This is a genomic window from Pseudooceanicola pacificus, assembly GCF_009789075.1.
Taxonomy (GTDB): domain Bacteria; phylum Pseudomonadota; class Alphaproteobacteria; order Rhodobacterales; family Rhodobacteraceae; genus Pseudooceanicola; species Pseudooceanicola pacificus.
In genome coordinates, this window is record NZ_WNXQ01000006.1 from 1 (window position 1) to 55,829 (window position 55,829).

Below are 55,829 nucleotides of genomic sequence, written 5' to 3' on the forward strand. Positions count from 1 at the left end.
GCGTTGCCAGCCGCAGCCCGCTGGCGGCCTCGCCCAGCACCACACGGTCGCGCAGGGTGTCGCGGCAGGCGCCGCGAAAGCTGCCGAGCACCGCGCGCCGCCCAGCCAGTGCCTGCCGCGCGTCCGGCGGCAGGTCGTCAGGCAGGGGTGTCAGCGGAATACCCAGCCGGTCAAAGGCCGCCATCAGCGCCGGATCGTCGCCAACCGCCCCGATGGCCTGCACCATGCGCACCCCGCGCGGGTGCTGTGCCAGGGCCAGCCCCGCCAGTTCGAACGTGGCCCGCCGCCGGGCCGGATCACGATCCGCCACCAGCCAGCCATGCGTCATCGCCACGGCCCGGGTCACCACCCGCCAGGGATCGCCCTGCCCGCGCGCGGTGACGGCGCGTGCCATCCGCCCCGCCTCGCCCCGGCGGGCACCGCGCAGCGCGGCCAGCGCCACCGCCCGGTGCCGCATCAGCGCGACGGGGCGCATCAGCGGCCAGAGCATCACCCAGAGCCGGAACGCCGCCCGGTCGACCGGCCCGCCCTCCTGCCTGCCGCGCCGCGCCATCGCTCAGAGCCCGAACCGGTCGAGGAAGACCTGCCGCACCGACCGCCACCCCTGCCGCGCCAGCGAGGCAGAGCCGTGGTCGAAGCGGACATAGACCCTCTCGTTGAAGAACGGCGCCGCATCGGGCCCGTCGACGGCGATGTCCACGACGAACACGCTTTCCAGCGCCAGCACCCCGCCATGCGCCGGGTCCGACAGGATCCGCCCGCCGCCCTGCGTGCCAAGCGCGGGGCTGGGCAGCTGAAAGGTCGCGCGCGGGGTCTGGGCCACCATCCGGGCGGGATAGACCCGATCCAGCGCCGAGGAGAGCCGCACCGCAATGCCCCGCGTCCGCCCGTTCACCAGGTCGATCTGGGTCTGCGGGATCACCGCCCGCACGAACCAGCCATCGGTCCGCAGGACATAGCCAAGCAGCGCCCCCTTGCGGAAATACCCGCCCTCGGTGCCATCGAGCAGCGGCTCGAACCGGCCCGGCTGCGGCGCCAGTATCTCCAGCCCCTCGCGGCGGGCGGAAATGCGCTCCAGCTCTCCGGCCGCCAGTTCCATCCGCGCCGCCTCGATCCCCTGCTGCACCGGGCGCCCGACGTCGCTGGAGGCAAGGCGGATCCGCGCTTCCTCCATCCGGGCGATGACCACCCGTTCGCGGGCGTCGATCAGCGGGTTCACCAGCCGCCCGAGGGGCGCCCCGGCGGCGGCGACCTCGTGCGGCGCGCGGTCCAGCGCCTGCAGCCAGCCGTCGGTGCGGGCGATCACCCGCGTCTCTCCCGGCACCCAGACGACGCCCTGCGCCACGGTCGCATCGGGCAGCGGCACCACCACCAGCGGCCCGGCGATCAGCCCGGCCAGGATCAGGGTCGCCACCAGCGCCCGGCCCCGTCTCTGATCCAGCTCCGAGGCCGTCATCAGGTAGCGCAGCAGCTTGAGGATCGGCGCGCCGATGAACATGAAGACCGCCCAGATCGCCAGCCCGATCCCGACGAAGAAGAACTTGCCCGCCACGAAGAGCGTGATCCCGGTCATGATCACGATGCGGTAGAGGAAGGCCGCGATGGCATAGGTCGCCAGCCAGGGCCGCTCTCCGCGCGCCGTGACGGGCGAGGCGGCATGCGGCAGGCCGAACAGGTAGCGCCGCACCAGGTAGGTCAGGTAGTTGCGCGACCGGGGGGCGAGGTTGGGCACCTCGATCAGGTCGGAGAACACGTAATAGCCGTCGAACCGCAGCAGCGGGTTGCCGTTGAACAGCAGGGTCGAGACCCCGCCGATCAGCATCACGTTGAAGGCCAGCGCCCTGAGCGGCCCGGGCTGCATCTCGGGCCACACCAGCGCGGCGGTGGCGGCCAGCGCCAGTTCCACCATCACCCCGGCGGCCCCCACCACGATCCGCTGCCGTTTCGAGCTGAAGCCGATGGCGGCCGAGGCATCGACATAGGGCACCGGCATGAAGACCAGCAGCATCACCCCCACCTCGCGCACCTGCCCGCCCCAGTGCTTGACCGCAAAGCCGTGGCCCAGCTCGTGCAGCGCCTTGACCAGCGGATAGGCGATCAGAAGCAGCGCGATGCCCTGCGTCGACAGCACCCGGTCGGTCACGTCGGTGGTCAGCGCCTCCCAGTGGATACCGGCCGAGGTGACACCGGCCACCACGAGGCAGAGCCACAGCAGGAAGCCGACCCAGGTAAACAGCGGCCGGACCAGCGGCATCAGGGTCGAGACGAAGCCGTCGATGGGAAACAGCGGGATCCGGATCCCCAGCGGGTTGCGGATCGACTGCATCAGCTTGCGCCGTGCCGTGGTGCGGGCGCGCTCGCCGATCTCGTCGAGGTCGGGTTCGGTATCCGTGGTCAGCAGCCCGGCGAGGTAGAGCTGCGAAAGCAGCTGGATGATCTCGTCCTGCGAGGGCAGGTCGCTGCCAAGCCGGCGTTCGGCGATGCGGTAGATCTCGGCCAGGCTGCGCCGTCCGTCCATCAGCCCGATGATCGCATAGGCCTCGGGCGAGAAGCGGAAGAACCGTCCGCTGGCCCGGTCCTCGGCGATATACCACAGCCCGCCGCGAAAGAACTGGCGGTAGAGCTCGGCATGCGGGCGCAGCGAGGGCGTCAGCAGCGCGATCCGTGCCCAGACGGCGGAAAAGGGGTTGGGCGCCTGCGCCATGATCAGGGCTTCCACCGCCACAGGAACAGGCGCAGCCATTCCACCGCGTCACGGGTCCAGACATCGACCAGCAGGCGGCGGTCGACGGCGACCCGGGCGATGCCCTCCATCCCCGGCAGCAGGGTCGCGCCGCCCTCGGTGCTGGCGCGCTCCATCAGCGCCTCGACGGCAAAGCGGTTGGCCCCGCCTTCGGCCTGCGCCACCGGCAGGATGCGGTTCACGGCAAAGGGAAAGACCTCGTCGGGCTGGGCCGAAAAGCGCACCTGCCCGGTCTGGCCCGGCTGCATCTCGGCGATGTCGCGTTCGGCCACCATCAGGCGCAGGCGGTAATCGCCAAGCGGGGCGACGATGAAGAGCTCCTCCCCCCGCTCGACGGCGGATCCCAGTTCCTGGCTGCGGTCACCCGAGACGACAACCCCGTCGAAGGGCGCGCGCAGCACGCTGCGGTCCAGCTGGGCCAGCAGCAGATCGCGCTGCGCCGACACCTGGTCGATCTGCGCCTGCAGCAGCGCCTGGTCGGTGCGCCGGGCCGCGGCGACGGCGGCGTTCAACTCGATCCGGTGCTCCTGCAGCTCGGATTCCGCGGCCAGCAGTTGCAGCCGGATATCCTGATCGTCGAGCTGCGCCAGCACGTCGCCGGCCACCACCCGGTCGCCGGGCCGCACCGCCTGTTCCACCAGATATCCGTCGAAGGGGGCCGAGATCACCCGCTGCACCTGCCCCTCCAGACGGGCCTCCGCCGTCACCTCGAACACCGTCGTCGCGGTCGAGAAGAAGAGCACGGCAAACCCGGCCAGCAGCACGAACATCTTCAGCCCCATGCGGGACGGGCCCAGCAGGCCGCCAAGCACCCCGCCCGCCGCATGCAGCAGGCGCAGCCACCAGGGCCGGTCGTTCAGCCGCTTCTGATGCAGGATCGGCCCCACCAGCGCGGCGATGCCCCGGGCCAGGTCCCGCGTCTCTGCCGGGATGCCGTCGGGGTGGCGCGATTCCAGCGTCATCGCACCCACGGCCTGATCGCCGGCATCGTAGAGCGGCAGGGTGAAGGCGCTCATCGCGCCAAAGCCGCGGATCAGAGCCTCATGCGCGCGGGAAACCTGGGGGTCCTCGCCCGCTTCGGCCAGCATGTCGGTGCTGCGCAGGATCGGCGCGCCCTGGTCGAGCGATTCCAGCATCGCCTCGCGCAGGGCCTTGGACAGCATCAGCTGGGTGCCCAGCTCGGCCGAATGCGACAGGGCGGTCAGTTTCAGCCCCCGGCGGCGGACCATGCCGATGCCCACCCGTTCCAGGCCAAGCGCGGCCGCCGTTGCGGTGGCCACGGCCATGGCGGCGGATTTGTGATCCCGCCGTTCCAGCATCGAGACCAGCACCTCCAGCGCCGCCCGGCCCCGGTCCCTCTCGCGTTCGGTCTCGGCCAGCGCCTGCCTGCGGTCCAGCAGCTCGATCCACCCGGCAGCCCATTGCAGCTGGCGCATCACCCGCCGGGTCCCGGCCTCGTCGGCGCGGGTCATGCGCAGGGCGACCACGGCGGTCAGCCTCTCGTCGCGCATATAGGGATAGGCCAGGCACATTTCGCCGCTGTCGGGGGCCATCTCGCGCAGCACGCCCTGGCGCTCGGCCATCGCGCGTTCGGTGGCGGCGGTCAGGTCGCGGCCCAGCTCGGCCTTTTCGGGCCAGATGGAGAAGGGGACAAAACGGCCGGCGCTGTCGTCGGGCATCACCAGCGCGGCGGCCTGCACCCCGCCGATGAACTGGCAGACCAGGGCCAGCCAGGCCTGGGCGAATTCATGCGGAGAGGCCGACTGGCGCAGATAGCTCCACACCGCCTGGTCCAGCACGGTGGGCGCGCGCGGGCCCGTCGCCTGGGTTGCCTGTCCCCCGGATGGATTTCCGTCCAAGGCCCGTCTCCCTCGTCATGGCCGCCCCCGCTGGCCAGAGGAAGGTCGCGCATATGGGGCAGGTTGGAAAGTCTTATCTTGTATACACTTGCCGGATGCGGCCTGCATACATCATCTGAGGGTGTGATGGGCGAAGGTGTCCGGGGCGCGGCGATCAAGGCCGCCGGGGCGATCCCCAACGCCGTCGCTGGAAAGGGCAATATCCCGGACGGGCCGGCCCGGGTCATCGCGTCGGCCTGCCATGCAGGGCGCGCCGCGGGGTCCGGGTCGCGCCCCGCCAGCCAGCAGCGCCCCGGCCCACGGCGGGCCGGGGCCGCGGGATCAGGGCAGATCGACGGCCTCGGGGGCTGCCTTGGCGAGCGGCCCGGGGGCGAAATGCGTCAGCATCGCCTCGATGCTCACCGGCTCGCCGCGCACCACGCCCTTGGACAGGACCCAGTCCGCCTCGGCGACCAGCAGTTCGGCCAGGCCGGTGTCGAGCTTGAGGCCGACATCGACATCCTGCCACATGGCGGCCAGTGCCTCGGGCGACAGCGCGCCCATCATCGAGGCGCTGACCGCCTCCATCGCGGCCTGCGGATCGGCCTTCACATCGGCATCGGCCCTGGCCAGCGCGGCCATGAAGGCGTCGAGCACGGCGGCACGCTCTCCGGTCATCTCGGGCGAGGCGGCGAGGATGTAATGCACCTCGTAGCCCGGCACGCGCAGTTCGCCGTAGGAGTCGCCCAGCATGCCGGCCGCCGCGCCGTAGAAGGTCGGGAAGGGCACGATCGCGTCCAGGTCCCCACGGGCCAGGGCGGGCACCAGATCCGGCGGGGCCGCGCCGACGACCTCGGCCTGCACGCCGGCCTGCTTCAGCACCTCGTCGAGGTAGAAGTTCACATTGGTGCCGATGGTCGTGCCGACCCGCTTGCCGGCCAGGTCGGCGGGGCTGTCGATGGCGCCCGATGCGGTGTTCACGATGACCCGCGACCCGGTATAGCGCGCCAGATCGCCAATGACCGAGAATTCGGCCCCGGTCAGCGCGCCGACGGCGGCGGGGAACTCGGCCATGAAGGTCACGTCGACCTGACCGCCGACCATCGCCTCGAACCCCTCGCGCCCGGTGTTGAAGGCGACGAAGTTGATGTCGAGCCCGGCGTCGTCGAAATAGCCCTTCTGGATCGCGATATCGACCTGCGGGGTCTGCGGGTTGGGTGTCCAGGCAAAGGTCAGCTCTTCGGCGCTGGCGGCAAGGGGTGCCAGCATGGCGGCGGCGGCAAGGGCAAGGGGGGAAAGGTGTTTCATCTCGGTCTCCTTCAGAGGGTGTCTGCAAGCATGGTCTTGGGGTGAAGCAGGCCCAGGATCTCGTCCCGGATCTCCAGCAGCTCGTTGCCCGACCGGCTGAGGGCGCGCGGCCTCTCCTGCGTCAGGTGGTAATGGCGGATGAGGCGGCCGGGCGCCTGGCTCATCACCTGGACGTGGTCCGACAGCAGCAGCGCCTCGTCTACGTCATGGGTGACGAACAGGACGGTGGCCTTGTGCTTGCGCCAGATGCCGAGCAGCAGATCGTGCATCACCAGCCGGGTCTGGGCATCCAGCGCACCAAAGGGTTCGTCCATCAGCAGCACCTTGGGTTCCACCGCAAAGGTGCGCGCGATGGCGACCCGCTGCTTCATCCCGCCCGAGAGCTGTTGCGGATACTTGTCCGCATGGGCCGCCAGCCCGACCTCGTCCAGCGCGGCGCGGGCGCGGTCGATTTCCTCGCGCTTGGACAGGCCGAACTGCTTGAGCCCGAAGCGGACGTTGTTCAGCGCCGTGAACCAGGGGAAAAGGGCATATTGCTGAAAGATCACGCCGACCTCGGGCGAAGGCCCGGTGATCGGCTTGCCATCCAGCCGCAACGCGCCCTCGGCCGGGGTGACAAAGCCCGCGATGGCGTTCATCAGCGTGGACTTGCCGCAGCCCGACGGGCCGATCAGCGAGGTGAAGGTGCCGGGTTCAAGCACATGCGAGGTGCGTTCCAGCGCCGTCACCGTGCCCTGCTTGCCCTTGAAGCGGATCACGACATCGTCGATCTCCACGCGGCCTCTGGATTGGGTGGTATCGGTCATCATCCCTGCTCCCAGTGAACGAGTTTCTTGCCGATCCAGTGCACCACGAGGTCGGCGAGCGCGCCGAGGATGCCGAGGATGATCAGCAGCGAGAACATGCGATCCGTGCGGACGTATTGCCGCGCTTCCTGCAGGCGGAAGCCGATGCCGGACGAGGCGCCCGACAGTTCGGCGGCCACCAGGCTGAGGAAGGCCAGCGCCACGCCCAGACGGATGCCTGCGAAGATATGCGGGGCGGCGGCCGGCAGCACGACGGTCGCGAATTCGCGCAGTTTCGACGCCCCCAGGGTGCGGGCCGCGCGCAGGTAGGTTTCCGGCACGTATTGCATGCCGTGGTGGGTGTTGAACCAGACCGTCAGAAAGACGGTGTAGGAGACGACGAAGTATTTCGACCCCTCGCCGATGCCGAACCAGACGATGGCCACGGGGACCAGCGCGATGGCCGGGATCGGGCGCAGCAGGTTCAGGAACGGGTTCAGCAGGGTCCGCACCACCGCCACGCGGCCGGTCAGAAGGCCCATCATGACGCCCAGCGTCGCGCCGATGCCAAAGCCGACCGCCGCCCGGCCCAGCGATTTCGCCAGGTCGGTCTGCAGCGTCCCGTTCCGCCACATCTCGACCGTGGCGGACCAGACTGACCAGGGCGCGGGAAAGATCGCCTCTTTCACCACCCCCGAGAGGCCGACCAGCGACCAGAGCCCCAGGACGAAGGCGAAAGAGATCAGCGGCAGCCCGAGGGTCGCGCCGGTGCGCGCGCCCTGAGACAGCACCCGGGCGACCCGGGGCAGCGTGGCGTTCGGGGGGCGGGGGAGGTCCGTCACAGCCATGCCACCTGCTCCGCGCTGTAGCGATGCGCCCGGAAACAGCCGTTGTGCCCGCCCTTGATGAACTGGTTCAGCGGCGCGGGATATTCGGCGAAGTCGGGGATCACGAATTCCCAGGCCATTTCGCCCGCCGGTGTCACCTCGAACAGCCGCCCGAACGCGCTTTCGCAGATGAACGTGTTGCCGTTCGCCAGCCGCTGCGCGCTGCCCATGAAGGGCGAGAAGAAGCTGGGCGCGTTCGGGTCGGCATAGGCCCAGACCGTTTCCATCGTTGCGGGATCGAACTGCAGCGCGCGGGAATAGGGGTTCGACGAGCCAACCCGCAGGTTGCCGTTGTCGAACACCAGCACGGTGCCGTCATCCATCATGATCGGCGTGTGTTGCTGGGCAACCACGTCGGTGCCGGCATGCCAGACGATGCGGCCGCTGGCCTTTTCCACCGCGATGACGCCCGAGGTGGTGCGCAGGCTCATCAGGATCAGCCCGTCCTTCGTTTCGGACACGCCGTTGATCATCGGCCAGTGGCGCCGGTCAAAGATCGGGTGCACCGGCAGGTCGGCGGGGTCGATGTGATCCCAGATGCACCATTCCCAGACGGTTTCGCCCTTGCGGTTCACCTGCCGGACGATATCGGACTGAAAGATGCCGTCGGCCCCGTCCTTGCGCGGATCGCCACCGCAGATGCGTTTGGCCAGATGCGCGGGCAGTTCGGCGGCCACGGTGTAGAGCAGATCGCCGTTCGGCAGCCATTGCGCATCGTGGTGGTGATAGATGTCCTCGTACCGCCAGACGATCTCGACATCCGGGGTGGCCTCGTAGAAATCCCCGCCGTGCCAGAGATCCCAGGCGGGATAGAGCGCGGCGGATGTCGCGTGGCTGCCGTTATAGCCCAGGTTGCCGTTCGGCAGGATCACCGCGTCGCGGCCGGGGCGCACGGGCATCTGCCACTGATGGGCGGTGTTGCCGTCGATATCGACCAGGTCGACAACGCCGCCGCCGGTCTGGCGGGCATAGAGCGTATAGCCGCCCGCGGTCCTGGAGCGATCCAGCGCGGTCAGGCCAAGCCTGCGCCGCTGCAGCGTCACGTCGCTGGCGTGTTCGGGGTCGAAAGTGCCTTGCAGTCTGTCCAACATTCTGTCCTCCGGCTCACAGTAAAACGTTTTAATGACTTTATGCCTTGCGTCCGGTCGTCTTAAAACGTTTTAATCTCACCAAGAGGCCGAAATTCTTACAATGGCGCGCGGACGGGCGGAAACCTGGCCCGATTGCGCGGAAAAAGGGCAGAAATTGCATGGCAAGGGCACCTGACACCCTGAACAAGCGGGCCACGGTCAAGGATGTCGCCCGGGTCGCGGGCGTGTCCGCAGGCACCGTATCCAATGCGCTGAGCGGCAAACGCCGGGTCGATTCGCAGACCCAGGCCCGGATCACCGCGGCGATCGAGCAGTTGGGCTATGTCCCGAACCTCGCCGCCCGTGGCATGCGCACCGGGCGCGCGGGAACCATCGCGATCTTTTCGTCAATGCCGATTGCCGTTGCGGGCGGGCAGTCGCGCCTTGGCTTCCTGATGGAAATCGCGGCCTCGGCCGCCGAGTCGGCGATGCAGAACAACCTCGCGCTCCTGTTGATCCCGCCGATCGCGGATCCGGCCACGGCGCTTGGCACCATCGGGTTCGACGGTGCGATCCTGGTCGAACCCTCGGCTGACGATCCCTATCGCGCGCTGCTGGCCGCGCGGGGTGTGCCCACGGTGCTGATCGGCCCGGCGGCGGGCATGTCCGACCCCTCGGTGACCCTGGACTATCGCCAGATGGCCACCCTGCTCTTCGATCATCTGGTCGAGCTCGGCGCCCGGCGCATTCCTCTGGTCATCGGACAAAGCGCCCGCGCCTCGAACCTGGCGTTCCGCGAGGTCTATCGGGAACGCTGCGCCACGCTGGGCCTGACGCCAGAGATCATCGCCCTGCCCGAAGCCGATGGAGAGATCGGCGCCGAGCGGGCCATTGACGCGCATATCGCCAATGGCGGCGCGCCGGACGGTATTCTGGTGCCCATCGACGCAATGGCAACGGGGGTGATGTCGGCCCTGCGCACGCGCGGGTTGTCGGTGCCGGGCGCGGTGAAGGTCGCGACCCGGTACGATGGCCTGCGCGCCCGCAGCGAAACGCCGCCCCTGACCGCGCTCAACCTGCATCTGGACGAGGTCGCCGACCTGGCCACCCGCCTGCTGGTCGAAAGGATCGAGGCCGGGTCGGACACATCCGACGTCAAGGCCCCCGATCCCGAGCTGCTCGCCCGGGGGTCCACCCTGGCTGGCTGAGAGCGGCAGCCCTTGGTTACGCGGCCCGCTGCCCCGGCGCGCCCGGGACAGCCCGTCCCGTCACGCCTTGAACATGGCCCCGTACCTGTCGCGCAGCAGGTTCTTTTGCACCTTGCCCATGGTGTTGCGCGGCAGATCGGGCAGGATCTCGATGGCCTTGGGCTGCTTGAACTTCGCCAGCCGGGGCGCAATCCCGGCGCGGACGGCATCCGGGTCGATCCGCGCGCCGGGACGCGGGACAAGCACCGCGACCACGCCTTCGCCGAAATCCGGATGCGGCACGCCGATCACCGCGCTTTCCAGCACATCCGCCTGTTCGTCGAGGATCAGCTCGATCTCCTTGGGATAGATGTTGTACCCGCCCGAGATGATCAGATCCTTGGCCCGCCCGACGATATGGACATAGCCGTCCTCGTCTATCAGGCCGATGTCGCCGGTGATGAAGAAACCGTCCTCGCGCAGTTCGGCGGCCGTCTTCTCGGGCATCCGCCAATAGCCCTGGAACACGTTCGGCCCGCGCACCTCGATGATCCCGGCCGCGCCGTCGGCAAGGGTCGCGCCGGTGTCGGGATCGGTGATCTTGAGCTCCACCCCCGGCAGGGGGAAGCCGACAGTGCCGGCCCGCCGCTCCCCGTCATAGGGGTTCGAGGTGTTCATGTTCGTCTCGGTCATGCCATAGCGTTCGAGGATGCGATGCCCGGTGCGGGACTCGAACTCGCGGTGCGTCTCGGCCAGAAGCGGGGCGGAGCCGGAGGTGAAGAGCCGCATGCCCTTGGTCAGTTCCGAGGTGAAGCGCTCGTCGGACAGCAGCCGGGTGTAGAAGGTCGGCACCCCCATCATCGAGGTCGCCTCGGGCAGCCAGCGGATGACGTTGTCGGCGTCGAACCTGGGCAGGAAGATCATCGACCCGCCCGAGGCCAGCACAACGTTGGTCGCCACGAACAGGCCATGCGTGTGAAAGATCGGCAGGGCGTGCAGCAGGACATCATCGGCCCCGAAGCGCCAGAGCTCGGCCAGGGTGAGGGCATTGGACAGCAGATTGGCCTGGCTGAGCATCGCCCCCTTCGACCGGCCGGTGGTGCCCGAGGTATAAAGCAGCGCCGCCAGATCGTCGGGCCCCCGCTCTGCCGGCACAAAGGGATGATCCCCGGCGGCGCGGTCGCTCAGGCTGCCCTGCCCCTCCGCATCCAGCGTCAGGACCGGCACGCCGCCCGCGATCCGCGCGACCGTCCCGGCGGCGGCGGGTCCGCAGATCACGGCCCCGGCCTCGCTGTCGCCGATGAAATATTCCAGCTCATCGGCGGTATAGGCGGTGTTGAGCGGCAGGAAGACGATCCCGGCCATCACGCAGGCGGCGTAGAGGGCCAGCGCCTGGGGGGATTTTTCGACCTGCACCGCCAGCCGGTCGCCGGGCACAAGGCCCAGCGAGGCAAGCGCCCCGGCCTGCCGTTCGGCCATTCGAAAAAACGCCGCCCCGGACAGGGTTGTGCCATCCGGCAGGGTCAGAAAGGTGTCGTAGCGCTCCGCAAGCGGCGCGATCAGGCTGTCGTGCAGCGGGTTGGCCATGTCTTGTTCCCTCAGGCGGCAGCCTTGGCGCGCAACAGGGCGCGCACCTCTTTCGAGGCGACGACTTCCTTGTCGCCGGCAAAGCGTTCGTGGTTTTCGGCAAAGGTTTCGGGATCGTATCGGTAATTCACCATCGCACCCGCGCTTTCGGCCATGCCCTTGTCCGAGGTATCGGCGCCGACATGCACCGCATGCACATGGGCGCCGTTGCCCAGATGGAAGCGGGACACAGGGTCAAAGGGCATCCCGTCGCCCCGCTTGGCAGTCAGCAGGAAGCGCGCGGTTGTTGCCCTGAGGGCCTCGTCGTCCAGGCTGGCGGGGTCGATGCCCTCTTCCTTCATCCATTTCGTCAGGGTCGGGATGGGCGAAAGGGTCACGAAGGTGGTGATGTCGGGCAGTTCCGATTTCAGATCCTCGGACACCTGCTTGATCAGCGAATTGCCGAAGGAAATGCCCGCCAGCCCCGCCTGGCAGTTCGAGATCGAATAGAAGACGGCGGTGTCGGCTTCCTCGGCGGACAGGGGCGCGCGGTCCTCGGCCAGCAGCTTCTGGACCGATCCGGGAATGCCCCGGGTCAGCGCCACCTCGACAAAGATCAGCGGCTCGTCCGGCATGGCGGGGTGGAAGAAGGCAAAGCAGCGGCGGTCCTCCGGTTCGACCCGGCGGCGCAGGTCGTCCCAGCTGTCGATGGCATGCACCGCCTCGTAGGCGATGATCTTTTCCAGGATCGCCGCGGGGCTTTCCCAGGAAATCGGGCGCAGGACAAGGAAGCCGCGGTTGAACCACGAGGTGAAGAGATGCTGGAAATCCAGGTCGATCCGGGCGCGCGCATCCTTGCGCGGGATCAGGCGCAGCAGATCGGCGCGCATCGCCACCAGCTGCGGCGTCGCCCCGGGCACCCGGTTCAGGCGGCGGGCCAGTTCTTGCCGGGCCGGTTCGGCGGCGGCAAGGAAGCGTGCGTAATTCGCCGGGTTCGGGTCGGCCTCGAAGGCGTCGATCGCCGCGCGCACCTGATCCGGAGAGATGCCCAGATCGCCCGCAAGATGGTCGAAGAAGGCGATCTTGCCCGCGTCATCCAGCTTGCCGAAGCGGTCGAGGATATGCGCCGCCGCGGTCATCCCCGAGATCTCGCCGCTGGTCGACAGCAGGTCCTGGATCAGCCCCTCGGTCGACCGGGCCGACGGCGGCGGCGGCAGGGCCTTGCGGGTCTGGCGGGCAAAGATGGTGGCGAGAACGTCGGACAGGATACTCACAGGGCGACTCCCATGACAGCGGTTGGCAACCAGGTGGCGATGCCGGGAAAGGCGCACAGGATCACGATGGCCAGGATCATGCAGCCCACGAAAGGCAGCGAACCGACCAGGATCTGGCGCAGCGTGATGTCGGGCGCGATGCCGTTGATCACATAGAGGTTCAGACCCACCGGCGGCGTGATCAGCCCGATCTCCATGTTGATCGTCAGGATGACGGCAAACCAGTAGGGATCGAACCCCGCCGAGGTGATGATCGGCAGCAGGATCGGCGCCGACATCAGGATCACCGCCACCGGCGGCAGGAAGAAGCCGGCGACCAGCAGGAAGAGGTTGATGATCGCCATCAGCACCCACCGGTTCACGTCAAGCGCGGCGATCCACTGCGCCACCGACTGGGTGACGAGGAGCGAGGACAGCATGAAGCTGAACACCCCCGCCGCGCCGATGATGAACAGGATCATCACCGACTCGCGGGTGGAATCCTTGAGCACCAGCCAGAGCTCGCGGTGCGAGACCATGCGGTAGATCACCATCGCCGCGACGATGCACAGCAGCGCGCCCACGGCGGCGGTTTCCGACGGCGTCGCGATGCCGCCGTAAAGCGCCACCAGCACGCCGACGATGATCAGCAGGAAGGGCACGACACGGGGCAGGATCTCGATCTTCTGGCGCCAGGTGTAGCGCACCCCGGACAGCGCCGTGGCCGCCGCCCCCCGCCGCCAGGTGTCAAAGATCGCCCAGGCGATGAACAGCACCACGAGCAGAACGCCCGGCATGACGCCCGCAAGGAACAGCCGCCCGATCGAGGTTTCGGTTGCAATCCCGTAGACGATCATCGTGACCGAGGGCGGGATCAGGATGCCCAGCGTGCCGCCCGCCGCGATGGACCCGGCGGCGACCTCGGCCGGATAGCCGCGGCGGCGCATCTCGGGGATGCCCATCTTGCCGATGGCCGCGCAGGTCGCCGGAGAGGATCCCGACATGGCCGCGAACAGGCCGCAGGCCCCCAGGTTCGACACGACCAGCCCGCCCGGCACCCGGGTCAGCCAGCGCTCCAGCGCCTCGTAGAGGTCCGGCCCGGCCCGGGTCGAGGCGATGGCAGAGCCCATGATGATGAACATCGGGATCGACAGCAGCGCGAAAGAGTTGAGCTCGGCATAGAACAGCTCGGGCAGTGCCTCCAGCGAGCGCGGGCCGTCAAAGATCAGCAGGAAGAGCGTGGCCACCAGCAAAAGACCGATGGCGACGGAGACGCCGGAAAAGAGCACCAGCACAGTGGCCACGGCAATGGCCAGTCCGATCAGAAGAGGATCCATCAGTCTAGGCTTTCTTCGGGATGCGGGATCGGCAGCGCCTGCGGCGGGGCAAAGGCCGCCAGCCAGAGGTCTGCCAGCAGTTGCAGCAGATAGAGGCCAAACCCCAGGGGAATGCAGAGGTAGGTGATCCAGAGCGGGAATTTCCACACGGATTCGGATTTCCAGTTCCTCGACCAGGCCAGTTCGAACATGTGCCAGCCGTACCAGAGCATGGCGGCGGCCATTGCGATGGTCAGCGCCATCACGATCACGGCCAGAACCCGCCGCGCCCCGACCGGCAGCAAGCCCGGCAGCAGGTCGACACCGACATGTCCGCGCAGTTTCTGCACATAGGACAGGCCCAGCAGGGTGGCGCCGATGACAAGGTAGATCACGGCCTCTGTCTGCCAGATGGTCGACTGGCCCAGGACCGAACGGACAAAGATCATGTGGCAGGTGACCAGCACCGCCGCGAGGATCATGAAGGCCGCCATGACGCCGAAGGCCGTCGAGACCGCCGCCAGCACGCGAAGCACCAGCGGCGGCCGATAGCCGGCGCCCGCCGGCGATATGTCGGCGGGCATATGGGTCATTGCACGCTCAGCGCCATGTCGAGCAGTTCCTGCCCGTTCGGCGTGTCCTTGACGAAGGTCGGGTAGGACGTCGTCTTGGCCAGGTCACGCCATGCGTCGAAATCGGCCTGGGTCATCTCGGCGATTTCCACACCCGCATCGGCAAAGGCCTTGGTGGTGATCGCGTCGCCTTCCTTGGCCTTTTCCAGATACCAGGCTTCGGCCTTGGCCGAGGCATCCATCAGCGCCTTCTGCTGCGCCTCGCTCAGACCGTCAAAGGTGGTCTTGTTGATCAGCAGCGGCTGATACATGAACCACAGCGCGGTTTCGCCCGCCGGGGTGTAGCATTTCAGCTGTTCATAGAGACGATAGCTGAGGAAGCTTTCGGACGAGGTGTTGGTCGCGTCCAGAACGCCGGTCTGCAGCGCCGGGTAGATCTCGGAAGACGCCATCGAACTGATCGAGGCCCCTGCCCCGGCCAGCATCTCCTCGAAGGCCGATCCGGCGGCACGGATGGTCACGCCCTTCACGTCCTCGGGCTTGGTGATGCAGCCCTTGTTCGACCCGAATCCGCCGGCAAGATAGCCGTGCACCAGGGTCTTCACATCGTCGCCGTTCATGATCTCCTCGATCTTCGCCATGAAGGGCGAGGCCGAGAGACGCGCGGCATGGTCGTGGTTCTTCACCAGCCCCGGCATCAGGGTCAGGTTATAGGCCGGCTGCTGGCCACCCGCGTAAGACAGCGGCAGGACCGTCATGTCGAGCTGCCCGCGCGACAGCGGCGTATACTGCTCGCGTGCCTTGAACAGCGTCTGGTTCGGGTAGATCTGGATCTCGAGATCGACATTGGCCGCCTTGACCTCGTCGGCCACCATCTGCGCGACCTGGTGGCGGACATCGCTGTCGGACCACTGGTGAGACAGCTTCAGGGTCTCGGCACCTGCCGCACCCGCGAAAACTGCGGCGAGAGCGCTCGCCGCGAGTAGATGTTTCATTGATTTTCCTCCCATGGCCGTCCCTTTCCGGAACAACTATGGGGCCAGAAAACAAGTTGTTGCGTACTCTGTCAACCATCTTGTATACGAAAAACATGAGATCGCATTCCAGAATCCAGGAGTCCGCCGAGGGCCGCAGCCGTTCCGACAGGATCGCGGCCCTGTTGGAAGAGCAGATCCTGACCGGCCGATTCGCGCCCGGCACCCGGCTGGACGAGGCCTCTCTCGCCGAAGAGCACGCGGTGTCGCGCACGCCGATCCGCGAAGCCTTCCAGCGGCTGGCCCAGGCCGGGCTGGTCGAACATGCGCCCCGCCGCGGTGTCTTTGTCCGGCAGGCCACGCCTGTCGAGATCATGGAGATGTTCGAGGTCATGGCCGAGATCGAGGCGGTCTGCGGCCGCCTGGCCGCCCTGCGCAGCACCGAGGCCGAGCTTGATGCCCTGCGTCGCGCCAATGCCGCCTGCCGCCTTGCGCTCGAAGACGGGGATGCCGATCGCTATTACGATCAGAACGGAACCTTTCATCACCTGATCTATGCCCAGTCCGGCAACCGGTTCCTGGAACAGGAAGCCATGCGCCTGCACCGCCGCCTGAAACCCTACCGCCGGATGCAGCTGCATCTGCGCGGTCGGCTGGCGCAGTCGATGGCCGAACACGAAGCGATCGTGGACGCGATCGCCGCGGGCGACGGCACCCGGGCGTCGGGCCTGTTGCGCGACCACGTCGCGGTGCAGGGCGAGAAGTTCCACCACCTGCTGTCCCAACTGCGTCTGGTGCCCCAGAGCTGAGGCGCGCGGATCCGGGGACCCGGATGCCGACGCGCGCCCGCGCTGGCCCGGGCCTCATCCCCGGCGCGGCAGCCGATCACGCCGCGATCTGCCGGGAGGGGGCACGCCACTGCGGCCCCGGCGCGCACACCGGTTGCAACGGGATATCGCGCGCCCCTCTCACCGGGGCGGCGATATTTCTGACATGCCGGCGCTCAAGGCACCGGTCCGGCTGGGCTCACACCGTCACGACCAGGGCGTGACGAGGTATTTCTCTCCCGTCTTCATCGCGCGGTAGTCGGTGACGGCCTCCTTGGTCAGCATCTCTTCGAGGTTGACGCGGGTCTTGTAATGGCTGGCGAAGGTCGTCGTCAGGTTGTCCAGCACGCGCTTGCGCATCCGGGCCACGGTCTCGGCGCCGGCGGACTGGAGGAACGGGAACAGCAGCCAGCCCGACAGGGTCCAGCCAAAGCCGTAGCTGGGCGACAGCATCGTGATGCCGGTGTCCAGACGCCCGTAGATGAACATCCGTTTCCGCTGGGTCGAACCATAGCGCGAATATTCGGTCATCCGGGTCACCGCGACCTGCTCCATCGCCTTGAAGGCCGTGTCGACCGATTTGCCGCCGCCAATCGGATCGAAGCCGTAGAAGGCGCCGGTATCCTCGATGGCCGAGCGCAGGCGGCTCATGAAGTCGTCGGTCGAGGAATTGACCACATGGGTGGAGCCAAGCGCCGTGAGCAGGTCCGCCTGACTGTCCTTGCGCACGATGTTGACCAGCCCGATGCCGTCCTCCTTGCAGATGCGCGTCAGCATCTGCCCCAGGTTCGAGGCGCCCACCGTGTGCAGGATCGCGTCCTGCCCGTCCATCCGGGCGTTTTCGACAAAGCCCAGGGCGGTCATCGGATTGACAAAGGCGCTGGCCCCGTCCTCGGCCGAATGATCGCCCAGAGGCAGGCAGGACGACGCATCGGCAAAGCAGTACTGGCTGTAGGCATTGCCCGGAACGCAGGCGACCCGCTGCCCCACCAGCGCCTTGGCCGCGTCGCTGTCACCGGCGGCGACCACCGTGCCCGCGCCCTCGTTCCCGGCGGGCAGCTTCATGCCGTGGCGCGCCTTGGAGCCGGTGTTGAAGGGCTCGGGCACCGTCGCGACGAACTTCCCGGCGGAGTAGCTGGCATTTTCCAGGTCGGCCGCGCCGGCCAGGATGGCCAGGTCCGACGGGTTGATCGGCGCCGCCTCCATCTTCACCAGCACCTGGTTGCCGGTCGGATCGGGAAAGGTGACATCCTCGATCGCGACGGTCAGTGTTCCGTTGGCGTCCAGTGTCGTGAACAGTTGCTTGCCGGTGGTGGCCATCGCGGGATCTCCAGTTGTTGGTGTCTAGATGTCAGGACCCATGTGCCGGACCCGGGGCCCAGAGCAGGCTCGCGGCACAGGTCGCGCCAACATTGCATCAGACGAACCGATAGCGCCAAGGGCGCGGCCTGAAAAGATCACGCACGTGCTGCCCTTACGTCCGGGCGGGCAGACCGCGATATGCATGGGGCCCTTGCCCCTGCGGCCATGTCCCGGCCGCAGGTACGGATGGTCAGGCGCGGTTTTCGACGAACATGCGGATCCCGACAAGGCGGTTGATCACATAGACCATCGCCAGGGTAAGGCACATCAGCATGGTCGACACGGCCGCAATCGCCGGGCTTGCGCTGTTCTGGATGTCCGACAGAATCTTCACCGGCAGCGTGGTCAGATCCACCCCGATCAGGAAAACCGACACCGTCACCTCGTCAAAGGACACGATGAAGCTGAAGAGGAAGGCGCTGATCAGCGCCGGGCGGATCATCGGCAGGGTAATCTTGCGGAAGGTCGTCGCCGGATCGGCGCCCAGCGTCATGGCCGCCTCCTCGACGCTGATGTCATGCTGGCGCAGGCCGTTGACGATGGGCCGGTAGACGAAGGGCAGCACGATGATCAGATGCGCCACCACTAGCCCGGGGAAGGTCCCCCGCAGGCCGATCAGCAGCACAAGCGAGAACATCGCCATCGCCAGGGCGGCATGGGGCAGCAGCAGCGGCATCTGCACCAGCAGTTCGAACAGCGACTGGCCCGGCACCTTGCGGCGCGTCGTCACCAGCGCGGCGAGAAAGCAGACAAAGGTCGTCACCGTCGCCGAGATGAAGGCCAGCGCGACGCTGGTGCCAAAGGCGCGCAGCCAGATCGGAGAGGCCAGAACCTCGGCGTACCAGCGCAGCGACACGCCCTGCGGCGGGAACTCCAGATAGCCCCGCGGGGTGAAGGAGGCGAGGACCACGATCATGATCGGCGCCATGATGAAGATGAAGATCGCCATTGCCAGGCCGGTGAGCAGTGCGGTTCCGAGTTTCATCGCGGGTCAGCTCCTGTGTCCGGGCATCTTGCGGGTCGCCCAGCGGTCCACCAGCTGGAAGGGAATGACGGCGATGGCCGCGCTGATGGTCAGCACCAGCGCCGAGGCGGCCGCGGCCGGGTAGTTGAAGAAGACGAGCATCTGATTGTAGATCATCGTTCCCAGCATGGTCTGGCGCTGCCCGCCAAGCAGCAGCGGCGTGACGATGGCCCCGAGGGACAGCAGATAGACGATGGTCGCCGCGGTCATCACCCCCGGGATCGACAGCGGCAGGACGACCCGCGTGAAGACCTGCCCGGGACGGGCGCCAAGCGCGGCGGCGGCCTCTGACAGGCTGGTCTCGATCTTCACATAGACGGCGAGGATCGACAGCACGGCGAAGGGGATGAAGACATGCACAAGCCCCAGGACCACGCCGCCGGTGTTGAACATCAGCCGCAGCGGGCGTTCGATCAGCCCGATATCCATGAGGGCGGTGTTGATCAGCCCGCGCGGGCCCAGGATCACGATCCAGCCATAGGTGCGCACCACGATGCTGACCATCAGCGGCATGAGGATCAGGATCAGATAGATCAGCCGCGGCCGCCGCGCCATGAAGGCCGCCAGAGGATAGGCGATGGCCACGCAGATCACCGTGGTGATGGCCGCGATCTGGTGGGTGTAGAAGAAGATGCGGATCAGCTCGGGCCGCTCCACGAATTCCCGCAGATAGGTGAGTGAGGACCCTTCCTCGCCGGTCATCGCCTGGCCCACCAGCGACGAGATGCCGGTGACCAGCCCGATCAGAAGCCCGATACAGGGGAGCATTAAGAGCAGCGATGCGCGGCCGAAGGTCATGCCGAAGGGTCCTCAGTTAGGTCGGGTCAGCCGAGCGCGGATTCGATGCGCTTGATCAGGTCCTCGCGGGTCTCTTCGATATAGGCCCAGTCGGGATTGAAGGTCTTGGCGATGATTTCATCCTTGGTGTAACCGAAGCGGTCCATCAGGATGTCGTCGTCGACCTTGGCCGTGGTGTTCATCGGCAGCGTGCCCGAACGCAACAGCCCCGCTTCCTGCGGCGCCGCGGTGCCGGCGAATTTCAGGAACTCCTTCGCCGCCTCCATGTAGGGCCCGTCCTTCGGCAGCACGAAGACATAGGGGATCATCAGCGCGCCTTCCTCGGGGATCACGACGTCGAGCCAGTCGGCGCCCGATGCCTTGGTGTCCCAGATGCGGCTGGAATAATAGGCGCAGGCCACGGCGTCGCCACGTTGCAGCAGCTGCTGGTTCTGCGCCATTGAGGTATAGGCGGTCAGCGCGTTCTGGCTGACCTTCGTGTAATGTTCGATCCCCGCGTCCAGGTTCTTCTGATCGCCGGTGAGCATCTTGGAGTACCACGGCACGTCATAGAGCGAGGCATAGACCGGCCGCGTCACCGTCACCTGCCCGGCCCATTTCGGATCGGCCAGCGCCTGCCACGAGGCGAAATCCTCTTTCGAGCCGAACTGACTGTTGTAGGCCAGGCCGTAAAAGATGAACTGGATCGGCATCCCGGCGACATGGTCGTCGTCGATCTTGGGCAGCAGGTGATCCGGCACGTTCTGCAACACCGGGTAATCGGCGATGGCGAGCGGCTCTGTCACACCCATCTTGGCCAGCTTCATGCCGCCCGAATAGCTGTGGTAGGACGAGTTGTAGATCGGGGCGTCCCGGTTCGAGATCAACGCCGTCTCGGTCGAGGGCACCTCGACGATCCGGAAGGGGATCCCGGTCGCTTCGGTGAACAGGTCGCCATAGGCCGCCTGGAAGGACTCGGCGACACCGCCGCCAAAGTTGCACTGGATCACCTCGCCGGCGGCCTGCGCGCGGACGGGGCGGACGATATAGGGGGAGGCGAGCAGGGCAGCCGTGCTGCCGATCATGCCGCGCCGGGTCATGGTGAAACGGTTGGTCATCTTGTTCTCCCTGGTTCAGGTCTGTTGTGCCGGCAGGGCGACACAATCGTTGCCCTGCCATGTGACGCGGACGTCCTGCCCCGGCACCAGGCCGGCGTCCTCGGGGTGGTGCGCTGCCCGCACCTTGATCTCTTGGGTTTCGGTCGAGACGAGGTAGCGGTTCCCGGTCCCGGTAAAGGTCCGCTCGGCCACGGTGCCTTTCAGCCCGGCTCCGCCATCGCCGGGGACGAGTTTCACGTAATCCGGCCGGACCATCACATCGACCTTCTCGCCGATGGACAGCCCCTGTCCCTTGGCGTCCAGCACCTGGCCGTCGATGTCCAGACGGACCTTGAACAGCGCGCCTTCGGTGCCGACCACCGAGGCGGGAAAGACATTGGTGTCGCCCACGAAATTCGCCACGAACAGGCTGGTCGGGTTGTCATAGATGTCCTGCGGCCGCCCCAGCTGTTCGATCCGCCCGTTGCTGACGACGGCGATCCGGTCCGACATCGTCATCGCCTCTTCCTGGTCGTGGGTGACAAAGACGAAGGTGGTGCCGACCCGGCGCTGGATGCGTTTCAGTTCGTCCTGAAGCTGCTGGCGCAGTTTGAGGTCAAGCGCCCCGAGCGGTTCGTCCAGCAGCAGCACCGAGGGTTCGGTGACCAGCGAGCGGGCCAGTGCGACGCGCTGCCTCTGGCCGCCCGAAAGCTGGTGCACCGGACGGTCCTCGTACCCGGCGAGGCCAACCATATCGAGCACGGCGCTCGCCTTGCGCTTGGCCTGGTCCAGCGGCTCCTTGCGGATCGTCAGGCCAAAGGTCACGTTTTCCTGCACGTTCATATGCGGGAAAAGCGCGAGGTTCTGCAGCACCATGCCGATGGGGCGGCGGTAGGTCGGGATCCTCGTCACATCCTTGCCGTCGATCAGGATCCGGCCGCTGGTCGGCGCCTCGAACCCGGCGATCATGCGCAGCAGGGTCGTCTTTCCGCAGCCGCTCGGCCCCAGCAGCGTCAGGAATTCCGAACCACGGATTTCCAGATCGACACCGCGGACAGCCTCGACCTTGCCGTATTTTTTGACAACCGAATCCACCTGCACTTCGCCTGAAGACATCTGCCGATCTCGCCCTTTCATGTCGGAGCCGCTATTCCAGCGACCCTATTTGCCCATAGTTTTTAGTCAAGTAAAATAATTGTCTGCAATAAGGAACTACATATTCGCCTGCAAAAGCGCGCTTTCCTGCGGCACACAGCGAGGTGTGTGGCACATATTTTTATTGCGTTGAACTTTTTTGTGTATACTAAATCGGATCGACAGGCGGCAAGGCGACACGGAGGCCGACGATGGGTCAGCGACAGACGGGATACCTCTGGCACGACAGTTTTGGCGCCTATGACGCCGGCACGACGAACTTGCCCAACGTGGAACCCTACGGGGCGCCCGACAGCCCCGAGACGCGGATCCGCATCGACAATCTGGTGCGCAAGAGCGGCATGATCGGCCACCTGGTCGAGATCGGCGTCGAAGAGGCACCGCTCGATGCCGTGCTGGCCGCCCATGACAGTGGCTATATCGACCGGCTTCTGGCGCTCAGCGACGGGGCGGGGGGCGAGGCGGGGCCCTATCTGCACATGCCGCAGGGCGGGATGCGGATCGCCCTGCGCGCGGCGGGGGCGGCGATCGGCGCGGTGGATGCCGTGATCTCGGGCGCTCTCGACAATGCCTATGCGCTGGTCCGCCCCGCAGGTCACCACGCCACGCGCCAGATCGGCCAGGGCTTCTGCGTGCTCAACAACGTCGCCATCGCGGCACTGCACGCGCGGCGCGCCCACGGGCTGGACCGGGTCGCGATTGTCGACTGGGACGTGCATCACGGCAACGGCACGCAGGAAATCCTCTGGGACGACCCGAGCATCCTCAACATCTCGATCCACCAGTCCCGCCTTTTCACCATCAGCGACGGCGGCCCGCATGAAATCGGCGGCGCGGGGGCCGAGGGCTGCTCGCTCAACATTCCGCTGCCCGCCGGCAGCGGGCATGGCGCCTACCTCGCAGCCATCGACCGGGTTGTCGCTCCGGCGGTGGAGCGTTTCGCGCCGCAGCTGATCCTCGTCGCCTCCGGCCTCGACGCCATGTACCGCGACCCGCTGGGCCGGATGATGCTGCATTCCGACAGCTACCGCGAGATGAGCGCCCGGATGCGCGCCCTCGCCGAACGCACCGGCGCGCGCCTCGCCTACGTGCACGAGGGTGGATATGCGCCGGTGCTCGTGCCCTTCGGCACCCTCGCCATCCTCGAAGACCTCAGCGGCCGCAAATCCGGCACCGAGGATCCCTTTCTGCCCCGCGCCCGCCTCATCGACGGGCAAGAGCTGAGCCACGATCAGAATGTCTTTGTCCAGGCGGCCGAGGCGAACCTTCCCCACGTGCCGGATCACCGGACCTGACCCAAGGAGACTGCCATGAAAGGTGTGGCCAGCGCCCCCGAACCCGAAGCGGTGGATGCCGCTGTCGAAGTGCTTGCCGCGGGCGGCAATGCGGTGGATGCCGCCGTCGCCTGCGCCCTGGTACAGGGGGTGGTCGATCCGCCGATGTGCGGCATCGGGGGCTGGGGCACGCTCCAGGTCTTTGCACCCGGGCATGACGCGCATACCTGCCTCGATTTCTACGCCACCGCGCCCGCGGCCTCGCGCCCCGACCAATGGGCCGACAAGCTGCAGGGCGAGACGCGGGACGGCTGGGGCTTCATCGTCGAGAACAACGAGAACGAGATCGGCTGGAACGCCGTCGCCACACCCGGCACCATGGCCGGTCTGGGCGAGGCCCATGCCCGGTATGGCCGCATGCCCTGGGGCGAGCTGCTGCAACCCGCCATCGGCTATGCGCGCCGCGGCTTTCCGGTGCGGCCGCATCTGTTCGACTTCCTGCTCGACGAAGGGGCGCAGGGCCGCGCCGCGCCGCGCGACAAGATGCGCTTCTCTGACACCGGGCGCAGTCTCTATTACCGCCCGGATGGCTCTGCCCTGCCGGTTGGCAGCATCGTGCGCAACCCCGATATGGCCGACACGCTGGACCGGCTGGCGCGCCACGGGGTCGAGACCTTCTATCGCGGCGATCTCGCCCGCGACATGGCTGCCGAATTCGAACGCCAGGGCGCGCGGATGGCCTTTGAGGATTTCGCGAATTACCGGGTTGTCGAGCGCGATCCCGTGCGCACCAGCTATCGCGGTCTTGACCTGGCGACCAACTTTCCGCCCGGCGGCGGCTTTGTCCTGGCCCTGATGCTGGGCATCCTGGAACGCTTCGACCTTGCCGGGCTCGGGCATAACAGTGCCGATTATATCGACCTGATCAGCGCCGCGATCCGCTATGCCACGGCACAAAAGGACGGCCGGCTGGGCGATCCCGATTTCTTCGCCATCGACCCGGCCCTGTTCCTGTCGCCCGAGGTTCACGACGACATCGCCACCCGTCTGCGCGGCGGAGAGGACTTCTCGGTCGAGCGGCTGGAGAAGGAGACGCCAAACACCACCCATCTGTCGATCATGGACGAAAGCGGCATGGCGATCTCGATGACCCATTCCCTGGGCATGGTCTCGGGCGCCACGGTGCCGGGCATGGGCTTCATGTTCAACGGCGCAATGGGCGTTTTCGATCCGCGGCCCGGGCGCGCGGGCTCCATCGCGCCGGGCAAGCGGCGCTATACCTCGGCCTGCCCGACAATGGTGTTCCGGGACGGCCGGCCCTCGATCGTGATCGGCGCGCCGGGCGGGGCCCATATCGCGGGATCGGTGATGCAGGCGCTGGTGAACATGATCGATTTCGGCATGACCGCGCAGGAGGCCGTCTCGGCCCCGCGCATCTCGGCCACCTCGAATGCCATCGACATCGTCAACCGCATCCCGCGCTCCGTCCAGCACGCGCTGGAAGGGCGCGGACGCACGATTGTCCGCAACGCCAAGAGCTATGCCTTCGCCCAGGTTCACGCCGTGGTGCAGCATGCGGATGGCCACTGGTCCGGCGGGGCCGACCCGGCCTCTGACGGTATGGTGCTGACCGCGTGAGGCGCGATTTCCCCCACTGCCACCCGCTTCGTTCGGGCTACAGCGACTTGACACGATGACCACCGGACGCAAGAGACTGAAGCCAAACCGAAACGGGGATGGCATGGAACAGCTCGGACTCAGGGACCGGCAGCGCTTGCGCCGGCACAGGACAATCCTGTTCTCTGCGGCCGAACTGTTCGGGCAGCGCGGCTTTGCCGAAACGACGATGGAGGACATCGCCGCCAAGGCCGAGGTGACGCCGCCCACGATCTACAACTACTTCCGCTCCAAGAGCGACATCCTGCTTGGCCTGCTGGAGGTCGACAAGGAGCTCATGGACGAGGCGCTGGACGCGGTGATCGCTGCGCCGCAGGGCGACGCGGTGGAGGTCATCTGCGAATTCATCCGCATCGACCTGGAAGGCGGGTACGACATCCGGGAAAAGGCCGTCTGGCGCCTGATCTCGGCCGCGGCGCTCGAAGCGTCGGATGACCGGCGCGGCGATTACCTCAGGGCGCAGTCGGTCTTCAGCCGCAAGCTGGAACGGCTTGTCACGCGGCTGCAGAAAGACGGCAAGCTTGTCCGCGGCGGGGATCCGACGGTGATCGCCCGCATCATCAACTCGATCACGCGGGACAGCTTTCGGATCTACATCAATTCCGAATTGATGAGCGTGGCCGGGCTGAACAACCTTGTCCGCGAGCAGATCGAGATGCTCTGGCGCGGCCTGCGGGTCGGATAGCCGAACCGCGACGCCCCCTTTTCCGGTCATCCCGGCGCGATCGAACACCCCGCATTCCATTCCCGGCTCTCCTTCGCGAGGCCGGTGCATCCCCGGGCCTCACGAAGGAGAGTGCCGCAAGGACGTGAAACTTTCAATGTTTAATTTCACAGTTTCACGTCCTGTCCTGTAACAGGCTGACCTTTGTCAGGCCATGTGCCCGGCCAGGAAATCGCAGATCATCTGGTATTCCGCCGCCGCCTGCGCCCCGGTGAACCGCGCCCGCATGAAGCCGTGGATCATGCCCCTCGCCTCGCGGTAGGTCACGTCGTTTCCGGCAAGGATCAGCTTGGCCGCATAGGCGCGCCCGGCGTCGCGGATCGGGTCCAGCTCGGCCGTATGGACCAGCGTGGGCGGCAGGTTGCTGAGGTCCTCGGCATGGATCGGAAAACAGTAGGGATCGGACAGGTCGGGGCCGTCGGTGAACAGGTGTTCCGCGAATTTCTTTACCCCGGCAGCGGTCAGGCCGTACCCTTCGGCGAACAGTTCCATCGACTTCGCACCGTCGATCCCGCCGCCATTGCCGTACATCATCGCCACCGCGCGCAGACGGGGGCCGCCCCTGTCCCGCGCCATCAGGCTGACGCAGGCCGAAAAACGCGCGCCCGCGCTGTCGCCGCCCATGGTGATGCGCTCCGGGTCGATGCCGATCCCGGCCCCCTGGGCCGCCGCCCATTCCAGCACGGCATAACAATCGTCGAACCCCGCGGGCCAGGGATGTTCCGGGGCCAGCCGGTAATCGACGCTGATCACGGTGGCGCCCGTCTTTTCGGCAAAGCCCCAGGCGATCGAGTCCGAGGAATCGAGATCGCCGAGGATGAAACCCCCGCCATGAACGTAGATCATGCAGCCGGTCAGTCCCTGCGCCGCACGCGGACGGTAGATCCGCACCGGAACGTCATGGCCCTTGCCGGGGACAGTGCGGTCGGTGATCTCAAGCGTGTCCGGCGCGGGCCGGTTCAGCCGCCCGGAATAGGCATTCCAGTTCTCGCGCTGCTGCGCGACGGTCTGGTTTGGCGGCGCGGGCCGCCGGGCGTCGATCAGCGCCTGCATGTCCGGGTGCATCTTGGGGACGGTGTCATTGGCGGCCATATGTCTCTCCCTGTGTCGTGGCGCGGATCGGCGCCCTGGCGTGTCGGTGGATTTTACTTTAACAACATAAAATTCAATATTGCATTTAAAATTGTTGTTCCTTACCCCGAAAGGAGGGCGCCCCGGACGGGATTGCCCCCAGTCATGCAATTGGAGACGGACATGCCCGGACCCGCCGATACCGCCGATCTTTCGCCGAACGATCTGGCGGCCTTCTGGATGCCCTTCACCGCCAACCGGACCTTCAAGTCGGACCCGCTGATGATTTCCGGGGCGCGGGGGAACCACTATATCCTCGCCGACGGGCGGGAGGTGCTGGATGTCAGCGCCGGGCTGTGGTGCGTGAACGCCGGGCATGGCCGGCGCGAGATCACGGATGCAATCCGCAGCCAGGCCGAAACACTTGATTTCGTGGCGAATTTCAGCCACGGCGCCGCGCCCGCGTTTGAACTGGCCAACCGGCTTGCCTTGCTGGCGCCGGGCGATCTGAACCACGTGTTTTTCACCAATTCCGGCTCCGAGGCGGTGGATACCGCGCTCAAGATCGCGCTGGCCTGTCACGCGGCGCGCGGCGAGGGTCAGCGCCAGAGGTTTGTCGGGCGCCAGATGGCCTATCACGGCGTCGGGTTCGGCGGCCTCTCGGTCGCGGGGCTGGGGGGCAACCGCAAGGCCTTTGGCCCGCTCCTGCCCGGGGTCTCGCATCTGCCGCACACGCTGGACCACGCGCGCAACGCCTGTTCGAAGGGTCAGCCCGAGCATGGGATCGAGATGGCCGACGCGCTTGAAGCCATTGTAGCGATGAACGACGCCTCCACCATCGCCGCCGTGATTGTCGAGCCGGTCGCCGGTGCCGGGGGGGTCCTGCCGCCGCCGCAGGGCTATCTGGAACGGCTGCGCGAGATCTGCGACCGTCATGGCCTGCTGCTGATCTTTGACGAGGTGATCACCGGGTTCGGGCGGCTCGGCACCACCTTCGCCTCAGAATATTTCGGGGTGCAGCCCGACATGATCACCTGCGCCAAGGGCCTGACCAATGCCGCCGTTCCCATGGGCGCGGTCATCGTCAGCGACGCGGTGCACGACACGATCCTGAACGCCGCCACCGGGCCGGGGCCCGAGTTGGCGCATGGCTACACCTATTCCGGCCATCCCCTGGCCGCCGCGGCGGGTCTGGCGACGCTGGACATCCACCGCGACGACGACCTGAACGGCAAGGCGCGCGCGCTTGCCCCGCTGCTGGAGGCCGGAGTGCATGCGCTGGCCGACCATCCGGTGGTGAAGGATGTGCGCAACCTGGGCGTGCTGGCCGCGGTGCAGATGCATCCGCGCGAAGGCGCGCCGGGCGCGCGCAGCACCGAGCTGCGACACCATTGCCTGGCCGAGGGCGCGCTGATCCGGGCCGGGGCGGATACCGTGCTGATCTCGCCGCCCCTGACCTTTGGTGCCGACGAGGTCACGCAGGTGATCGAGGCGATGAAAAAGGGCCTGGACCGGCTCTGACCGGCATCGCCGCGTCCGACCCCTCTGACATCAGACAGAACAGACCCGAACAAGGGCAAACCGCTGCCTTTTGCCCGCAACGTCGGCCCTGCCGATGTGATCGCATCGGCCGCCCGATCCCTGTCGGACGGGCAGACACCCCCGCCGGCCAACCGGTTCGCCATTCGGAAAACCCCGAAACCGGCGATCCTTGACCGCGCGTCATTTCACGATTAGCCATGAGTCGAATCTGTTGGGGTGCCCCTCGGGGCTGAGATGCGGAAACGCGAACCCATTGAACCTGATCCGGCTAGAACCGGCGTAGGAAACAGTGACCGTGTCCGCGCGACTGGTGCCGGACGCCCCCTGCTTCCCGTCCGTTTCAGCCCCAGAACGGACGACGCGCGTGACACCCACCGTCCTCACCATTGCAGGATCCGACAGCGGCGGCGGCGCCGGCATCCAGGCGGACCTCAAGACATTCTCGGCGCTTGGAACCTATGGCGCCAGCGTGATCACAGCCGTCACCGCGCAGAACACCACAGCCGTGAGCGCCGTCCACCCGATCCCGTGCGAGTTGATCGCCGCGCAGATCGCCGCGGTCCTGGCCGATATCGAGGTTCACGCGGTCAAGATCGGCATGCTGGGCAGCCCCGAGGTGGTGGCATGTGTGGCCGGGGCCCTGGCGCCCTATGCGGGGCCGGTGGTGCTGGACCCGGTGATGGTGGCGAAATCCGGCGACGCGCTGCTGCCCGACGACGCGGTTTCGGCTCTGGTGCGCCACCTCCTGCCCCGCGCCACCCTGCTGACCCCGAACCTGCCAGAGGCCGCGCGCCTGCTGGACGCTTGCGCCGCCACGGATGACGGCCAGATGCAGGACCAGGGCCGCCGCCTGCTGCAGATGGGCGCGGGCGCGGTGCTGATGAAGGGCGGCCACGGCACGGGCGAGACCTGCACCGATTGGCTGATCACCGCGTCACGGGCCAAGGCGTTTCGCGCCCGGCGCATCGCCACCACGAACACCCACGGCACCGGCTGCTCGCTGTCCTCGGCCATTGCCGCCGGGCTGGCGCGCGGACTGACGCTGCCGGGGGCGGTCGAGCGGGCGCATGGCTGGCTGCAGGGCGCGATCCGCGCGGCGGACGGGCTGCGCGTGGGGCGGGGCCACGGCCCGGTGCATCACTTCCACGAGGTCTGGGGATGAAGGTCACGATCCGGGGCAGCGGCGTGGCCGGGCTTTGCGTTGCGGCGGAACTGGCCGGGCGCGGCCATGAGGTCACCGTGACGGACCCGGCGGGCGGGCCGGGTGCGCAGGGCTGTTCCTGGTGGGCGGGGGGCATGCTGGCCCCCGATTGCGAAGGCTTCGCCGCCGAGGAAGTGGTGATCCGGCTGGGCCGCGCTGCCGCCGACTGGTGGCAGGCCCAGGGGGCCCGGGTGATCCGCCGGGGCACGCTGGTTGTCGCGCTTGGCCGCGACCGGGGCGAGCTGGACCATTTCGCCCGCCGCACCGCCAACCACCGCTGGCTGGACCGCGCGGGGATCGCAGAGGCCGAACCCCAGCTTGCCGAGCGGTTCGACCGGGCGTTGTGGATGAGCGACGAGGCGCATCTTGACCCCCGTGCCACGCTGCTTGGCCTGCGTGACCGCCTGGCGGCGCGCGGCGTGCGTTTCACCACCGAACCTTGCGACGGCGGGCGGGTCGTCGACTGCACCGGGCTGGCCGCCCGCGCCGCCCTGCCCGAGCTGCGCGGCGTGAAGGGCGAGATGATGGTGCTGCGCGCGCCCGAGGTCGCCCTGACCCGGCCGGTCCGCCTGCTGCATCCCCGCTTTCCGCTCTATATCGTGCCGCGCGGCGACGGCGTCTTCATGCTGGGCGCGACCCAGATCGAAAGCGGCGAGCGGACCCGCGCCAGCGTGCGCTCGGTGATGGAGCTGCTCTCGGCCGCCTATGCGCTCGACCCCGCCTTTGGCGAGGCAGAGCTGGCCGAGATCGGCACCGATGCGCGCCCCGCCTTTCCCGACAACCTGCCGCGCGTCACCGATCTGGGCGGCACCCTCTACGTCAACGGCCTGTTCCGCCACGGTTTCCTGCTTGCGCCCGCTCTGGCGCGCATGGCGGCCGAGGCGCTGGAGGGCCACGCAAAACCGGAGCTTTGGCATGAACATCACGCTTAACGGAGAGCCCCACGAGGTCACGGGCCCGACCCTGGCCGACCTGCTGGTCGAAACCGGACAGAGCGGGGCCAAGGTCGCCACCGCGGTGAACGAGGTCTTTGTGCCCGCCACGCAGCGCGCCGGAACGCCTCTGGCACCGGGCGACCGGGTCGAGGTTGTCGCGCCACGGCAGGGGGGCTGAGATGCCGGTCTTTTATGGCACCGATATCGCCTCGCGCCTGATGCTGGGCACCGCGCAATACCCCTCTCCCGCCGTTCTGGCCGAGGCATTCCGCCGCTCCGGCGCGGGGATCGCCACGGTCTCGGTCCGGCGAGAGGCCGGGGGCGGCCAGCAGGGCCAGGACTTCTGGTCGCTGATCGACTCCCTCGGCGTGACGCTTCTGCCCAACACCGCCGGCTGCCATTCGGTGCGCGAGGCGGTGACGACGGCCCAGATGGCGCGCGAGCTGTTCGGCACGAACTGGATCAAGCTAGAGGTGATCGGCCATGCCGACACGCTGCAACCCGACCCCTTCGGCCTGGTCGAAGCCGCGCGCATCCTGACCGGCGAGGGGTTCCACGTCTTTCCCTATTGCACCGAGGATCTGGTGCTCTGCGACCGGCTGGTGACCGCGGGATGCCAGGTGCTGATGCCCTGGGGCGCGCCAATCGGCACCGGGCTGGGGTTGAACAACATCTACGGGCTGCGCTCGCTCAGGGCGCATTTTCCCGACGTGCCGCTGGTGATCGATGCGGGCCTCGGCCTGCCCAGCCAGGCGGCGCAGGCGATGGAGCTGGGCTTTGACGCCGTGCTGCTGAACACCGCCGTTGCAAGGGCGGGCGACCCGGCGGCCATGGCCGAGGCCTTTGCCGGGGCCGTCGCCGCGGGCGCATTGGCGCACGGAGCGGACCCGATGCCGCCGCGCGACATGGCCGCGCCCTCCACCCCTGTGCTGGGCAAGGCGTTCCTCGCATGACTCTGCCGCGTTTCTACCCGATCTTCGACGATGTGCGCTGGCTGCACCGGATGCTTCCGCTGGGCGTGAAGCTGGTGCAACTCCGCCTCAAGGACCTGCCCGGGGATGCGTTGCGCGCCCAGATCGCCGAGGGGCGCGACCTTTGCCGGGATCATGGCGCGCTCCTCGTGGTGAACGATCACTGGCGCCTGGCGATCGAGCTGGGCTGCGACTGGCTGCACCTGGGGCAGGAGGATCTGGACACGGCCGATCTGCACGCGATCCGCGCGGCCGGGCTGAAGCTGGGGGTCTCGACCCATGACGGTGCCGAACTGGCGCGCGCCCTGACGCTGAACCCGGATTACGTCGCACTTGGCCCGATCTATCCGACCGTCCTGAAACAGATGAAATGGCACCGGCAGGGGGTGGAGAAGCTGACCGACTGGAAGGCCCGGATCGGGGCCATCCCCCTGATCGCCATCGGCGGCATGACGGTAGAGCGCGCGCCGGGCGCCTTTGCCGCCGGGGCCGATGTGGTATCGGCCGTGACCGACATCACCCTGAACGCGGACCCCGAGGCCCGGGTGCGCCACTGGCTGGAGACCTGCGGATGAGCCGCTATGCCCGCCAGATCGCCGTGCCGGAATTCGGCCCCAAAGGGCAGGAGGCATTGCGCGCCGCGCGGGTGCTGGTGATCGGCGCGGGCGGGCTGGCCGCGCCGGTGCTGTCCTACCTTGTCGGGGCCGGCCTGGGCGCCATCCGGCTGGTGGATGCCGACCGCGTGTCGCTGTCCAATCTCCACCGGCAGACCCTGTTCCGCGAAAGCGATATCGGCACGCCCAAGGTCACCGCCGCCGCGCGCCACCTGGCCGCCCTCAACCCCGACACGCGGGTGGACCCCGTGGCGCAGCGGTTTGACCCGGCCAATGCGGCGGCGCTCTGCGCGGGGGTGCATCTCGTGCTGGACTGCGCCGACAGCTTTGCCGCCAGCTACATCGCCAGCGACACCTGCCGCGACCTGGGGCTGCCGCTGATCTCGGCCTCGGTGGTGGGGATGGCGGGCTATGCGGGCGGGTTCTGCGGCTCTGCGCCCTCGCTCAGAGCCGTTTTTCCCGACCTGCCCGCGCGATTGGGAAGCTGCGACACCGACGGCGTGCTGGGCCCGTCGGTGGGCGTGGTCGGCGCGCTGCAGGCGCAGATGGCGCTGGCGGTGCTGACCGGCGCCGACCCCTCGCCACTGGGCCGGATCGTGACCTATGACGCGGGCGCGCTGCGCTTTGGCGGCTTTCGCTTCGACGCCGCGCCAGAGCCGGAGGGCGGCGTCCGCTTCATCGCCCCCGCCGAGCTGACCGAGGCCGATTTCCTTGTCGACCTGCGCGCCGAGGGAGAGCCGGGGCCCGCCCTGCCCCGGGCCGCCCGGCACCAGGTCACCGATTTCGGGCCGCATGGCCCCCGCCCCGCCCCGGGCCAGCGGGCGGTGCTGGCCTGCCGCTCGGGCCTGCGGGCCTGGCAGGCGGCAGAGCGGCTGCGCCCGCATTGGCCGGGCCGGATCGCGCTTCTGGCGCTTGGCGATGTTCACTCACCCCCCGAGGAGACCACCACATGAAGAAACTGCTGCTGTCGGCCCTGCTGCTGGCCGCCCCGCCGGCCCTGGCGCAGGACAGGATGACGTTGATGCTGGACTGGTTCGTGAACCCCGATCACGGTCCGATCATCGTGGCGCAGGAAATGGGCTATTTTGCCGACCAGGGGCTTGAGGTCGACATCGTCGCCCCTGCCGACCCCTCCGACCCACCCAAGATGGTTGCCGCCGGACAGGCGGACCTGGCGATTTCCTATCAGCCGCAGCTGCATCTGCAGGTCGCCGAGGGGCTGCCGCTGGTCCGCGTGGGCACGCTGGTTGCCACGCCGCTCAACTGCCTGCTGGTGCTGGCGGACGGCCCCATCCGCCAGGTCGCGGATCTGGCAGGGGGCAAGGTCGGCTTTTCCGTCGCGGGCGTGCAAGAGGCGCTGTTGGGCACCGTGCTGAACACCCACGGCCTGACCCTGGACGATGTCGAACTGGTCAATGTGAACTGGTCGCTGTCGCCCTCGCTGATGTCGGGACAGGTGGATGCGGTCCTGGGCGCCTATCGCAATTTCGAGCTGAACCAGATGACGATCGAAGGGGTCGAGGGCAGATGTTTCTACATCGAGGAAGAGGGCGTGCCGACTTATGACGAGCTGATCTATGTCGCCAATCCCGACAGGATGGACCCCGCCCTGATCCGCCGCTTCCTGCGCGCCACGGAACTGGCCACGCAATACATCGTCAACCACCCGCAGGACAGCTGGGAGGTCTTTGCGGCCAGCGCGGCCGAGCTGCGGGACGAGCTGAACGAAATGGCCTGGGCCGACACCCTGCCCCGCTTTGCCCTGCGCCCCGAGGCGCTGGATCAGGGCCGCTATGCCCGGTTCGAGGCGTTTCTGGCCGAGGCAGGCCTTGTCGAGGGCATCCGCCCGGTGTCCGAACTCGCCATCGACCTGGGGGCGCAATGACCTATGGCAGGACATTCCCGCTCTGGCGGGCGGCGGCGGGCGCGGCCTGGCCCGCCTACACCGGCCATGCCTTCGTGCAGGGGCTGGCAGAGGGCACCCTGCCCCGCCCCGCCTTCCTGCATTACCTGGTGCAGGATTACCTGTTCCTCATCCAGTTCAGCAGGGCCTGGGCGCTTGGCGTGACCAAGGCCGCGACGGTTGCGGAAATGCGCCACTGCGCCGCCACCCTGACCGCGCTGATCAACGACGAAACCACCCTGCACGTCCAGCTCTGCGCGCGCGAAGGCATTGACGAGGCACAGCTGTTCGCCGCCGAGGAACGGCCCGAAAACATGGCCTACACGCGCTATGTGCTGGATGCGGGCCATTCGGGCGACTTCCTCGACCTGCTGGCGGCGCTGGCGCCCTGCGTTCTGGGCTATGGCGAGATCGGCGCGCGGCTGCTGGCCCGGGGCGGCGGCGGCCCCTATGGCAAATGGATCGCCACCTATGGCGGCGCGGAGTATCAGCAGGTGTGCCGGGATGTCGGCGCGCTGATCGACGGCGCCGTGGCGTTACGCTTGGGCGAAACGCCCGAGGCGACGCCGCGGTGGGGCGCGCTCTGCCGGCGCTTCGCCACGGCGACGCGGCTGGAGGTCGGATTCTGGGACATGGGCCTGACGCCGTGACGCCCGCCCCGTCGCTGCATCTGCACGGCAGCGCCGCCTTTGCCGGCACCCCGCTGTTCCACGCGCTGGCGCTGGAGGTGCCGGCGGGGCGCTGGACCTGCCTGCTGGGGCCGTCGGGCATCGGCAAGTCCACCATCCTGCGCCTGTTCGCCGGTCTGGCGGAGGGGGTGCGTTTCACCGGCCGGATGGGGGCCGATGACGGGGCGCCGCTGGCCGGGCGCGTTGCGCTGATGGCGCAGGACGATCTGCTGCTGCCCTGGCTGTCGGTTGCAGGCAACGTGACCCTCGGCGCGCGGTTGCGGGGCGAAACGCCCGACCCGGCGCGCCTGGCGCGCGTGCTGGCGCAGGTCGGGCTGGACACGCTGGCCGCGCGCCACCCCGCCGCGCTGTCCGGCGGCCAGCGCCAGCGCGCCGCCCTGGCCCGCACGCTGATGGAGGACCGCGCCGTCGTGCTGCTGGACGAACCGTTTTCGGCGCTCGACGCCCGCACCCGCGCCCGGATGCAGGAGCTGACCGCCGCCAGCCTTGCCGGGCGCACCGTGCTGCTGGTCACCCACGACCCGGGAGAGGCCGCACGCCTGGGCCACCGCATCCTGGTGATGACCGAGACCGGCCTGCACGACCTGCCCCCGCCGCCCGGCCCCGTGCCCCGCCCCGCGGGCGATCCCCAAACCCTGACCCTGCAGGCCCGCCTGCTCGACATCCTGAGGACGGACGACACATGCGCCCCACCGATTTGCTGAAATCCCGCGTGCAGGCGGACTGGACCGCCGCCACCGATCACGCTTTCACCCGGGCGCTGGCCGACGGCACCCTGCCCGCGGACAGGATGGCGGGCTACCTGCAGCAGGATTACCTGTTTGTGGACGGTTTCGTCCGGCTTCTCGCCTCGGCCATCGCGCAGGCGCCTGCCCTGGCCGACGCGGTGCCCGCAGCGCAGTTCCTGGCCCTGATCACCGGGGCGGAAAACACCTATTTCCTGCGCAGTTTCAAGGCGCTGGAGGTGCCCGCCGACGCACCCGCCTGCCCCGAGGCCCGCGCCTTTCAGGACCTGATGGCCGAAGCCCGCGCATCCGGACGGTACGAATGCATGCTGGCGGTGCTGCTGGTCGCGGAGTGGAGCTATCTCGACTGGGCCACGCCCTTCGCCGACCGCGCGGGGGCCCTGCCCTTCTGGCTGGGCGAGTGGATCACGCTGCACACCGGCGAAGGTTTCGCGGGGGTCGTCGCCTATCTGCGCGACCAGCTCGACCGGGCCTGGCCCGGGCTGTCGCCACGCGAACAGGCCCGCGTCGCGGAGCTGTTTCACCGCGCGGTACAGCTGGAACGCGCCTTCTTCGATGCCGCCTGGGCCGGGTTCCCCGTGGCGCGATGAGCGGCGCGCGCATGGCGCTGGTATCGGCCCTGCTGGGGCTGGCGCTCTGGCAGGGGGCGGTCTGGGTCACCGGCCTGCCGCGCTTCATCCTGCCCGGCCCGCTGCTGGTGGCCGAGACGATGTGGACCAGCCGCGCGCTGCTGGCCGAACATGCCGTGGTCACCCTCGCCGAAGTGCTGATCGGCCTTGTCCTTGGCACCGTTCTGGGGGCGCTGTCGGCCATCGGACTGGCGGCTTCGGGCCTTGCCCGGCAGATGCTGCGCCCCTTGCTGGTCTTCAGCCAGGCGATCCCGGTCTTTGCGCTGGCGCCGATCCTGACCCTGTGGTTCGGCTACGGGCTCGGCTCCAAGATCGTGATGGCGCTGATCATCATCTACTTTCCGGTCACATCGTCGTTTCTGGATGCGCTGCTGCGCCCCAATCGCGACTGGGTCGGGCTGGCCCGTGTGATGGGGGCCAGCCCGGCACGGATCATGTGGCACATCCGTATCCCGGCGGCCCTACCCGGGCTTGCCAGCGGCGTCCGCCTTGCCGCGGTCTATGCGCCGATCGGGGCGATCATCGGCGAATGGGTGGGCGCGTCACGGGGCCTGGGCTATCTGATGCTGCTGGCCAATGGCCGCGCCAAGACGGACCTGATGTTTGCCGCCCTGATCGTCCTGGCGGTCCTGACGGTGATCCTGCACGCGGTCGTGGGCCGCGCGGCCCGCAGGGTGCTGGAGCGGTATTGAAGACAGTCGGCGGTCCGGGGGATTCCCGGATCAGCACCTGGATCCGGCAACCCGGTCAGGACCGGAGATCGCGGTATCGGCGCCGTCCATTGAACGCCCGGTTGCAGGTCACCGGGGCGGGGTATCGGGGATCCACCCCAAGGGGTATTGCGGGGCGCAGGGGCCGCCTTGGCGGCACATGCAGTGGCGGCAGGCGATGCGGGGCCAGTCAATCCTCCTCGACGAAGACCTCGTTGCGGCTGCGGCGGACGCCCGGCAGCAGCACGATCACCAGCACGATGGCGGACAGTGCAAGCAGCGAGGCGCTGATCGGGCGTTCAAGGAACACCATCCAGTCGCCACCCGACAGGATCATCGACCGGCGCATGTACTCCTCGAGCATCGGCCCCAGAACGAAGCCCAGAAGCAGCGGCGCCGGCTCGCATTTGAGCTTGGTCAGCAGGTAGCCGAAGGCACCGAAGAAGGCCATGACGCCGAGGTCGAAGGGGTTGTTGCCGATGGAATAGACCCCGATGACCGAGAAGCCCAGGATCGCGGGAAAGAGGAAGTGGTTCTTGACCCTCAGCAGCCGCACCCAGAGCCCGACCAGCGGCAGGTTCAGCACCACGAGCATCAGGTTGCCGACCCACATCGAGGCGATCACGCCCCAGAACAGCTTGGGCTGTTCGCTCACCAGGTTGGGTCCCGGGGCGATGCCCTGCAGGATCAGGGCGCCGATCATCAGGGCCATGATCGGGTTCGACGGGATGCCGAGTGTCAGCATCGGGATGAAGGAGGTCTGCGCACCCGCGTTGTTGGCGGATTCCGGTCCGGCGACACCCGGCAGCGCGCCGTGGCCAAAGGTCTCGGGCTTGCGCGAAATCTTCTTCTCGATCGTGTAGCTGGCAAAGGACGACAGCATCGCCCCCCCGCCGGGCAGCACCCCGAGGACCGAGCCCAGAACCGTGCCGCGCAGGACCGGCCCGGTCGCCTCGCTCAGGTCCTTGCGGGTCGGCATCAGGGTGGTGATCCTCGCATGGTCCGGCACGCGGTCGGTCTCGTGCTCAAGCCCGCGCAGGATCTCGGAGATCGCGTAGAGCCCGGCGCCGAAACCGACGATGGGGATCCCGTCGGCCAGGTTCAGCGTCCCCATCGTGAAGCGGAGCGACCCGGTGTAGATATCGGTGCCGACGCAGCCCAGAAGCAGGCCGAAGACGATCATCGTCAGCCCCTTGAGGATCGAGCCATGCGCCAGCGCGATCGAGGCCACCAGCCCCACCACCATCAGCGCGAAGTAATCCGGCGGGCCGAAGCTGAGCGCCATCGAGGTCAGCGGCACCGCGAAGAGCGCGATGACCAGCGTGGCCACGGTGCCCGCCACGAAAGACCCGAGCGCGGCAACCGACAGCGCCACCCCGGCGCGGCCCTTGAGCGCCATCTGGTGGCCGTCGATGGCGGTCACCGCGGAAGAGGCCTCGCCCGGCAGATTGATCAGGATCGCGGTTGTGGAGCCGCCGTATTGCGCGCCGTAATAAATCCCCGCCAGCATGATCAGCGAGGCTTCGGGCGGAAAGCCGAAGGTCACCGGCAGCAGGATCGCGATGGTGCCCATCGGGCCGATCCCGGGCAACACGCCGATGGCGGTGCCGAGAAAGCAGCCGATGAAGCAGAAGAGGATGTTCGAGGGCTGAAGAACAGTCTCGAATCCGACGGAAAGATGCTGAATCAGGTCCATGATGTCACCCGGTGATCCAACTGCCCCAGAGCGGTATGGGCAGGTTGAGGAGGGAGTGGAAGACGACGACGCAGAAGGCCGTGAACCCCCCCGCAAGCAGGGCGGAGTTTCTCAGCCTGGCGAAACGGCTGGCGAAGGAAACCGTGAAGACGGTGATCAGCACCGACGGCAGCAGCCCGAGCGTGCGGATCGACAGCGCAAAGATGACCGGCCCCGACAGCACCAGCACCAGCACGCGGAGCGACACCACGGTCAGCGGCTCTTCGTCCGGTTCGGGCGGGACGAAACCGACGCCGAGCGAGAGCATCGTCAGCATCAGCGACAGCATCAGCGGGAAGAAGCCCGGGCCCATGTCCGCGGGCGTGCCGATGTTCATCGAGGTCCAGGCATGAATGCCGAAACCCAGGCTGATCGCGACGAAGATCAGGGCGAAGATATGGTTGCGGTGGATGGCGATGCGTCGCGAGAGATCGGGTGACACTGTCATGGCCTCCGGTTTGCGTGATGGGTCAGGAGGCCGCGCCATCGGAACGGGCGGCCCGGGCGCGGTCCAGTTCGGCCGCGGGCATGATCGTGGTGGGGGTATCGCCCTTGAACAGGCCCCGCACCCAGCGGGTACGGATGAGCCAGCGGCCCGCGTGCCGCTCGTGCTCTTCCTCGACCTGCGAGATGGCGTTTGGCCCGGTCACCGGCAGGATACCCTCGCCGTCACGGCCCCAGATCGTCATCACGTAGCGGACCCTGGCCGCGCTGTCCGACACCGGGTCGACCGCGAGATTGTCGATGATGTGGCGCACCGTCCGCGCGCCCCGGCTGATGCGCCAGGAATAGAAGGCCCCGATCTCGTCGCGCCCTTGCAGCCGCATGTCCGAGGTATGCGAGGCGAAGATGCCGCCTTCGGTGAAATAGGCCGGTGCCTCGGCGCCCCAGTTGGTATCGACCTCGTTCCAGTAGTCGAGGACTCGCTCGGCGATCTCGCTTTTCACAAGCAGGCGTTCGGTGGTGTTCATGGCGTCCTCAGGCGAAATAGAGTTGCAGCGGGTTCTGCCCGCCGATGCGCCGGCGCATCGCGGGATCGGGCACCCACTCGGCGAAATCCGAGACAGCCTGCGCATAGGTCATCCGGTTCTCGTGATTGGCAAAGGGCCAGTCGGTGGCAAAGACCAGCCGCTCGCCCCCGGTCGCGCGGATCAGCGCCCCGGCGTAATCCTTGGCCGCCGATGGCGGGATGAGCCGGTACCCGGCCGAAAGCTTGACCCAGGCCCTGCCCCGGTCGAGCGCCTCCAGCGTCGCGCGAAAGGCCGGGTCGTCCAGGCCGTTCTCGGCCTTGGGCAGACCGAAATGGTCGATCACAGGGGTTGCGCCGGCCTCTTCGATGGCGGCGATCATGCCGGGCATCCTTTCGGGTCGCTCGATGAAATGCACGTGCCAGCCCAGGTCGGCGCAGCGCCGCAGCAGCATCCGGTAGTCCGGCGAGGTGATGTCGGGTGGCGTGTCCAGCATGCGCCAGACCAGGCGGATCCCGACAAAGCCGTCCGCGGCCATCCGCTCCATCTGATAGCGGTCGATGCGCGGGTCGACCACGGCGGTTGCCCTCAGCCTCCGGTGCTGGCGCAGGGCATCGCGGACGTGGTCGTTGTATTCGCCATGCAGCGAGGCGGCCGCGACCACACCGAACATGATCCCGTTCTCGTCCAGGGTCCGGATCAGCCGGTCGACCCCGGCATCCTCGGGCGGGCGGTGCCAGGCATTGGCGGCCAGCGGCAGAGAGGGGTCGTAGATGTGGAAATGCGCGTCGACCAGCGGCGGTTCGAAATCATCGGGCAGCATCATGCGGGTTCCTTGCAGTCGGCACGTTGCGACAAGCCGAGAAGAGTGGCGGGGACATTGGTCACGCCGTTGCGGATGGCGTCGGGGGACAGCCCGGCCTCGCCCCAGAACCGCAGCGCGGCGGCATAGCGGGGCAGAAGCCCCCTGCCCTCTGCCCGGGCGCCAAGCCCGAGGATCAGCGAACCTGCCGCATTCCCCGACAGCTCTGCCAGAAGCTCGGGCGTCATCGCGGCGGCGTCGGGCGGCAGGGCGATCCGGGCGCCCAGGGCGACCAGTTCGGCGATGTCCTGGGGCTTGGCGGCGTTGCGGCGCATCGGGTCGCTCACCACCATGCGGCGCAGCCCCATTTCGGCGGCGGCCCGAAAGAGCGGCAGTATCTCGGCCACGTGCAGGTAGCCGCCGTCGAGCACGCCGTCCCTTTCGGCCACCACCTCGATCACCTCGCGCGCTTCGGGCAGGACACGGCCCAGCCGGTCGATGGCGCGGAGCGCCTTCACCGGGTGCCCCTTTGCCGCACCGCGCCCGGGCCAGCGCAGGGCGCGCAGGTGGTTTTCGGCCGAAGTTGTCGGCATCACCACCACGCGGCCATGCAGCATCAGGCAATGTTCGGCGGCATGCAGGTTCAGCCCGCCCGAGACACCGTTCAGCGTGACGCTGCCAAAGACCGCCTGCCCCTCGACTGCAAGGCGCGTCTCGCTCAGCAGCGCCGCAAAGGGTTCGGTGCCATAGCCGTCATCGCGGAAAACCAGCCCCGCCAATCCCAGGGCCGCCGCCTCCTCCGCCGCCTCCCGATGAGTTGGCAGCCCGCCCGCCCCGGTCGGCGCGCAGCGGCAGTCGAGGTCGACCGCGCCGCGCAGAAGGGCCCGGGCCTCGTCCCCGACCTGCCCTGCGGCAGGCCGGGTGCCGATGCCGGATCCGGCGCTCATTCGTTCGAGATCCCGTATTTCTTGATGATCGGACGCCACTGCGCCTCTTCATCCGCGACGATCTTCTTGAACTCCTCGGGCGTGGTCGGCGCGGCGGTCTGGCCGATACGGGCAAAGGTCGCGATGGTCTCGGGGTCGGTCAGATACTCGGTCATCGCCTTGTTCAGCCGCTCGATGATCTGGGGCGGCGTGCCCTTGGGCGCCATGATCCCGCCCCAGGGCGCGGCGGTCAGATCGATGCCGACCTCCTTGAAGGTCTTCACATCCGGCAGGATCTTCGAGCGTTGTGCCGAGACAACGGCGATCGCCTTGATGCTGCCCGCCTCCAGGTGCTTGATGTAGGATTCCCCAAGGTAGTCGACCGAAAGGTCGATGCTCCCCGAAAGCATGTCGGTGACAATTGGCGGGCTGCCCTTGTAGGGCACCAGCCGCATCGGAACGCCGGCCTCTTCCGAGATCGCCAGCTCGATCATGTGCCCGTAAGAGCCGATGCCGTTGTTCCCGGCCGAAACCTCGCCCGGATGCGCCTTGAGATAGGCGATCAGCTCTTCCGGCGTGTCGGCCGGAAAATCCAGCCGCGCGGCGACCACCATGTCGCCATAGGACATCTGGCTGATGTAGTCGAAATCCTCCAAGGGGGTGTAGGGCAGCGACTTGTAGGTGTTGGTGTAATTCGCCGCCGGCCCCGGATACGAGGTGACAAGCGTATAGCCGTCCGGCCGCTGCCGCGCGGCATAGCCGGTGCCCATGGCCCCGCCCGCACCGGGGCGGTTCTCGATGATGACGGTCTGGCCCAGGCGTTCCTCAAGCGCCGCGCCGACCAGCCGTGCGAGGTAGTCGGACCCGGCCGCAAACGGATGGATCAGGGTGATCGGCTTGTCGTCGGGCCATTCGGCCATGGCCGCACCGGCAGTGACGACAAGGGCGGTGGACACCGCGGTAATCAGTCTCTTCATCTGTCTTCCTCCCTCGGTGCCCGACAATGGCACCCTTGCCGGCATCCTGCCACAGGCCTGGCCGGGCACCTGCCCCGCACACCGTCTTTTTCGCTGGGCGGAACAGTCCCGCATGGCGGGGGGCGGCATGTATCCTGGTCCCGCCCCTGCCCGGTTCATTGGCGAAGAGGCGGTCGACGCCGTCCCGGAACAGGGATTTCAACCGGCGAAATTCGCGGCCCGACAGCAAGAAACGCGCGACCGCGCGCCGCAAGCTCGGGCCTGTCGGAACAGAATCAAAGGGCCAAGACATGCTGCACCCGGGCAAAGACGTGAGCGCCGAAGAGATCGATCGCCTGCTGCGCGGCGCGGTGGACCTGCATTGCCATTCCGGCCCCTCGGTGATGAAACGCAAGCTCGACCACCTTCAGCAGATCGAAGAGGCCGAGGCCGCGGGGATGCGCGCGATCCTGTTCAAGGACCATTTCCACGCGGTCGGTCCGGTGCTCGACCTGATCCGCCACCACCGCCCGCCCTCGGAACTGGCGCTGCTCTCGGGCGTGCCGCTGAACAACGCCCTTGGCGGGCTGAACCCCGAAACGGTGGCGCACGGGCTGGAGCAGGGCGCCCGTCTGGTCTGGATGCCGACGCTGTCTTCCTCGAACCACATGCATACGGCGCATCGCTACGACCTCGCCGGAAAGCTGGGGATGCACCAGCCCGAGGAGCTGTCGATCCTCACCTCCAGGGGACAGATCCGCGACGAGGTGAAGGAGATCCTCGACCTGATCGCCAGGCACGACGCGGTGCTGAGCGGCGGCCATCTGCACATCAGCGAGATGTATCCGCTCTTTGACGAGGCCATTGCCCGGGGCGTCACCCGCCGCCTCGTCGCGCACCCTACCTTCTGGATCGAAGCGAACCTCGACGATCTGAGAGAGCTTGGCCGGATGGGTGTCTATATGGAACATTGCGCCTGCATGCTGGTCGAATGCGCCAGCCGGATGTTCTACGCCGAGGACCTGCGCGCCTATGCCGATGCCGGTGGGGTCGACTACACGATCCTCGGCTCGGATCTCGGCCAGCCCAACAATCCGAACCCGGTCGCGGGCTTTCGCGCGGTGATCGAACTCTGCTTCGAGGCCGGGTTCACCAGCGAGGAGGCGCGCGCCATGACCGGCGGCAATGCCGCGCGGCTCATGGGTCTTGACCCGCTGCCCGCCTGATGGACATCGCTATCGTCTCAGCCTTCCGGGATCGCATCTACCGGACCGTGGCCATCGGCAACGCGGTCTCGATGGTGGGGATCTGGATGCAGAAGATCGCCGTCGGCTGGCTGGCCTGGGATCTCAGCCATTCGACCTTCTGGCTGGGGCTGGTGACGGCGGCGGACCTGGTTCCTGCGGTCTTCCTCAGCTCGATCTGCGGGGTACTGGCCGATCGCTACGACAAGGTGCTGCTGATGCGCGGCGCACAGGCGGCGGCGGCGCTGCAGTCCTTTCTGCTGGCGGGTTTGCTGATCGCGGGGCAGATGAACGTGCAGCTTCTCTTTGTGCTGACCCTCGCGCTTGGGGTGGCCAACAGCCTGGACCATCCGGCGCGGCTGTCGCTGCTGCGGGACATCGTGCCGGTCCAGTACCTGCCGGCGGCGATCACCTTCAACTCGTTCAGCTTCAACATCGCCCGCTTTGTCGGTCCGATGATCGCCGGGCTGACGATGAGCTTTGCGGGCATCACCGTCTGCTTCGTGCTGACCGGCGCCGCCATCGGCTATTTCTTTCTGGCCCTTCTGACCCTGCCGGTAAGGAAACGCCCGGCCCGGGGCCTGCCGCCCGGCGTCTTCGGAGGGCTTGGCGAATCCTTCCGCTATATCGCCCGTCACCGCAGCCTGCGTGAAACCATGGTGGTCATGGGCGTCTTCGGCATGGGCGTGAACGGGATCAACCAGATGCTCCCCGCGCTGGCCGACCGGTACTTCGGGCGCGGGGTCGACGGGTTCATCCAGCTGACCGTGGCTGCGGGGCTCGGGGCGGTCACGGCGGGGCTGGTGCTCCTCCTGCTGCCGGGGGGACGGGCTCGGCTGATGGGGATGCGGGCCTGCCTCTTCCTCGCTGCCGCCGCGATGGTGGCCATCGCCTTCGCGCCGCATTACGCATTTGGCGTTCTGGCCGTGTTTGCGATGTGTTTCGCCTCGACCCAGGCGGGAATCGAGGGGCAGAGCACCCTGAACCGCGAATGCGATCCGGCGATCCTGGGCCGGGTGATGGGCAGCTACAGCGCGCTGATCCGCGGCGCCCCCGCCGCCGGGGGATTCCTGCTGGGCTATGGCGCCAGCTACCTGCCGTTCTGGCCGCTGCTGCTGGCCTGCGCGCTGATGACTGCCGCCTGCGGCCTCTGGCTCAGGGGGCCGGGACGATGACGCGCACCACCGTTTCACCTGTTGAAACGCCATCAAACTGTTACTCTCGGCCCCGTCGACCTCTCTATTGTGGGAGAGGCTGGCGACAGTCCCATCCTCTGGGATGTCGCCGCTCGGTGGGAGGACCGAAAATGACCATACAAGAATCCCTGACACAGGAGCACTCGAAAGCCCTGTCCGCAGGCGCCCCGCAGCGGTGCCGTGCCAATTCCATACGAGGCACGACGGAAGTGACCAAGTCATCCTATGCCCCCGTCGAAGCCGTGCGCCGCGCGCTTCTCCTGCTGCGCAAGCTCAACGAGCTGCGGATCGCCTCGGTCGGCGACCTCCACCGCGAGACGGGCATCACAAAGCCGACCATCGTGCGGATGCTCGAAACCCTGATCTGCGAAGGCTATGTCGCACGCGACAATTTCCTGGGCGGCTACCGGGTGACCAGCCGGGTCGAGGAACTCTCGCTCGGCTTCGACAGCACGCCGATGATGATCGAGGCGGCACGCCCCGCCACCATCGAGCTGACCCGCCGGATCAAATGGCCCGTCAGCATCGCCACCCCGTCGGACGGGGCGCTGCTGGTGAATTTCACCACCAATTCCATCAGCCCGTGGTCGTTCCCCTTTTCGGTGCTGCATTCGCGGCTTCAGATGCTGATCACCGCCCTGGGGCGCTGCTACTTCGCCTTTTGCGGCGAGGACGAGCGCAGCGAGATGATCCGCCAGCACCGGCACAAGTGGTCGCGCGACGGCACCTCGCTGGACGTGGCCCGGGCGCTCTCTTCCATCGGGCAGATCCGCGAAAAGGGCTATGCCATGCCTGACCCGAGCTGGCAGTCGCGCCGGTTCCAGTTCATCGCCGTTCCGATCATGGACGGCGACCGCTGCCTGGCGGCCATGGGCACCGGCTTCTACCGCCGCGCGGTCCCGGCCTCCCTGATCGAAGAGACCCTCTTTGCGCCGATGCAGAAGACTGCGGCGAAGATCTCGCATGAGATCGCGCTGATACGTACCCGCCTCAAGGAAGGCGACCAATCCTTGTTGGGATGAAAGGACTCAGGATGAAACGGAAGGTCATTCTCACCTGTGCGGTGACCGGCGGCGGTGCCTACGGGCCGAACAGCCGCTACGTACCAAAAAGCCCCGAGGAGATCGCCGCCTCGGCGCTCGGGGCGGCCGAGGCCGGGGCCTCGATCGTCCACCTCCATGTGCGCGACCCCGAGACAGGCGCGCCCTCGACGGAATTCGCCTATTACGAAGAGACGGTGCGCCGGATCCGCGACAGCGGGTCGGACATCATCGTCAACCTCACCACGGGGATGGGCGCGCGGGTGGAACCCTCGCTGACCGATGACGATATCCCGCAACTGCCGATGACCCCGGCGGCCCGGACCCGGCACGTAGAGGTGCTGCGGCCCGAGATCTGCACGCTCGACGTCGCCACGATGAACGGCGCGGCCCATGCCATCGTGAACTCCCCCGCGCATCTGCGCGAGCAGGCGCGGATGATCCGGGCGGCGGGCGTGAAACCCGAGCTCGAAGTCTTCGACCTTGGCCATATCGACGTCGCCAAACGGCTGCTGGCCGAAGGGGTGCTGCCCAAACCGCCGCTGTTCCAGCTGTGCCTGGGCGTGGCGGGCGGGGCGCCTGCCACGGTCGAGAGCATGCTGATGATGCGCTCGCTCCTGCCCGATGGGGCTCTCTGGTCCGCTTTCGGGATCTCGCGCCAGCAGATGCCGATGCTTGCCCTTGCGGTGACGCTTGGCGGGCATTGCCGGGTCGGGCTGGAGGACAACCTCTATGCCGAATACGGCGTGCTGGCCGAAACCAACGCCCAGCTGGTCACCCAGGCGATCACCATCATCCGTGCGCTCGGGGCCGAACCGGCCACCCCCGACGAGGCGCGCGAGATGCTCTCGCTCTCCCAGGCTGCGAGTTCCGACGCGGCATGACGACCCCCAACCTTGCGACCGAGGGCTGGCGGCTCCGCGATAGCCGCCAGTTTCCCAACACCATCGGCACGCTGTGGGAGCGCGATATCGACGGCCTCCCCAGCCTCGGCATGATCTGCGAGCCGGGGCATGACAATGGCAACGGGGCGATGCATGGCGGCATCGTCGCGACGCTCTGCGACATCGGGCTTGGCTGCGTCGTCGGCCAGTTCCGCAATCCCGATCCGCACGCCCCCCGGGTCCAGAGTGCGACGATCCAGCTCAACATCAGCTTCGCCGGCGCGATCTTTCAGGGCCAGCTTGTCGAAAGCCGCGGACGGATCGGCCGCGCAACCCGTTCGCTCACCTTCGCGAGCGGCGAACTGGTGGTGGGCGAAGAGGTCGTGGCCACCATGCAGGGCGTCTTCAAGGTTGTGCCGATCCGCGCGCCGGCCTGACCGCCGGGGTATTTCAGCCCGCGAAATGGCAGGCCGCGCACGCTTCGCATCCGCCGCGTTCCGGCCTTTGATCCGGACAAAGGCAGCGAGGAGAGCCGACATGAAGAGCTTTGCCGAACGGTTCCGCGGAGGCGATTTGCTTCTGGGGACCTTCATCAAGACACCCACGAGCCATGCAAGCGAGATCCTGGGCGATGCCGGGCTCGACTTCGTCGTGGTGGATCAGGAACACGCGCCGATCGGGCGCGGCGCCATCGACCAGATCATGCTGGGCTGCCGGGCGGCGGGCATTGCCGGGCTGGTCCGGGTGCCCTCTCCCCAGCCCAGCGACATCCTGTCGGTGCTCGACTGCGGCGCGACCGGGGTCCTTGTGCCCCATGTCGCCAGCGTGGAACGGGCCCGCGCCATGGCCGAGGCCGCGCGCTATCGGGGCGGGCACCGGGGGTTTTCGAACTCGCCCCGCGCGGGGCGCTACGGCGTGACGGGCATGCACGACCACATCGCCCAGCAGGACCGCGACATCGTCACGCTCGCGATGATCGAGGACCCGGAAGCGCTGGACGTCATCGACGATATCCTCGCGGTCGACGGGCTCGACGGCATCTTCATCGGGCGCGGCGACCTGACCGTCTCGATGAAGGCCAAATCGGCGCAGGAGCCCGAGGTGCAGGCGGCGGTCGCCAAGATCCTCGCCGCCGCGGCCCGGGCCGGGAAACCGGCCTGCGTCATGGTTGGCGGCGTCGCGGATGCGACCGGCTTTCGCGAGGCGGGCGCCAGCGCCTTCATCGTGTCGTCCGACCAGGGGCTGATGCGCCTTGGCGCGCAGCGGCTGCGCAAGGATTTCGCCCCCCTCACCGAAGCCCGGACACCGGCAGAATAGGAGACAGACCATGTATGCCAAGGGAGATCCCCGCGCGACGCTGAACACCGCCGCCGCGCCCGCCTCTGCCGCCACGTCCTACAAGGGCGCAAGCTATGCCCGGTTCTACGCCGAGGCGCCGCAGCACGAGGAGGCCAGCGGCCGGACCTGGTACGCCCGCGGCCAGAACCTCGTCATCGCCTATTCCGAGGCCGAGGCGGGCATGGTGCTGGAGGCCGAGACCGTCGACGAATACGCGGTTCTCGTCCCCTTTGCGGGCACCAGCGCGACGATCGAGGCGGCAGGCGGCAGCGAGACACTCAATGGTCCCGCCATCGCCTTTGTCCCCGCCGGGCCCAGCCGGATCGAGGTCACCTCGGGCGGCGTGGTCGTGCGCATGATCACCACGCTGAACGAGGCCGTTGTGGCGCTCTGCTCGAACGCTTCGGCATATGACACACCCGATCCCAATGTCGCGCCGTTCCAGCCCTGGCCGGCGCCCGAGGGGCCGCCCCGGATCCGGGCCTATGACGCCGATGTCCCGGATGAACCGGGCCGCTTTGGCCGGCTCTTCCGGGGGCAGAACGTGATGATCAACTTCTTCAAGGATTCGCCGCCGCGCGACACCTCGCGGATGTCGCCCCATCATCATGACGATTTCGAGCAGTATTCGCTCTGCCTCAAGGGATCGTACATCCACTACCTGCGCTGGCCCTGGACAACCGACCTGTCCGCCTGGCGCGAGGACGATGCAGAGGAATGCAAGGCGCCCTCGGTCGCCGTCATTACACCGCCCGCGATCCACACCTCGCGCAGCATGGATCCGGGGGGCAACCTTCTGGTCGACATCTTCGGCCCGCCGCGCGCGGACTTCTCGGCCAAACCCGGCTGGGTGCTGAACGCGGCGGATTACCCCATGCCGGACACGGCGGACTGACCACAGGAAAGGACACCCATGAACATCCAGGACACCCCCGGCCGCGCCGATGCGGTCGCCGAGCTGCTGGTCGGCGCCGTCGATCTGCACTGCCATTCCGGCCCTGCGGCCTTCCCCCGCCGGATCGACCACCGCGACGCGATGAAGGACGCCGAGGCGGCGGGATTCGAGGCGCTGGTCTACAAGGATCACTTCTACCCCGGCATGGCCCATGCCACGCTCCTCCAGACCCTTTATCCCGACGAAAAGGTGAAGGTCTATTCCGGGGTTGCGCTGAACAACGCCAATGGAGGCATCAACCCCTTCGCGGTCGACCACGCGGTCAAGCTGAATGGCAAGATCGTCTGGATGCCGACCTTTTCGGCCAAGAACCACATCGACAAGAGCCAGACCGAGACCAAGAACTACCCCAAGTCCGACAAGCCGATGCTCGAACAGATCCCTCTGACCGTGCTCGACGAGAACGACAGGCTGACCGAGGCGACGCAACAGGTGCTCGACGTGATCGCGGCGGGGGACATCATCCTGGCGGGCGGCCATCTGAACGTCCGCGAGTTGAAGATCCTCTTTGCCGAGGCCAAAAAGCGCGGCGTCAAGAAGATGCTGGTGAACCACCCGACCTATGTCATCGGTTGCGAAGACGACGACATGGTCGAGCTGGCGAAGATGGGCGTCTTCATGGAGCATTCGGTCTGCATGCTCATCGACTGCCGTGCCCGCCGGCACGAACCCGACGACCTGGCGCGGCTGATCAACCTGGTGGGCGTGGACAGCACCATCATGGGCTCTGACCTGGGGCTGATGAACATGCCCCTGCCGATCGAGGGTTTCCGCGAGATCGTCTCGATCCTGCTCGACCTGCAATTCTCCGAAGCGGATATCCGCAAGCTGATCGGCGGCAATGCGGGCAGCCTGATCTGACATCCGGCCACGGGCTCCGCCCGGCGGAGCGAAAAAGAAAGAGGCGGCGGGAGTCATCCCGCCGCCTCTTTGCCTGTCCGCTTGCGCGGGGCGTCAGGCCGGGGCCACCTCGCCCTTCTTCTTGGTCGGGGTGAGGTAGACCACCAGCACCGCGGACAGCACAAGCAGCGCGATGGCGATCGGGTGGCGCAGGATGATCCACCAGTCGCCATCCGCGATCCGCACCGCCTGGACGATGGCGCTTTCAAGCTGCGGGGTCAGGATGAAGGCGACGATGAAGGCCACGAAGGGATAGCCGAACGAGATCATCGCAAAGCCGACCGCCGCCGAGGCGACCATGAAGAGCACCCCGGCCGAGGACCCGGTGATCAGATACATGCCCGTCGAGCAGACGATCAGCGCCGAGGGATAGACCACCGTCGCCGGCGCGCTGATCACCTTGGCCCAGAGCCGCATGCAGAACTGCCCGACCATAAGGTTGGCAAGGTTCGCCAGAAGCATCGCCCCGAACAGCCCGTAGACCAGCCGGCCCTGCTGCTCGAACAGCAGTGGCCCGGGCTGCACGCCGTGGATCACGAAGGCCCCGACCAGCAGCGCCGCGCCGATGTTGCCCGGGATGCCCAGCGTCAGCAGAGGGATCAGGTTGGCGCCGACCACCGCGCTGTTCGCGGTTTCCGAGGCGGCGATCCCGCGCGGATCGCCGGTGCCGAATTTCTCGGGGTCCTTGGCGGTCTGCTTGGTGACGGAATAGGACAGCATCCCCGCGGTCGAGGAACCAAGCCCCGGGATCGCCCCGATCACCGTGCCGATCACGAAGGCGCGGAAAGCGACGTAGCGGTTGGCCAGCAGCTCCTTCATCGTGACCCGCTGGTTCTCGGCGGGCAGGACGATGAGCGTCGAATCCCCCGCGTGGCCCCGGGTCATCTTGGAAATCTCGCGGATGATGACGGAAACCGCCAGCATGCCCAGGGCCAGCGGACCGAGCGGGATGCCGTCGTAAAGCTCGAATGAGCCGAAGGTGAAGCGCGGCGTCCCATAGCCCGGGTCCAGCCCGACGCTGCCCATCAACAGGCCAAAGCCGACCGCGATGAAGCCCTTGATCATCGACGCGCCCACAAGGCCCGAGATGACGGTGAAGGCCAGCACCATCAGCGCGCAGATTTCGATGGGCCCCATCTTCAGCGCGACGGTGGCGAGGGGGGCGGCCACCAGGATCAGCACGATGTCCGACGAAACATCGCCGAAGATCGAATAGTACAGCGAATATTTCATCGCCTTGCCGGCCTGGCCCTTCTTGGCCATCGGGTGGCCGTCAAAGGTCGTCGCCGCCGCCTCGGCCGAGCCGGGCGTGTTGAGCAGGATGGCCGAGACCGCGCCCCCCACGGTCCCCCCTTTCGAGATCGAGATCAGGAACGCCACCGCCGTCAGCGTATCCAGTGCCAGCGTGAAGGGGATCACGATGGCCAGCGCCATCACGGTCCCCAGTCCGGGAATGGCCGCGATCACCTGCCCAAGGGTTACCCCGAGCACGATGTAGAAGAAGTTCGTCAGGGTAAATGCGTCGGCCAGGCCGCCGACGACGGTTGCCATATCAGGCATTCCGAAAGTCCTTTCCGCTCATGGCAATGGGCGTTCAAGCAGTATTTCGAAGATGAACCAGAGCGAGACCGGCACGGCGATCACGGCGACGAGCAGCCAGAGCGGCCGGCGTTCATAGACCACCAGCATCAGCGTGCCGGTCATCGCCATCGCCCCGATCACGAAACCGAAATGCTCCATGAGCCAGACCATGCCGACCAGCATGGCCGAGACGAGCGCATAGCGCCCCAGCACCCGTTTCCCGGGCAATTCGCTGGTGGTCCGTGTCAGCACCACCTGGGCCAGGCCAAAGATCAGCAGGATCCAGGCGCCGAGCCGGGGAAAGAGCTGCGGGCTGGGGCTCTCGTAGCCGTGGACCTCGATATGGGCGTCTATCCCGTAGGCGAGAAGCCACAACCCACCAAGCGCGACCAATGTGCCGCTTATCCTGTCGAGCGTGATGACCCCGCCCGCAACAGTTGCATCGCTCATGCTGACCTCCACCCCGGCATCATTTCTCGGTATTGTAGTAGTCCTTGAACTTGGCGAATTCGCGCTCAAGCAAGGCGGTGGTCTCCTTGGCGCCGAGGTTCAGCGCCTGTTGGTCGTAGGTCGCCTGGACCTTGGCGAATTCCTCGGAATTCACGGCCTCGTCCAGCACCTGTTCCAGGCAGGTCTGCACCGCGGGCTCCAGCCCGTCCGGCGCCGCGACAAGCACGTAGCTGACCGCGCCGATGAAGTCGTAGCCAAGGTCCTTGCTTGACGGCGCATCCGGCGCAAAAGGCGCGGGGCGGTCGCCCATCGTGAAGATCTGGATCATCTTGCCGGACTTCAGATGCTGCACATGCCCGCTGCCCAGAAGCGCCGCGTCGACATGGCCGCCAAGAATCTGCTGCAGCGATTCCGCCGTGCCCTTGTTCGGGACCAGGATGATGCGCACGCCTTCGCGCTCGGAAATCTCGTCAAAGAAGATGTTCGCATCCGATGTCGCCGTCGAGATGGTCATCGACCCGTTCTTCTTGGCGTAGGCGATCATTTCCTCGTAATTGTCGAAGGGCTTGTCGGTCAGCGTCGTCACCGAAACCGGCGTCAGCTGCGCGGTGCCGAGATAGGTGAAATCCCCGATCGAGTAGGGGCTGTCCGGGTTACGGTTCGGAACCTTCGAGACCGCCCCGGTCGAGGTGATCCCGACGGTCAGCCCGTCCGGCGGGGATGCCGCAAGCTGCGTCATCATCACGCTCGACCCCGCGCCGGGCTTGTTGGCCACCGAAATGGTCCAGCCTTCCTTTTCCTCGATGATCGAGGCGAGGGTGCGCGAGATCAGGTCGGTCCCGCCGCCCGCGCCATATCCGACCCAGAAATTGACCGTCTTGCCGGGAAAGCCTTCGGGGCAGTCGGCCGCCGATACCGCGCTGCCGGCAAGGATCGCCGCCGCCGCGCAGGCCATGCGGAACTTGCTACGTTGATGTGTCATGTTCTTCCTCCTCCGCCGTTTCACTATGTGCCACGCAGGCTGCGCGACCAATGATCGGGCCATGTTCGCACGAGCTTGAAGGTCATCGTCTGTTCCTCTGGACCAGTTTCTCAGACTGAAACGCGGCCGATTGCGGGTTGCCGCCTGTGCGGCGCCAAGGTCTGCTCGCCATCGGCCCGCGCGGCGCGAGTGTGGCGCGCGGGCCGCATCACGGATACCAGGGGAGAAGAGCCGTCATGGCCGAAGATGTTACGCGACGCGATTTTCACGTGAAGTCAGTAGACGGCTATGCCATCGCCCTGCGCGAGGTCCGACCGAACGACCGGACACGCGAAGCGGGCAAGCCGCCGCTGATCATGCTGCACGGCACCCGCATTCCGGGCCTCAGCGAATTCGACCTCGACGTGCCGAACGGCTCCTTCGCGGCCACGATGGCCGAACTGGGCTTTCCCTGCTACATCCTCGACGCCCGCGGTTTCGGGCGGTCGCAGCGGCCGGCGGAAATGGACAAACCGCCCGTTCCGGGCAAGCGGTCCCTGGTGCGCACGATCGAGATCACCCGCGACATCGACGCCGCCGTGGACTGGATCCGCGCCGAATTCGGCATCGAGGCGGTTTCGATGATGGGCTGGGGCGTCGGCGGCACCTGCTGCATCATGTACGCCGCGCTCTGGCCCGAAAAGACCAGCCACATCGTGCTATACGACACGATCTATGGCGGTGGCGGGACCTATAACATGGGCCGCGGGTCGAAATGGGAGGACCCGGACCGCCCGGGCCGGTTCAACAAGCCGGTTTTCGGGAACTACCAGGTCAATACGCTGGACCTGCTGGAGGCGCATTGGGACAAGCAGATCCCGATCGAGGACAAGAACGCCTGGCGCGACCCGGAGATGCTCAAGGCCTTCTCCCAGGCGCTGCTCGACGGCGATCCGGCCTCCTCCAGCTATGACCCGCCCGCGTATCGCAGCCCGAACGGCATGCTGGAGGACCTGTTCTACATGGTGCTGCGCCACAAGCTGGTCCATGCCTGCCAGGTCTATTGCCGGGTCATGATCATCAATCCCGAGCTCGACACCCTGTGTCAGGACAGCGACATGGAAGAGCTGATCGCGGATCTGGTGAATGCCGAAGAGGTGGTCCACTACCGGCCGCCGAACACCACGCATTACGTGATGCTCGACCGGCCCGAACGCGGCCGAACCGCCATGACCGAAGCCATGGTCGCGTTCCTGACCTGAACCCGGGATACGGCACCTGGCCGGACTGCTCGACCAAGCGCAGCACCCCGGTCAGGTCAGCACCGTTGCGACAGACCCGGTCGGGCCGTCACAGCCCGCCGAAATGAAAGGCCTTGGTTTCGAGGTATTCCTCGATCCCCTCCTGCGCGCCCTCGCGGCCCAGGCCCGAGGCCTTGACCCCGCCAAACGGGGCTTCGGCATGGCTGACCATCCCGGTGTTGAGCCCCACCAGCCCGGCCTCCAGCGCCTCGCCAAAGCGAAAGGCGCGGGCCATGTCGGTGGTGTAGAAATAGGCGGCCAGACCAAAGGGGGTGCCGTTGGCGATCTCCAGCGCCTCCGCCTCGGTCTCGAACCGGAAGATCGGGGCGACGGGGCCAAAGGTCTCTTCGCTGGCCAACAGCATCTCGGGCGTCGCGCCGGTCAGCACCATCGGGTCGGCGAACCGGTCGGGCAGATCACGGCGCGCGGTGGCGCGGGTGGCCCCCTTGGCCAGCGCATCCGCGACATGGGCCGCGATCTTGGCGATGGCGGCGGCGTTGATCATCGGGCCGATCATCGCGCCCTCTTCGGTGCCCGGGGCGACCTTCAGCGCGTCGACCCGTGCGGCCAGCGCCGCGACGAACCGGTCATGGATGCCCGATTGCACCAGGATGCGGTTGGCGCAGACGCAGGTCTGCCCGCCGTTGCGGAACTTGCTGGCCATCGCGCCCTCGACCGCCGCATCCAGATCGGCGTCGTCAAAGACGATGAAGGGCGCGTTGCCGCCCAATTCCAGCGACATCTTCTTGAGCGTCGGCGCGCATTGCGCGGCCAGCAGCGCCCCCACCCGGGTCGAACCGGTGAAGCTGAGCTTGCGCACCACCGGGGAGGCAGTGAGTGTCGCGCCGATCTCTTCCGGGCGCCCCGTCAGCACGTTGAGCACGCCCTGCGGAATCCCCGCACGTTCGGCCAGCACGCAGAGCGCCAGCGCGGAATAGGGGGTGAAATCCGAGGGCTTGATGACCATGGTGCAGCCCGCCGCCAGGCCGGGGGCGACCTTGCGGGTGATCATCGCATTGGGGAAATTCCACGGCGTGATGATCGCGCAGACGCCGACGGGCTCCTTCATGGCGAATATCCTCTTGCCGGGCGTCGGGCTGGGGATGATCTTGCCGTTGATCCGGCGCGCTTCCTCGGCGAACCAGCGCACGAAGGAGGCGCCGTACAGGATCTCGCCCCGCGCCTCGGCCAGCGGTTTGCCCTGCTCGGCGGTGAGGATCAGCGCCAGATCGTCGGCATGGTCGAGCATCAGCTGATACCAGGCCATCAGCAGGTCGGCGCGCTCGGCATGGGTTCTGCTCTTCCACGCCGTCATGGCCGCTTCGGCGGCGGCAATGGCGCGGGTGGTTTCGGCGGCGGTGCAGTCGGGCATATGGCCCAGCACGGTACCGGTGGCGGGGTTGCCGACCGCCATGTCATCGCGGGCGATCCACTGCCCGCCGATCAGCGCGGCCTCGCGGAACAGATCCGGGTCGGCAAGGCTTTCACGGATGTCGGCGGCGAAGGAGTGGTGCAGGGTCATCTCAGGCCTCCAGTGCGGCGACGACAGCCGCCTTGATTTCTGCGGTGGTGTTCAGGCCCGGGCGGATGCCGATGCCCTGCGCCGTCGCTGCCTCGATGGCGGCCAGCACGGCGGCAGAGGTCTCGGCCTCGCCCAGGTGGTCGAGCATCTGCGCCACCGACCAGATCGCGGCAATCGGGTTGGCGACGTTCTTGCCGGCGATATCGGGGGCAGAGCCATGCACCGGTTCGAACATCGAGGGGGCCGAACGGTCCGGGTTGATATTGGCCGAGGCGGCAAAGCCCAGGCCGCCCTGGATCGCCGCGCCGAGGTCGGTGAGGATGTCGCCAAAGAGGTTCGAGGCGACCACCACATCCAGATCCTGCGGCGCCATCACCATCTTGGCGGCCATGGCGTCGATATGCATGTGGCTGACGGTGACGTCCGGGTATTCGGCGGCCAGCGTGCGCGTCACCTCGTCCCAGAACACCATCGAATATTTCTGCGCGTTGGATTTGGTGACGGAGGTCAGGTGCTTGCGCCGTGCGCGGGCCTGTTCGAAGCCAAAGCGCAGGATGCGCTCCACCCCTTTGCGGGTGAAGACCGAGGTTTCCACCGCCACCTCGTTGTCGCTGCCCCGATGCACCCGGCCACCGGCGCCGGA

Annotated in this window: 55 protein-coding genes and 1 riboswitch (1 of these 56 running past the window's edge); of the genes, 26 read left to right on the top strand and 29 right to left on the bottom strand. The window is 67.4% G+C overall.

Annotation, left to right across the window (positions count from 1 at the left end; translation table 11 throughout):
* The 7 genes from GLS40_RS11475 to GLS40_RS11505 all read right to left on the bottom strand — a co-directional run.
* On the bottom strand, positions 1–553 hold a 553-nt coding region (locus GLS40_RS11475), incomplete at its 3' end, for a hypothetical protein (protein WP_160382868.1).
* Between the two features lie 3 nt (positions 554–556).
* Entirely contained in the window at positions 557–2,743 is a 2,187-nt protein-coding gene (locus tag GLS40_RS11480; RefSeq protein ID WP_160382869.1) for a peptidase M50, read from the bottom strand.
* A complete protein-coding gene (locus tag GLS40_RS11485; protein ID WP_160382870.1) occupies positions 2,707–4,602 on the bottom strand; it encodes an efflux RND transporter periplasmic adaptor subunit in 1,896 nt (631 codons plus the stop codon). Before GLS40_RS11485 ends, GLS40_RS11480 begins: the two co-directional genes overlap by 37 nt.
* Before the next feature lie 321 nt (positions 4,603–4,923).
* Positions 4,924–5,889: an ABC transporter substrate-binding protein gene (locus GLS40_RS11490; protein WP_160382871.1), complete on the bottom strand. Its 966-nt coding sequence runs from the start codon at positions 5,887–5,889 to the stop codon at positions 4,924–4,926.
* An 11-nt stretch (positions 5,890–5,900) separates the two neighbouring features.
* Positions 5,901–6,695 (bottom strand): ABC transporter ATP-binding protein, encoded by a 795-nt coding sequence (locus GLS40_RS11495; protein ID WP_160382872.1) that lies wholly within the window; start codon positions 6,693–6,695, stop codon positions 5,901–5,903.
* Positions 6,695–7,522, bottom strand: a complete 828-nt coding sequence (locus GLS40_RS11500; protein WP_160382873.1) for an ABC transporter permease — start codon at positions 7,520–7,522, stop codon at positions 6,695–6,697. Before GLS40_RS11500 ends, GLS40_RS11495 begins: the two co-directional genes overlap by 1 nt.
* Entirely contained in the window at positions 7,513–8,652 is a 1,140-nt protein-coding gene (locus tag GLS40_RS11505) for an aryl-sulfate sulfotransferase (protein ID WP_160382874.1), read from the bottom strand. The genes GLS40_RS11500 and GLS40_RS11505 overlap by 10 nt, the downstream gene beginning before the upstream one ends.
* A 158-nt stretch (positions 8,653–8,810) precedes the next feature.
* Between GLS40_RS11505 and GLS40_RS11510 the strand changes: the two genes are divergently transcribed.
* Complete coding sequence (locus GLS40_RS11510) at positions 8,811–9,839, top strand: substrate-binding domain-containing protein (protein WP_160382875.1); 1,029 nt, start codon at positions 8,811–8,813, stop codon at positions 9,837–9,839.
* Between the two features lie 60 nt (positions 9,840–9,899).
* Here the strand turns inward: GLS40_RS11510 and GLS40_RS11515 are convergent, their stop codons facing one another.
* From GLS40_RS11515 to dctP, 5 genes are read right to left on the bottom strand one after another with little or no spacing between them, the layout of a single operon-like run.
* Positions 9,900–11,405, bottom strand: coding sequence for a malonate--CoA ligase (locus GLS40_RS11515; RefSeq protein WP_160382876.1), 1,506 nt, complete (start codon positions 11,403–11,405; stop codon positions 9,900–9,902).
* Between the two features lie 11 nt (positions 11,406–11,416).
* On the bottom strand, positions 11,417–12,658 hold the full coding sequence (locus tag GLS40_RS11520) for a malonyl-CoA decarboxylase (protein ID WP_160382877.1): 1,242 nt from the start codon (positions 12,656–12,658) through the stop codon (positions 11,417–11,419).
* Positions 12,655–13,974 (bottom strand): TRAP transporter large permease, encoded by a 1,320-nt coding sequence (locus GLS40_RS11525; protein ID WP_160382878.1) that lies wholly within the window; start codon positions 13,972–13,974, stop codon positions 12,655–12,657. The genes GLS40_RS11520 and GLS40_RS11525 overlap by 4 nt, the downstream gene beginning before the upstream one ends.
* The gene (locus GLS40_RS11530) at positions 13,974–14,537 is read right to left on the bottom strand and encodes a TRAP transporter small permease (RefSeq protein WP_408003729.1); all 564 of its coding nucleotides are present in this window, start codon (positions 14,535–14,537) and stop codon (positions 13,974–13,976) included. The genes GLS40_RS11525 and GLS40_RS11530 overlap by 1 nt, the downstream gene beginning before the upstream one ends.
* A 5-nt stretch (positions 14,538–14,542) precedes the next feature.
* Positions 14,543–15,520: a TRAP transporter substrate-binding protein DctP gene (gene dctP / locus GLS40_RS11535; RefSeq protein ID WP_160382880.1), complete on the bottom strand. Its 978-nt coding sequence runs from the start codon at positions 15,518–15,520 to the stop codon at positions 14,543–14,545.
* A 95-nt stretch (positions 15,521–15,615) separates the two neighbouring features.
* Here dctP and GLS40_RS11540 point away from each other — a divergent pair, with 95 nt between their 5' ends.
* The gene (locus tag GLS40_RS11540; protein WP_160382881.1) at positions 15,616–16,308 is read left to right on the top strand and encodes a GntR family transcriptional regulator; all 693 of its coding nucleotides are present in this window, start codon (positions 15,616–15,618) and stop codon (positions 16,306–16,308) included.
* Positions 16,309–16,533: 225 nt separating this feature from the next.
* Here GLS40_RS11540 and GLS40_RS11545 read toward each other — a convergent pair whose 3' ends face one another.
* The 5 genes from GLS40_RS11545 to GLS40_RS11565 all read right to left on the bottom strand — a co-directional run bounded on the left by GLS40_RS11545 (position 16,534) and on the right by GLS40_RS11565 (position 21,702).
* On the bottom strand, positions 16,534–17,646 hold the full coding sequence (locus tag GLS40_RS11545; protein WP_160382882.1) for a zinc-binding dehydrogenase: 1,113 nt from the start codon (positions 17,644–17,646) through the stop codon (positions 16,534–16,536).
* Positions 17,647–17,878: 232 nt separating this feature from the next.
* Positions 17,879–18,673: an ABC transporter permease gene (locus GLS40_RS11550; RefSeq protein WP_202076100.1), complete on the bottom strand. Its 795-nt coding sequence runs from the start codon at positions 18,671–18,673 to the stop codon at positions 17,879–17,881.
* Positions 18,674–18,679: 6 nt separating this feature from the next.
* Entirely contained in the window at positions 18,680–19,510 is an 831-nt protein-coding gene (locus GLS40_RS11555) for an ABC transporter permease (RefSeq protein ID WP_160382883.1), read from the bottom strand.
* Between the two features lie 26 nt (positions 19,511–19,536).
* Positions 19,537–20,607: an ABC transporter substrate-binding protein gene (locus GLS40_RS11560; protein WP_160382884.1), complete on the bottom strand. Its 1,071-nt coding sequence runs from the start codon at positions 20,605–20,607 to the stop codon at positions 19,537–19,539.
* 15 nt (positions 20,608–20,622) lie between these two features.
* Positions 20,623–21,702 (bottom strand): ABC transporter ATP-binding protein, encoded by a 1,080-nt coding sequence (locus GLS40_RS11565; protein ID WP_160382885.1) that lies wholly within the window; start codon positions 21,700–21,702, stop codon positions 20,623–20,625.
* A 230-nt stretch (positions 21,703–21,932) separates the two neighbouring features.
* On the opposite strand from GLS40_RS11565, the gene GLS40_RS11570 reads away from it, so the two are divergent.
* The 3 genes from GLS40_RS11570 (at position 21,933) to GLS40_RS11580 (ending at position 25,377) form a co-directional block, all read left to right on the top strand.
* Positions 21,933–23,036, top strand: a complete 1,104-nt coding sequence (locus tag GLS40_RS11570; RefSeq protein WP_160382886.1) for a class II histone deacetylase — start codon at positions 21,933–21,935, stop codon at positions 23,034–23,036.
* A gap of 15 nt (positions 23,037–23,051) precedes the next feature.
* On the top strand, positions 23,052–24,653 hold the full coding sequence (locus tag GLS40_RS11575; RefSeq protein WP_160382887.1) for a gamma-glutamyltransferase family protein: 1,602 nt from the start codon (positions 23,052–23,054) through the stop codon (positions 24,651–24,653).
* 103 nt (positions 24,654–24,756) lie between these two features.
* Positions 24,757–25,377: a TetR/AcrR family transcriptional regulator gene (locus GLS40_RS11580; RefSeq protein WP_160382888.1), complete on the top strand. Its 621-nt coding sequence runs from the start codon at positions 24,757–24,759 to the stop codon at positions 25,375–25,377.
* 186 nt (positions 25,378–25,563) lie between these two features.
* On the opposite strand, the gene GLS40_RS11585 is transcribed toward GLS40_RS11580, so the two are convergent.
* The gene (locus GLS40_RS11585) at positions 25,564–26,508 is read right to left on the bottom strand and encodes an alpha/beta hydrolase (RefSeq protein WP_160382889.1); all 945 of its coding nucleotides are present in this window, start codon (positions 26,506–26,508) and stop codon (positions 25,564–25,566) included.
* Between the two features lie 162 nt (positions 26,509–26,670).
* Here GLS40_RS11585 and GLS40_RS11590 point away from each other — a divergent pair, with 162 nt between their 5' ends.
* The 12 genes from GLS40_RS11590 (at position 26,671) to GLS40_RS11645 (ending at position 36,409) form a co-directional block, all read left to right on the top strand.
* Entirely contained in the window at positions 26,671–28,008 is a 1,338-nt protein-coding gene (locus GLS40_RS11590) for an aminotransferase class III-fold pyridoxal phosphate-dependent enzyme (RefSeq protein WP_202076101.1), read from the top strand.
* A gap of 223 nt (positions 28,009–28,231) precedes the next feature.
* Positions 28,232–28,332: riboswitch (TPP riboswitch) on the top strand.
* A gap of 61 nt (positions 28,333–28,393) precedes the next feature.
* The gene (thiD, locus tag GLS40_RS11595) at positions 28,394–29,191 is read left to right on the top strand and encodes a bifunctional hydroxymethylpyrimidine kinase/phosphomethylpyrimidine kinase (protein WP_160382890.1); all 798 of its coding nucleotides are present in this window, start codon (positions 28,394–28,396) and stop codon (positions 29,189–29,191) included.
* Positions 29,188–30,162 (top strand): FAD-dependent oxidoreductase, encoded by a 975-nt coding sequence (locus GLS40_RS11600; RefSeq protein WP_160382891.1) that lies wholly within the window; start codon positions 29,188–29,190, stop codon positions 30,160–30,162. The genes thiD and GLS40_RS11600 overlap by 4 nt, the downstream gene beginning before the upstream one ends.
* Positions 30,146–30,343, top strand: a complete 198-nt coding sequence (gene thiS / locus GLS40_RS11605; protein ID WP_160382892.1) for a sulfur carrier protein ThiS — start codon at positions 30,146–30,148, stop codon at positions 30,341–30,343. Before GLS40_RS11600 ends, thiS begins: the two co-directional genes overlap by 17 nt.
* Before the next feature lies 1 nt (position 30,344).
* The gene (locus tag GLS40_RS11610) at positions 30,345–31,118 is read left to right on the top strand and encodes a thiazole synthase (protein ID WP_160382893.1); all 774 of its coding nucleotides are present in this window, start codon (positions 30,345–30,347) and stop codon (positions 31,116–31,118) included.
* Positions 31,115–31,711, top strand: coding sequence for a thiamine phosphate synthase (locus tag GLS40_RS11615; protein WP_160382894.1), 597 nt, complete (start codon positions 31,115–31,117; stop codon positions 31,709–31,711). The genes GLS40_RS11610 and GLS40_RS11615 overlap by 4 nt, the downstream gene beginning before the upstream one ends.
* Positions 31,708–32,703 (top strand): HesA/MoeB/ThiF family protein, encoded by a 996-nt coding sequence (locus tag GLS40_RS11620; protein ID WP_160382895.1) that lies wholly within the window; start codon positions 31,708–31,710, stop codon positions 32,701–32,703. The genes GLS40_RS11615 and GLS40_RS11620 overlap by 4 nt, the downstream gene beginning before the upstream one ends.
* Complete coding sequence (locus tag GLS40_RS11625) at positions 32,700–33,635, top strand: ABC transporter substrate-binding protein (protein WP_160382896.1); 936 nt, start codon at positions 32,700–32,702, stop codon at positions 33,633–33,635. The genes GLS40_RS11620 and GLS40_RS11625 overlap by 4 nt, the downstream gene beginning before the upstream one ends.
* Positions 33,632–34,303: a TenA family protein gene (locus GLS40_RS11630; protein ID WP_160382897.1), complete on the top strand. Its 672-nt coding sequence runs from the start codon at positions 33,632–33,634 to the stop codon at positions 34,301–34,303. Before GLS40_RS11625 ends, GLS40_RS11630 begins: the two co-directional genes overlap by 4 nt.
* Positions 34,300–35,046, top strand: a complete 747-nt coding sequence (locus GLS40_RS11635) for an ABC transporter ATP-binding protein (protein WP_160382898.1) — start codon at positions 34,300–34,302, stop codon at positions 35,044–35,046. Before GLS40_RS11630 ends, GLS40_RS11635 begins: the two co-directional genes overlap by 4 nt.
* Positions 35,025–35,678: a TenA family protein gene (locus GLS40_RS11640; RefSeq protein WP_160382899.1), complete on the top strand. Its 654-nt coding sequence runs from the start codon at positions 35,025–35,027 to the stop codon at positions 35,676–35,678. The genes GLS40_RS11635 and GLS40_RS11640 overlap by 22 nt, the downstream gene beginning before the upstream one ends.
* Positions 35,675–36,409 (top strand): ABC transporter permease, encoded by a 735-nt coding sequence (locus GLS40_RS11645; RefSeq protein ID WP_160382900.1) that lies wholly within the window; start codon positions 35,675–35,677, stop codon positions 36,407–36,409. The genes GLS40_RS11640 and GLS40_RS11645 overlap by 4 nt, the downstream gene beginning before the upstream one ends.
* Before the next feature lie 208 nt (positions 36,410–36,617).
* On the opposite strand, the gene GLS40_RS11650 is transcribed toward GLS40_RS11645, so the two are convergent.
* From GLS40_RS11650 to GLS40_RS11675, 6 genes are read right to left on the bottom strand one after another with little or no spacing between them, the layout of a single operon-like run.
* Positions 36,618–38,123 carry a tripartite tricarboxylate transporter permease gene (locus tag GLS40_RS11650; protein WP_160382901.1) on the bottom strand — a complete coding sequence of 502 codons (1,506 nt, stop codon included), beginning with the start codon at positions 38,121–38,123 and terminating at the stop codon, positions 36,618–36,620.
* A 4-nt stretch (positions 38,124–38,127) separates the two neighbouring features.
* Positions 38,128–38,610 (bottom strand): tripartite tricarboxylate transporter TctB family protein, encoded by a 483-nt coding sequence (locus GLS40_RS11655; RefSeq protein WP_160382902.1) that lies wholly within the window; start codon positions 38,608–38,610, stop codon positions 38,128–38,130.
* Positions 38,611–38,632: 22 nt separating this feature from the next.
* Entirely contained in the window at positions 38,633–39,133 is a 501-nt protein-coding gene (locus tag GLS40_RS11660) for a nuclear transport factor 2 family protein (RefSeq protein WP_160382903.1), read from the bottom strand.
* A gap of 7 nt (positions 39,134–39,140) precedes the next feature.
* Positions 39,141–39,956, bottom strand: coding sequence for an amidohydrolase family protein (locus tag GLS40_RS11665; RefSeq protein WP_160382904.1), 816 nt, complete (start codon positions 39,954–39,956; stop codon positions 39,141–39,143).
* On the bottom strand, positions 39,953–40,879 hold the full coding sequence (locus tag GLS40_RS11670; RefSeq protein ID WP_160382905.1) for a DUF6282 family protein: 927 nt from the start codon (positions 40,877–40,879) through the stop codon (positions 39,953–39,955). The genes GLS40_RS11665 and GLS40_RS11670 overlap by 4 nt, the downstream gene beginning before the upstream one ends.
* A complete protein-coding gene (locus GLS40_RS11675; protein WP_160382906.1) occupies positions 40,876–41,835 on the bottom strand; it encodes a Bug family tripartite tricarboxylate transporter substrate binding protein in 960 nt (319 codons plus the stop codon). Before GLS40_RS11675 ends, GLS40_RS11670 begins: the two co-directional genes overlap by 4 nt.
* A 290-nt stretch (positions 41,836–42,125) precedes the next feature.
* On the opposite strand from GLS40_RS11675, the gene GLS40_RS11680 reads away from it, so the two are divergent.
* The 8 genes from GLS40_RS11680 (at position 42,126) to GLS40_RS11715 (ending at position 49,332) form a co-directional block, all read left to right on the top strand.
* Positions 42,126–43,040 (top strand): DUF6282 family protein, encoded by a 915-nt coding sequence (locus GLS40_RS11680; protein ID WP_160382907.1) that lies wholly within the window; start codon positions 42,126–42,128, stop codon positions 43,038–43,040.
* On the top strand, positions 43,040–44,233 hold the full coding sequence (locus GLS40_RS11685; protein ID WP_160382908.1) for an MFS transporter: 1,194 nt from the start codon (positions 43,040–43,042) through the stop codon (positions 44,231–44,233). The genes GLS40_RS11680 and GLS40_RS11685 overlap by 1 nt, the downstream gene beginning before the upstream one ends.
* A gap of 131 nt (positions 44,234–44,364) precedes the next feature.
* Positions 44,365–45,276 (top strand): helix-turn-helix domain-containing protein, encoded by a 912-nt coding sequence (locus tag GLS40_RS11690; RefSeq protein WP_160382909.1) that lies wholly within the window; start codon positions 44,365–44,367, stop codon positions 45,274–45,276.
* A gap of 11 nt (positions 45,277–45,287) precedes the next feature.
* Positions 45,288–46,178, top strand: coding sequence for a BKACE family enzyme (locus GLS40_RS11695; protein ID WP_160382910.1), 891 nt, complete (start codon positions 45,288–45,290; stop codon positions 46,176–46,178).
* Positions 46,175–46,615, top strand: coding sequence for a PaaI family thioesterase (locus tag GLS40_RS11700; protein ID WP_160382911.1), 441 nt, complete (start codon positions 46,175–46,177; stop codon positions 46,613–46,615). The genes GLS40_RS11695 and GLS40_RS11700 overlap by 4 nt, the downstream gene beginning before the upstream one ends.
* A 100-nt stretch (positions 46,616–46,715) precedes the next feature.
* Entirely contained in the window at positions 46,716–47,495 is a 780-nt protein-coding gene (locus GLS40_RS11705) for an HpcH/HpaI aldolase family protein (RefSeq protein WP_160382912.1), read from the top strand.
* A gap of 10 nt (positions 47,496–47,505) precedes the next feature.
* Positions 47,506–48,411, top strand: a complete 906-nt coding sequence (locus GLS40_RS11710) for a cupin domain-containing protein (RefSeq protein WP_160382913.1) — start codon at positions 47,506–47,508, stop codon at positions 48,409–48,411.
* Between the two features lie 18 nt (positions 48,412–48,429).
* Positions 48,430–49,332: a DUF6282 family protein gene (locus GLS40_RS11715; RefSeq protein WP_160382914.1), complete on the top strand. Its 903-nt coding sequence runs from the start codon at positions 48,430–48,432 to the stop codon at positions 49,330–49,332.
* 93 nt (positions 49,333–49,425) lie between these two features.
* Here the strand turns inward: GLS40_RS11715 and GLS40_RS11720 are convergent, their stop codons facing one another.
* The 3 genes from GLS40_RS11720 to GLS40_RS11730 are packed head-to-tail and all read right to left on the bottom strand — an operon-like array spanning position 49,426 to position 52,384.
* Positions 49,426–50,931, bottom strand: a complete 1,506-nt coding sequence (locus GLS40_RS11720) for a tripartite tricarboxylate transporter permease (RefSeq protein ID WP_160382915.1) — start codon at positions 50,929–50,931, stop codon at positions 49,426–49,428.
* A gap of 18 nt (positions 50,932–50,949) precedes the next feature.
* Entirely contained in the window at positions 50,950–51,402 is a 453-nt protein-coding gene (locus GLS40_RS11725) for a tripartite tricarboxylate transporter TctB family protein (protein WP_160382916.1), read from the bottom strand.
* A gap of 19 nt (positions 51,403–51,421) precedes the next feature.
* Positions 51,422–52,384, bottom strand: a complete 963-nt coding sequence (locus GLS40_RS11730) for a tripartite tricarboxylate transporter substrate binding protein (RefSeq protein ID WP_160382917.1) — start codon at positions 52,382–52,384, stop codon at positions 51,422–51,424.
* 236 nt (positions 52,385–52,620) lie between these two features.
* Between GLS40_RS11730 and GLS40_RS11735 the strand changes: the two genes are divergently transcribed.
* Positions 52,621–53,625 (top strand): alpha/beta fold hydrolase, encoded by a 1,005-nt coding sequence (locus GLS40_RS11735; protein WP_160382918.1) that lies wholly within the window; start codon positions 52,621–52,623, stop codon positions 53,623–53,625.
* An 88-nt stretch (positions 53,626–53,713) separates the two neighbouring features.
* Here GLS40_RS11735 and GLS40_RS11740 read toward each other — a convergent pair whose 3' ends face one another.
* Positions 53,714–55,186 carry an NAD-dependent succinate-semialdehyde dehydrogenase gene (locus tag GLS40_RS11740; RefSeq protein ID WP_160382919.1) on the bottom strand — a complete coding sequence of 491 codons (1,473 nt, stop codon included), beginning with the start codon at positions 55,184–55,186 and terminating at the stop codon, positions 53,714–53,716.
* 1 nt (position 55,187) lies between these two features.
* Positions 55,188–55,829: the 3' portion of a tartrate dehydrogenase gene (locus GLS40_RS11745; protein WP_160382920.1), read on the bottom strand. The gene runs 402 nt beyond the window's last position; 642 of the gene's 1,044 nt are visible here — the last part of the coding sequence; its start codon lies off the right edge, out of view; the stop codon is at positions 55,188–55,190.

Coding starts and splice junctions, on each gene's coding strand:
- GLS40_RS11480 (WP_160382869.1), bottom strand. CDS start 2,743: ATGGCTGCGCCTGTTCCTGTGGCGGTGGAAGCCCTGATCATGGCGCAG.
- GLS40_RS11490 (WP_160382871.1), bottom strand. CDS start 5,889: ATGAAACACCTTTCCCCCCTTGCCCTTGCCGCCGCCGCCATGCTGGCA.
- GLS40_RS11495 (WP_160382872.1), bottom strand. CDS start 6,695: ATGACCGATACCACCCAATCCAGAGGCCGCGTGGAGATCGACGATGTC.
- GLS40_RS11500 (WP_160382873.1), bottom strand. CDS start 7,522: ATGGCTGTGACGGACCTCCCCCGCCCCCCGAACGCCACGCTGCCCCGG.
- GLS40_RS11505 (WP_160382874.1), bottom strand. CDS start 8,652: ATGTTGGACAGACTGCAAGGCACTTTCGACCCCGAACACGCCAGCGAC.
- GLS40_RS11510 (WP_160382875.1), top strand. CDS start 8,811: ATGGCAAGGGCACCTGACACCCTGAACAAGCGGGCCACGGTCAAGGAT.
- GLS40_RS11515 (WP_160382876.1), bottom strand. CDS start 11,405: ATGGCCAACCCGCTGCACGACAGCCTGATCGCGCCGCTTGCGGAGCGC.
- GLS40_RS11525 (WP_160382878.1), bottom strand. CDS start 13,974: ATGGATCCTCTTCTGATCGGACTGGCCATTGCCGTGGCCACTGTGCTG.
- GLS40_RS11530 (WP_408003729.1), bottom strand. CDS start 14,537: ATGCCCGCCGACATATCGCCGGCGGGCGCCGGCTATCGGCCGCCGCTG.
- dctP (WP_160382880.1), bottom strand. CDS start 15,520: ATGAAACATCTACTCGCGGCGAGCGCTCTCGCCGCAGTTTTCGCGGGT.
- GLS40_RS11540 (WP_160382881.1), top strand. CDS start 15,616: ATGAGATCGCATTCCAGAATCCAGGAGTCCGCCGAGGGCCGCAGCCGT.
- GLS40_RS11545 (WP_160382882.1), bottom strand. CDS start 17,646: ATGGCCACCACCGGCAAGCAACTGTTCACGACACTGGACGCCAACGGA.
- GLS40_RS11550 (WP_202076100.1), bottom strand. CDS start 18,673: ATGAAACTCGGAACCGCACTGCTCACCGGCCTGGCAATGGCGATCTTC.
- GLS40_RS11555 (WP_160382883.1), bottom strand. CDS start 19,510: ATGACCTTCGGCCGCGCATCGCTGCTCTTAATGCTCCCCTGTATCGGG.
- GLS40_RS11560 (WP_160382884.1), bottom strand. CDS start 20,607: ATGACCAACCGTTTCACCATGACCCGGCGCGGCATGATCGGCAGCACG.
- GLS40_RS11565 (WP_160382885.1), bottom strand. CDS start 21,702: ATGTCTTCAGGCGAAGTGCAGGTGGATTCGGTTGTCAAAAAATACGGC.
- GLS40_RS11570 (WP_160382886.1), top strand. CDS start 21,933: ATGGGTCAGCGACAGACGGGATACCTCTGGCACGACAGTTTTGGCGCC.
- GLS40_RS11575 (WP_160382887.1), top strand. CDS start 23,052: ATGAAAGGTGTGGCCAGCGCCCCCGAACCCGAAGCGGTGGATGCCGCT.
- GLS40_RS11580 (WP_160382888.1), top strand. CDS start 24,757: ATGGAACAGCTCGGACTCAGGGACCGGCAGCGCTTGCGCCGGCACAGG.
- GLS40_RS11585 (WP_160382889.1), bottom strand. CDS start 26,508: ATGGCCGCCAATGACACCGTCCCCAAGATGCACCCGGACATGCAGGCG.
- GLS40_RS11590 (WP_202076101.1), top strand. CDS start 26,671: ATGCCCGGACCCGCCGATACCGCCGATCTTTCGCCGAACGATCTGGCG.
- GLS40_RS11600 (WP_160382891.1), top strand. CDS start 29,188: ATGAAGGTCACGATCCGGGGCAGCGGCGTGGCCGGGCTTTGCGTTGCG.
- thiS (WP_160382892.1), top strand. CDS start 30,146: ATGAACATCACGCTTAACGGAGAGCCCCACGAGGTCACGGGCCCGACC.
- GLS40_RS11610 (WP_160382893.1), top strand. CDS start 30,345: ATGCCGGTCTTTTATGGCACCGATATCGCCTCGCGCCTGATGCTGGGC.
- GLS40_RS11615 (WP_160382894.1), top strand. CDS start 31,115: ATGACTCTGCCGCGTTTCTACCCGATCTTCGACGATGTGCGCTGGCTG.
- GLS40_RS11620 (WP_160382895.1), top strand. CDS start 31,708: ATGAGCCGCTATGCCCGCCAGATCGCCGTGCCGGAATTCGGCCCCAAA.
- GLS40_RS11625 (WP_160382896.1), top strand. CDS start 32,700: ATGAAGAAACTGCTGCTGTCGGCCCTGCTGCTGGCCGCCCCGCCGGCC.
- GLS40_RS11630 (WP_160382897.1), top strand. CDS start 33,632: ATGACCTATGGCAGGACATTCCCGCTCTGGCGGGCGGCGGCGGGCGCG.
- GLS40_RS11640 (WP_160382899.1), top strand. CDS start 35,025: ATGCGCCCCACCGATTTGCTGAAATCCCGCGTGCAGGCGGACTGGACC.
- GLS40_RS11645 (WP_160382900.1), top strand. CDS start 35,675: ATGAGCGGCGCGCGCATGGCGCTGGTATCGGCCCTGCTGGGGCTGGCG.
- GLS40_RS11650 (WP_160382901.1), bottom strand. CDS start 38,123: ATGGACCTGATTCAGCATCTTTCCGTCGGATTCGAGACTGTTCTTCAG.
- GLS40_RS11655 (WP_160382902.1), bottom strand. CDS start 38,610: ATGACAGTGTCACCCGATCTCTCGCGACGCATCGCCATCCACCGCAAC.
- GLS40_RS11660 (WP_160382903.1), bottom strand. CDS start 39,133: ATGAACACCACCGAACGCCTGCTTGTGAAAAGCGAGATCGCCGAGCGA.
- GLS40_RS11665 (WP_160382904.1), bottom strand. CDS start 39,956: ATGATGCTGCCCGATGATTTCGAACCGCCGCTGGTCGACGCGCATTTC.
- GLS40_RS11670 (WP_160382905.1), bottom strand. CDS start 40,879: ATGAGCGCCGGATCCGGCATCGGCACCCGGCCTGCCGCAGGGCAGGTC.
- GLS40_RS11675 (WP_160382906.1), bottom strand. CDS start 41,835: ATGAAGAGACTGATTACCGCGGTGTCCACCGCCCTTGTCGTCACTGCC.
- GLS40_RS11680 (WP_160382907.1), top strand. CDS start 42,126: ATGCTGCACCCGGGCAAAGACGTGAGCGCCGAAGAGATCGATCGCCTG.
- GLS40_RS11685 (WP_160382908.1), top strand. CDS start 43,040: ATGGACATCGCTATCGTCTCAGCCTTCCGGGATCGCATCTACCGGACC.
- GLS40_RS11690 (WP_160382909.1), top strand. CDS start 44,365: ATGACCATACAAGAATCCCTGACACAGGAGCACTCGAAAGCCCTGTCC.
- GLS40_RS11695 (WP_160382910.1), top strand. CDS start 45,288: ATGAAACGGAAGGTCATTCTCACCTGTGCGGTGACCGGCGGCGGTGCC.
- GLS40_RS11700 (WP_160382911.1), top strand. CDS start 46,175: ATGACGACCCCCAACCTTGCGACCGAGGGCTGGCGGCTCCGCGATAGC.
- GLS40_RS11705 (WP_160382912.1), top strand. CDS start 46,716: ATGAAGAGCTTTGCCGAACGGTTCCGCGGAGGCGATTTGCTTCTGGGG.
- GLS40_RS11710 (WP_160382913.1), top strand. CDS start 47,506: ATGTATGCCAAGGGAGATCCCCGCGCGACGCTGAACACCGCCGCCGCG.
- GLS40_RS11715 (WP_160382914.1), top strand. CDS start 48,430: ATGAACATCCAGGACACCCCCGGCCGCGCCGATGCGGTCGCCGAGCTG.
- GLS40_RS11720 (WP_160382915.1), bottom strand. CDS start 50,931: ATGCCTGATATGGCAACCGTCGTCGGCGGCCTGGCCGACGCATTTACC.
- GLS40_RS11725 (WP_160382916.1), bottom strand. CDS start 51,402: ATGAGCGATGCAACTGTTGCGGGCGGGGTCATCACGCTCGACAGGATA.
- GLS40_RS11730 (WP_160382917.1), bottom strand. CDS start 52,384: ATGACACATCAACGTAGCAAGTTCCGCATGGCCTGCGCGGCGGCGGCG.
- GLS40_RS11735 (WP_160382918.1), top strand. CDS start 52,621: ATGGCCGAAGATGTTACGCGACGCGATTTTCACGTGAAGTCAGTAGAC.
- GLS40_RS11740 (WP_160382919.1), bottom strand. CDS start 55,186: ATGACCCTGCACCACTCCTTCGCCGCCGACATCCGTGAAAGCCTTGCC.